At 75.7% G+C, this 53,900-nt stretch carries 54 protein-coding genes (1 of these 54 running past the window's edge); 20 read left to right on the forward strand and 34 right to left on the reverse strand.

All coding sequences use genetic code 11. The annotated features are described in order from the left end of the window. Both ACFY00_RS20295 and ACFY00_RS20300 read right to left on the reverse strand, forming a co-directional pair. Positions 1–1,412, reverse strand: partial view of an MFS transporter gene (locus ACFY00_RS20295; RefSeq protein WP_388032885.1) — the 5' portion only. The gene continues 904 nt to the left of window position 1, outside the view; 1,412 of the gene's 2,316 nt are visible here — the first part of the coding sequence; it begins with the start codon at positions 1,410–1,412; its stop codon lies beyond the left edge, outside the window. 152 nt (positions 1,413–1,564) lie between these two features. Then, positions 1,565–3,019 (reverse strand): FAD-dependent monooxygenase, encoded by a 1,455-nt coding sequence (locus ACFY00_RS20300; protein WP_388032886.1) that lies wholly within the window; start codon positions 3,017–3,019, stop codon positions 1,565–1,567. A gap of 163 nt (positions 3,020–3,182) precedes the next feature. Between ACFY00_RS20300 and ACFY00_RS20305 the strand changes: the two genes are divergently transcribed. Further along, positions 3,183–3,839, forward strand: a complete 657-nt coding sequence (locus tag ACFY00_RS20305; protein ID WP_388032887.1) for a hypothetical protein — start codon at positions 3,183–3,185, stop codon at positions 3,837–3,839. Between the two features lie 61 nt (positions 3,840–3,900). On the opposite strand, the gene ACFY00_RS20310 is transcribed toward ACFY00_RS20305, so the two are convergent. From ACFY00_RS20310 to ACFY00_RS20350, 9 genes are all read right to left on the reverse strand, one after another. Then, on the reverse strand, positions 3,901–4,473 hold the full coding sequence (locus ACFY00_RS20310; protein ID WP_388032888.1) for a dihydrofolate reductase family protein: 573 nt from the start codon (positions 4,471–4,473) through the stop codon (positions 3,901–3,903). A 45-nt stretch (positions 4,474–4,518) separates the two neighbouring features. Next, entirely contained in the window at positions 4,519–5,268 is a 750-nt protein-coding gene (locus tag ACFY00_RS20315; protein WP_388032889.1) for an SRPBCC domain-containing protein, read from the reverse strand. Between the two features lie 4 nt (positions 5,269–5,272). Beyond that, a complete protein-coding gene (locus ACFY00_RS20320) occupies positions 5,273–5,947 on the reverse strand; it encodes a helix-turn-helix domain-containing protein (protein WP_388032890.1) in 675 nt (224 codons plus the stop codon). A gap of 137 nt (positions 5,948–6,084) precedes the next feature. Beyond that, a complete protein-coding gene (locus ACFY00_RS20325; RefSeq protein WP_388032891.1) occupies positions 6,085–7,107 on the reverse strand; it encodes a hypothetical protein in 1,023 nt (340 codons plus the stop codon). Then, on the reverse strand, positions 7,104–8,075 hold the full coding sequence (locus ACFY00_RS20330) for an ATP-binding cassette domain-containing protein (RefSeq protein WP_388032892.1): 972 nt from the start codon (positions 8,073–8,075) through the stop codon (positions 7,104–7,106). Before ACFY00_RS20330 ends, ACFY00_RS20325 begins: the two co-directional genes overlap by 4 nt. A 30-nt stretch (positions 8,076–8,105) precedes the next feature. Next, complete coding sequence (locus tag ACFY00_RS20335; protein ID WP_388032893.1) at positions 8,106–8,525, reverse strand: GntR family transcriptional regulator; 420 nt, start codon at positions 8,523–8,525, stop codon at positions 8,106–8,108. A gap of 309 nt (positions 8,526–8,834) precedes the next feature. Further along, positions 8,835–10,043: an LLM class flavin-dependent oxidoreductase gene (locus tag ACFY00_RS20340; RefSeq protein ID WP_388032894.1), complete on the reverse strand. Its 1,209-nt coding sequence runs from the start codon at positions 10,041–10,043 to the stop codon at positions 8,835–8,837. After that, positions 10,040–11,401, reverse strand: coding sequence for an NtaA/DmoA family FMN-dependent monooxygenase (locus tag ACFY00_RS20345; RefSeq protein WP_388032895.1), 1,362 nt, complete (start codon positions 11,399–11,401; stop codon positions 10,040–10,042). The genes ACFY00_RS20340 and ACFY00_RS20345 overlap by 4 nt, the downstream gene beginning before the upstream one ends. Positions 11,402–11,431: 30 nt before the next feature. Continuing rightward, positions 11,432–12,649: an MFS transporter gene (locus ACFY00_RS20350; protein WP_388032896.1), complete on the reverse strand. Its 1,218-nt coding sequence runs from the start codon at positions 12,647–12,649 to the stop codon at positions 11,432–11,434. 75 nt (positions 12,650–12,724) lie between these two features. On the opposite strand from ACFY00_RS20350, the gene ACFY00_RS20355 reads away from it, so the two are divergent. Further along, complete coding sequence (locus ACFY00_RS20355; protein WP_388032935.1) at positions 12,725–13,102, forward strand: MerR family transcriptional regulator; 378 nt, start codon at positions 12,725–12,727, stop codon at positions 13,100–13,102. Between the two features lie 140 nt (positions 13,103–13,242). Continuing rightward, positions 13,243–14,544, forward strand: coding sequence for a DUF1254 domain-containing protein (locus ACFY00_RS20360; RefSeq protein ID WP_388032897.1), 1,302 nt, complete (start codon positions 13,243–13,245; stop codon positions 14,542–14,544). Between the two features lie 26 nt (positions 14,545–14,570). Here the strand turns inward: ACFY00_RS20360 and ACFY00_RS20365 are convergent, their stop codons facing one another. Next, complete coding sequence (locus ACFY00_RS20365; RefSeq protein ID WP_388032898.1) at positions 14,571–16,346, reverse strand: glycoside hydrolase family 15 protein; 1,776 nt, start codon at positions 16,344–16,346, stop codon at positions 14,571–14,573. A gap of 163 nt (positions 16,347–16,509) precedes the next feature. Between ACFY00_RS20365 and ACFY00_RS20370 the strand changes: the two genes are divergently transcribed. From ACFY00_RS20370 to ACFY00_RS20385, 4 genes are all read left to right on the forward strand, one after another. After that, positions 16,510–17,145 carry a hypothetical protein gene (locus tag ACFY00_RS20370; RefSeq protein WP_388032899.1) on the forward strand — a complete coding sequence of 212 codons (636 nt, stop codon included), beginning with the start codon at positions 16,510–16,512 and terminating at the stop codon, positions 17,143–17,145. Between the two features lie 188 nt (positions 17,146–17,333). Beyond that, a complete protein-coding gene (locus tag ACFY00_RS20375; protein WP_388032900.1) occupies positions 17,334–17,624 on the forward strand; it encodes a DUF427 domain-containing protein in 291 nt (96 codons plus the stop codon). 131 nt (positions 17,625–17,755) lie between these two features. After that, positions 17,756–18,439 (forward strand): D-glycero-alpha-D-manno-heptose-1,7-bisphosphate 7-phosphatase, encoded by a 684-nt coding sequence (locus tag ACFY00_RS20380; RefSeq protein ID WP_388032901.1) that lies wholly within the window; start codon positions 17,756–17,758, stop codon positions 18,437–18,439. A 117-nt stretch (positions 18,440–18,556) separates the two neighbouring features. Then, the gene (locus ACFY00_RS20385) at positions 18,557–18,793 is read left to right on the forward strand and encodes a DUF6296 family protein (RefSeq protein ID WP_388032902.1); all 237 of its coding nucleotides are present in this window, start codon (positions 18,557–18,559) and stop codon (positions 18,791–18,793) included. 48 nt (positions 18,794–18,841) lie between these two features. On the opposite strand, the gene ACFY00_RS20390 is transcribed toward ACFY00_RS20385, so the two are convergent. Continuing rightward, the gene (locus tag ACFY00_RS20390) at positions 18,842–19,459 is read right to left on the reverse strand and encodes a type 1 glutamine amidotransferase domain-containing protein (protein WP_388032903.1); all 618 of its coding nucleotides are present in this window, start codon (positions 19,457–19,459) and stop codon (positions 18,842–18,844) included. 136 nt (positions 19,460–19,595) lie between these two features. Between ACFY00_RS20390 and ACFY00_RS20395 the strand changes: the two genes are divergently transcribed. Beyond that, positions 19,596–22,085: a SpoIIE family protein phosphatase gene (locus ACFY00_RS20395; protein ID WP_388032904.1), complete on the forward strand. Its 2,490-nt coding sequence runs from the start codon at positions 19,596–19,598 to the stop codon at positions 22,083–22,085. 36 nt (positions 22,086–22,121) lie between these two features. On the opposite strand, the gene ACFY00_RS20400 is transcribed toward ACFY00_RS20395, so the two are convergent. The 8 genes from ACFY00_RS20400 to ddaH form a co-directional block, all read right to left on the reverse strand. Continuing rightward, positions 22,122–22,703, reverse strand: coding sequence for a hemerythrin domain-containing protein (locus ACFY00_RS20400; protein ID WP_388032905.1), 582 nt, complete (start codon positions 22,701–22,703; stop codon positions 22,122–22,124). 103 nt (positions 22,704–22,806) lie between these two features. After that, complete coding sequence (locus ACFY00_RS20405) at positions 22,807–23,037, reverse strand: DUF6213 family protein (protein WP_388032906.1); 231 nt, start codon at positions 23,035–23,037, stop codon at positions 22,807–22,809. Positions 23,038–23,083: 46 nt separating this feature from the next. Then, complete coding sequence (locus tag ACFY00_RS20410) at positions 23,084–23,389, reverse strand: CDGSH iron-sulfur domain-containing protein (RefSeq protein ID WP_388032907.1); 306 nt, start codon at positions 23,387–23,389, stop codon at positions 23,084–23,086. Further along, on the reverse strand, positions 23,376–24,080 hold the full coding sequence (locus ACFY00_RS20415) for a methyltransferase (protein WP_388032908.1): 705 nt from the start codon (positions 24,078–24,080) through the stop codon (positions 23,376–23,378). Before ACFY00_RS20415 ends, ACFY00_RS20410 begins: the two co-directional genes overlap by 14 nt. 78 nt (positions 24,081–24,158) lie before the next feature. Beyond that, on the reverse strand, positions 24,159–25,304 hold the full coding sequence (locus tag ACFY00_RS20420; protein ID WP_388032909.1) for a YbdK family carboxylate-amine ligase: 1,146 nt from the start codon (positions 25,302–25,304) through the stop codon (positions 24,159–24,161). Continuing rightward, positions 25,301–25,915, reverse strand: a complete 615-nt coding sequence (locus ACFY00_RS20425; RefSeq protein ID WP_388032910.1) for a flavin reductase family protein — start codon at positions 25,913–25,915, stop codon at positions 25,301–25,303. The genes ACFY00_RS20420 and ACFY00_RS20425 overlap by 4 nt, the downstream gene beginning before the upstream one ends. After that, positions 25,912–26,964 (reverse strand): iron-containing redox enzyme family protein, encoded by a 1,053-nt coding sequence (locus tag ACFY00_RS20430; RefSeq protein ID WP_388032936.1) that lies wholly within the window; start codon positions 26,962–26,964, stop codon positions 25,912–25,914. Before ACFY00_RS20430 ends, ACFY00_RS20425 begins: the two co-directional genes overlap by 4 nt. Positions 26,965–26,969: 5 nt before the next feature. Then, a complete protein-coding gene (ddaH, locus tag ACFY00_RS20435; RefSeq protein ID WP_388032911.1) occupies positions 26,970–27,869 on the reverse strand; it encodes a dimethylargininase in 900 nt (299 codons plus the stop codon). Positions 27,870–28,090: 221 nt separating this feature from the next. Here ddaH and ACFY00_RS20440 point away from each other — a divergent pair, with 221 nt between their 5' ends. Further along, on the forward strand, positions 28,091–29,200 hold the full coding sequence (locus ACFY00_RS20440) for an AI-2E family transporter (RefSeq protein ID WP_388032912.1): 1,110 nt from the start codon (positions 28,091–28,093) through the stop codon (positions 29,198–29,200). On the opposite strand, the gene ACFY00_RS20445 is transcribed toward ACFY00_RS20440, so the two are convergent. From ACFY00_RS20445 to ACFY00_RS20455, 3 genes are all read right to left on the reverse strand, one after another. Next, positions 29,192–29,422 (reverse strand): hypothetical protein, encoded by a 231-nt coding sequence (locus tag ACFY00_RS20445; protein WP_388032913.1) that lies wholly within the window; start codon positions 29,420–29,422, stop codon positions 29,192–29,194. The genes ACFY00_RS20440 and ACFY00_RS20445 overlap by 9 nt on opposite strands. A 99-nt stretch (positions 29,423–29,521) precedes the next feature. Beyond that, positions 29,522–29,659: a hypothetical protein gene (locus ACFY00_RS20450; protein WP_388032914.1), complete on the reverse strand. Its 138-nt coding sequence runs from the start codon at positions 29,657–29,659 to the stop codon at positions 29,522–29,524. Further along, positions 29,656–30,342, reverse strand: coding sequence for an HAD family hydrolase (locus ACFY00_RS20455; protein WP_388032915.1), 687 nt, complete (start codon positions 30,340–30,342; stop codon positions 29,656–29,658). The genes ACFY00_RS20450 and ACFY00_RS20455 overlap by 4 nt, the downstream gene beginning before the upstream one ends. 144 nt (positions 30,343–30,486) lie before the next feature. On the opposite strand from ACFY00_RS20455, the gene ACFY00_RS20460 reads away from it, so the two are divergent. Then, on the forward strand, positions 30,487–30,993 hold the full coding sequence (locus ACFY00_RS20460; protein WP_388032916.1) for a DUF6328 family protein: 507 nt from the start codon (positions 30,487–30,489) through the stop codon (positions 30,991–30,993). A gap of 58 nt (positions 30,994–31,051) precedes the next feature. Here ACFY00_RS20460 and ACFY00_RS20465 read toward each other — a convergent pair whose 3' ends face one another. The 9 genes from ACFY00_RS20465 to ACFY00_RS20505 form a co-directional block, all read right to left on the reverse strand. After that, entirely contained in the window at positions 31,052–31,417 is a 366-nt protein-coding gene (locus ACFY00_RS20465) for a hypothetical protein (RefSeq protein ID WP_388032917.1), read from the reverse strand. An 80-nt stretch (positions 31,418–31,497) separates the two neighbouring features. Beyond that, positions 31,498–32,607, reverse strand: a complete 1,110-nt coding sequence (locus ACFY00_RS20470; RefSeq protein ID WP_388032937.1) for an enolase C-terminal domain-like protein — start codon at positions 32,605–32,607, stop codon at positions 31,498–31,500. A 10-nt stretch (positions 32,608–32,617) separates the two neighbouring features. Continuing rightward, positions 32,618–34,981: a GMC family oxidoreductase gene (locus ACFY00_RS20475; protein ID WP_388032918.1), complete on the reverse strand. Its 2,364-nt coding sequence runs from the start codon at positions 34,979–34,981 to the stop codon at positions 32,618–32,620. Continuing rightward, positions 34,978–35,424 carry a hypothetical protein gene (locus tag ACFY00_RS20480; RefSeq protein WP_388032919.1) on the reverse strand — a complete coding sequence of 149 codons (447 nt, stop codon included), beginning with the start codon at positions 35,422–35,424 and terminating at the stop codon, positions 34,978–34,980. The genes ACFY00_RS20475 and ACFY00_RS20480 overlap by 4 nt, the downstream gene beginning before the upstream one ends. Continuing rightward, complete coding sequence (locus ACFY00_RS20485) at positions 35,421–37,214, reverse strand: thiamine pyrophosphate-requiring protein (RefSeq protein WP_388032920.1); 1,794 nt, start codon at positions 37,212–37,214, stop codon at positions 35,421–35,423. Before ACFY00_RS20485 ends, ACFY00_RS20480 begins: the two co-directional genes overlap by 4 nt. A 134-nt stretch (positions 37,215–37,348) precedes the next feature. After that, positions 37,349–37,759, reverse strand: a complete 411-nt coding sequence (locus ACFY00_RS20490; protein ID WP_388032921.1) for an SgcJ/EcaC family oxidoreductase — start codon at positions 37,757–37,759, stop codon at positions 37,349–37,351. 141 nt (positions 37,760–37,900) lie between these two features. Beyond that, positions 37,901–38,281: a VOC family protein gene (locus ACFY00_RS20495; protein ID WP_388032922.1), complete on the reverse strand. Its 381-nt coding sequence runs from the start codon at positions 38,279–38,281 to the stop codon at positions 37,901–37,903. A gap of 235 nt (positions 38,282–38,516) precedes the next feature. Further along, positions 38,517–38,813 carry a hypothetical protein gene (locus tag ACFY00_RS20500; RefSeq protein WP_388032923.1) on the reverse strand — a complete coding sequence of 99 codons (297 nt, stop codon included), beginning with the start codon at positions 38,811–38,813 and terminating at the stop codon, positions 38,517–38,519. A gap of 5 nt (positions 38,814–38,818) precedes the next feature. Next, a complete protein-coding gene (locus ACFY00_RS20505; RefSeq protein ID WP_388032924.1) occupies positions 38,819–39,142 on the reverse strand; it encodes a plasmid stabilization protein in 324 nt (107 codons plus the stop codon). A 637-nt stretch (positions 39,143–39,779) separates the two neighbouring features. Between ACFY00_RS20505 and ACFY00_RS20510 the strand changes: the two genes are divergently transcribed. From ACFY00_RS20510 to ACFY00_RS20555, 10 genes are all read left to right on the forward strand, one after another. Beyond that, a complete protein-coding gene (locus tag ACFY00_RS20510; RefSeq protein ID WP_388032938.1) occupies positions 39,780–40,577 on the forward strand; it encodes a SigB/SigF/SigG family RNA polymerase sigma factor in 798 nt (265 codons plus the stop codon). Positions 40,578–40,675: 98 nt separating this feature from the next. Continuing rightward, a complete protein-coding gene (locus ACFY00_RS20515; protein ID WP_388032925.1) occupies positions 40,676–41,131 on the forward strand; it encodes an STAS domain-containing protein in 456 nt (151 codons plus the stop codon). Beyond that, complete coding sequence (locus tag ACFY00_RS20520; RefSeq protein WP_388032926.1) at positions 41,131–41,598, forward strand: ATP-binding protein; 468 nt, start codon at positions 41,131–41,133, stop codon at positions 41,596–41,598. The genes ACFY00_RS20515 and ACFY00_RS20520 overlap by 1 nt, the downstream gene beginning before the upstream one ends. Before the next feature lie 197 nt (positions 41,599–41,795). Next, positions 41,796–45,674: a HAMP domain-containing protein gene (locus ACFY00_RS20525; RefSeq protein WP_388032939.1), complete on the forward strand. Its 3,879-nt coding sequence runs from the start codon at positions 41,796–41,798 to the stop codon at positions 45,672–45,674. A 4-nt stretch (positions 45,675–45,678) separates the two neighbouring features. Continuing rightward, entirely contained in the window at positions 45,679–48,006 is a 2,328-nt protein-coding gene (locus tag ACFY00_RS20530; RefSeq protein WP_388032927.1) for a SpoIIE family protein phosphatase, read from the forward strand. 103 nt (positions 48,007–48,109) lie between these two features. Continuing rightward, on the forward strand, positions 48,110–48,280 hold the full coding sequence (locus tag ACFY00_RS20535; RefSeq protein ID WP_285739140.1) for a hydrophobic protein: 171 nt from the start codon (positions 48,110–48,112) through the stop codon (positions 48,278–48,280). Positions 48,281–48,334: 54 nt separating this feature from the next. Then, entirely contained in the window at positions 48,335–48,793 is a 459-nt protein-coding gene (locus ACFY00_RS20540; RefSeq protein ID WP_388032928.1) for an SRPBCC family protein, read from the forward strand. Between the two features lie 126 nt (positions 48,794–48,919). Next, a complete protein-coding gene (locus ACFY00_RS20545) occupies positions 48,920–49,783 on the forward strand; it encodes a Rieske 2Fe-2S domain-containing protein (protein ID WP_388032929.1) in 864 nt (287 codons plus the stop codon). 106 nt (positions 49,784–49,889) lie between these two features. Continuing rightward, complete coding sequence (locus tag ACFY00_RS20550; RefSeq protein WP_388032930.1) at positions 49,890–51,386, forward strand: MFS transporter; 1,497 nt, start codon at positions 49,890–49,892, stop codon at positions 51,384–51,386. 130 nt (positions 51,387–51,516) lie between these two features. Further along, positions 51,517–52,011: an aegerolysin family protein gene (locus ACFY00_RS20555; RefSeq protein WP_388032931.1), complete on the forward strand. Its 495-nt coding sequence runs from the start codon at positions 51,517–51,519 to the stop codon at positions 52,009–52,011. Positions 52,012–52,055: 44 nt separating this feature from the next. On the opposite strand, the gene ACFY00_RS20560 is transcribed toward ACFY00_RS20555, so the two are convergent. Beyond that, positions 52,056–53,732 (reverse strand): beta-1,3-glucanase family protein, encoded by a 1,677-nt coding sequence (locus ACFY00_RS20560; RefSeq protein WP_388032932.1) that lies wholly within the window; start codon positions 53,730–53,732, stop codon positions 52,056–52,058. Between the last annotated feature and the right edge of the window lie 168 nt (positions 53,733–53,900).

Consider the following 53,900-nt stretch of genomic DNA (forward strand, 5'->3'; position numbering starts at 1 on the left):
CACTCGCCCGCCGCCGCCCCCACCACGCCCAGCACCACCACCGGAAGCCCCGCGATCAGCGCGCCCACCGCCACCACCGCGGCCGCCACCCACAGCACGTTCTCCGCCTGCCGCCCGCTCGCCCCCAGGCTCACCGCCGACGTGGCCGGCAGCGCCTGCGCCGCCGCCGTCCCCAGCAGCACCGACACCGGGTGGAACGCCGCCGCCGTCCCCAGCCGGCCGCGCGGCAGCGCCGACAGGAACCACGCCATCTGCGGCACCTGCGCCATCATCACGCCCAGCCCCGTCAGCACCGCCGCCACCGTGCCCAGCAGCATCCCGGTCGCCGTGCCCGTCGGCAGCACGTGGCACAGCGCCAGCCCGATCACCGCCAGCGGCAGGCCCAGCGAGCAGCCCGTCACCGGCGAGATCCGCCGCTCCCGCACCAGCAGGCAGCCCGCCACCCCGCCCACCCCGTACGCCGAGACCATCAGCGCCGTCGCCGCCACCCCGATCCCGGACGCCGCGGTCAGCACCGGCAGCGCCAGCAGCAGCGCGATCTGGGTGAACCCCACCGCCACGCCCGTCGCCAGCGCCATCGAGGCGATCCGCCGCGGCATCGTGATCCGGTGCCGCCGCCAGCGCCGACCCGCCACCGCGGCCGCCACCGGCAGCAGTGCCAGCAGCGCCACCGTCCGCGGATCCGCCCAGCCCCACACCGAGCCGACCTGCAGCGCCGCCACCGCCGCGGCCAGTGCCACCGCCAGCGCGCCCAGGAACAGCCGGTCCAGCGGCACCGGCGGATCGCCCGCCTCCGGCAGCCGCCGCACCGCCACCAGCAGCAGCCCCACCGCGACCACCGCCCCCAGGCCCGCGCTCACCCGCAGGCCCGGCATCGACGGGGCCCGCGGGATCAGGTTCGCCGCCGCGAAGAACGCCGCCGACATCACCGCCAGCCACCCGCCCAGCGCCTGCGGCATCCGGCCCGGAGGGTTCAGCGCCGCCACCGAGGCCAGGCAGCCCGCGAACACCGCCGACACCCCGACGATCACCACCGTCCGCCCCAGCAGGTACGACCAGCCCGAGAACGCCGCCGTCTCGACCACCAGACCCGCCGCCAGCACCCCCAGCGACCAGGCCAGCACCCGGCGCCGCCCCCACACGTCCCCCGCCCGGCCCGCGGCGAACAGCGACAGCACCATCAGCGCGCCGCCGCCCACCTTCATCGCCACCACCTGCTGCGGGCCCAGCCCGAACCGCACCCGCACCGCCGGGAGCGCCGCGCCCTGCAGCACCGGCGACACCACGTAGAACACCGCGGCCGCCGCCAGCAGCACCCCCACCGCGCGCCCGCCCCCCATCCGCCCCAGCGCGGACGGGGCGCTCACGGGCACGGGCGCGGGGGACGGGGAGGCCGTGGGGTTCGCGGCCATCGGGAACCTCGATCTGCTCGGCGGGCGGAAGGACCACCCCACTGTGCCAGGTCGGACCGGGCAAACCCGAACAAAAGGGGCGCAAGTCCCCGGTGCGGGGCGCCCGGGTGAACAGCGCCGACCGGTGCCCACCCCGCCGGACGTCCAGCCGCCTACCCCGCCGGACGCCCCGTCGGACCGAACCAGCGCGCCAGCGCCTCCGCCAGCCCCTTCCCGACCCCCGGCTCCTCGCCCACCCACGCCACGTGCCCGTCCGGACGCAGCAGCACCGCCGCGGCGTCCAGCTCCGGGCAGCCGTCCACCAGCACGTCCACCCGGCCCTCCCAGCCCGCCGCGGACAGCAGCCCCGAGCGGTCCAGCAGCAGGCCCCGCCCCGCGTGCGTCCGTCCGTACAGCCGCCCCGGCGCCGGGCCGTCGACCAGCTGCACGCTCCGCAGGCGGCGGCCCAGCAGGGCCGGGCCCGGGCCGAAGTCGTAGCGGACGTCCACCCCCGAGATCACGCCCGTGACGTACCGGTTGACGTCCGGGAAGTCCATCAGCCGGGTGAACACCCCGCGCAGCGCCACCGCGCCCGGCGAGGTGCCCAGCAGCGTCATCTGCGCCCGGGTGTGCGCGATCACCGCCGCACCCACCGGGTGCCGCTCCGCGTGGTACGTGTCCAGCAGGCCCGGCGGGGCCCAGCCCGCCACCTCGGCGGCCAGCTTCCAGCCCAGGTTGAACGCGTCCTGCACGCCCAGGTTCAGGCCCTGGCCGCCCGTCGGCGGATGGACGTGCGCCGCGTCGCCCGCCAGCAGCACCCGGCCCGTCCGGTACCGCTCCGCCTGGCGCGTCGCGTCCCCGAACCGGGACAGCCAGCGCGGCGAGTGCACCCCGAAGTCGGTGCCCGCCACCGCGCGCAGCCGGGACCGGAACTCCTCCAGCGTCGGCGCCGCGCGGTCCTCCGACACGCCCTCCGCCGGAACGATCACCCGGTACACCCCGCCGCCCTCGTGGTGCAGCCCGAACCGCAGCTCCGTGCGCCGGACCTCCGCCACCACCTCGGCGATCCGCACCGGATCCTCCGTCGCCTCCATCTGCCCCAGCAGCGTCTGCACCGTCGCCGGCTCGCCCGGGAACGCCACGCCCGCCAACCGGCGCACCGTGCTGCGCCCGCCGTCGCACCCCACCAGCCAGCGCGCCCGCAGCCGCGAACCGTCCGCCAGCTCCGCCACCACCTCCTGCTCGTCCTGGGCCAGGCCGACCACCTCGCAGCCGCGCCGCAGTTGCGCGCCCAACTCCTCGGCCCGCTCCCACAGCAACCGCTCCGTCACCGGCTGCGGCGTCGCCAACCCGTACGGATGCGCCGTGTCCATCCCCTCCGGCCACTCCCGCGCCTCGCCCGCGAACAGCCCGCCGACCCGGAACTCCTTGCTCACCGCCCGGAACCGCTCCAACAGCCCGCGCTGGTCCATCACCTCCACACTGCGCGCGTGCAACCCCTGCCCCCGGGACTCCCCGGTCGGCGCCGTCAACCGCTCGAGGACCACCACCTCCACCCCGTGCAGCCGCAGCTCGCACGCCAGCATCAACCCGGTCGGCCCGCCGCCGACCACCAGTACGTCGATCATCAACCCTCCGAAATCGCCCGACAAGTGATTTTCCGTCAGCTCACGGTCGAATCGCACACAATGCGCCCGTTCACGCCTCCGACCGGACATTCTGGGGCGCCGACCGGCCCTTGCGGCAAGGCCCCCGGGGCGCGATACCTTGGGAGTGGCGGGAGGAGCGGGAGTGGCGGGAGCGGTGGAGGGGGACGCGGTGGCGGCGTACGAGGCGGACGAGTACCTGCAGTGGCACCGGTCGCCCGTCCCGGAGGAGGACCGCCTCCAGTGGGACGCCGCACCGATGGAACGGGTCGGCCCGCTGCGCTTCGGCGCCGACCGGGCCGCGGCGGTGGCGGCGATGGCCGAGCAGGGCTACGAGGCCCGGGACGGCGGCGCGAGGTACGCCGAACCCGTCGAGACCAGGGTCGACTTCCGGCGCCCCGGCGTCCGCCCCGCGTCCCTGACCGGCGCCGCGGCCGACGTCCCGGTCGACGTCCCGGTCGAGGTGACGGCCTGGTTCGTCGAGGGCCTCGGCCTGACCTGCGTCGCCGTGGACGCCCTGGCCGGACCGCAGGTGACCCTGGAGGGCATCCGGCTGATCGGCCGACCGCCCTCGGAACTCGCCCTGGAGACCGCCGCCCACCTGCTCGCCCGGGACGGCCTCGTCCAGTACACCCCCGAGGGCGAGGTCAGCGACCGGGACTGGGGCATGCTGCCCCACCCCCAGCGGGCCGGCGACCGGCTGCTCACCGGCGCCGTGTTCGGCCGCCCGCACGCCCGGGCGGGGACCATGTACGACTGCGTCCCGTTCCACGCGCTGAGGCGCGGCTTCGGCTTCTGGTAGCGGTGCGGCGCCGGGGCGCCGCCGACGGGGTGGGACGCCCCCGGCGGCGGCGGTCCCGGTCTCAGCGGACCACGTCGAAGACGTTCTTCTGCACGCCGTTGGAGTACGCCTCGAACTCGACCAGTTCGAGCTTCTGCGCGTCCTTGTCGGTGTCGCTGAACAGGCGCTTGCCCGCGCCCAGCAGCAGCGGGAAGACCAGCAGGTGGTAACGGTCGACCAGGCCCGCGTCCGACAGCGCGTGGTTCAGCCGCGCGCTGCCGTGCACGATGATCGGACCGCCCTCGGTCTCCTTCAGCGCGGCCACCTCGTCCACCGAGCGCAGGATCGTGGTCGGCCCCCAGTCGGAGACCAGGTCGTCCTCGCCGAAGGTGGTCGACACCACGTACTTCGGCAGGTCCTTGTACCGGGCGAACTCCACCATCCCCGGCCACACCGGGCTGAACGCCTGGTAGCTGACCCGGCCCAGCAGCATCGCGGCGGCCTCCTCCTGCTCGCGGCCCTTGATCTCGAACGCCTCCGGGACGAACGCGACGTCCTTGAACGTCCAGCCGGAGTTGCGGTAGCCCGGCTCGCCGCCGGGGGCCTCCATCACGCCGTCCAGGGAGACGAAGGCGGAGCTGATCAACGTGCGCATTGTTCGTACCTCGTTCTGGGAGAAGGGGGTGGATGACGGCCCGGGTCAGGAGACGGAAGCGACCAGCGTGGACAGCCAGTGCTGCCAGGCGGGTTCGGGCGCGGCGGGGGGCTGTTCGGTGAACAGGTGGTGGAACAGGAGCACCACGCCCGCCGGGTGCAGGAAGGAGTACAGGCCGTCGGCGGTGCGGACGGCGAAACGATCTTCGTCCGACCATACCAACTCACCGTCCAGCGGGGGAAGTCCGGCCAGGTCGGCGCGCACCCGGGTGCCGACCGGCGGGTCGGACGGGAGGGCGAGGGCGGCGGTCAGCGCGGCCCGGACCCGGTCGGCGGGGAGGCCGGCGGTCGGCTGCACGGCGAACACCGGGACGCCGGTGCGGCCCGCGAAGTGCGTCAGGTACTCGCGCAGCGTGTGCAGGTGGAACGGCCAGCCGCGGCGCAGCGCGTCGTACTCGTCCGCCCAGTCGTCGCCCAGCATGCCGCTGTGCACCACCCGCAGCACGGTGCTGCCGCCGTCGCGGCCCTCGATCAGGTACTCGAAGGCCATGAACCGGCCGTCCCCGCCCGGCTCGGTGCGGGTCGCGAAGCGCTTGCCCGGCTCGTAGGCGGTGACGGTGGAGGTATCCCGGTGGCCGCCGGTCTCCATCGAGGCCGCCCCGCCGACCTGCGGGTCGACCTCGTTGCGGCCCATGAACCAGGAGTCGATGCCCGGGCCGGTGGCGATCGCCTCCCAGACCTGCTCCGGATCGGCCGGCAGGGCCAGCTCGAATTCCAGCTCGAAGGGGTGCGGCATGGCGTCAGTTCTCCTGTGCGGCGGGGGAGTCGGGGGAGTCGGGGGAGTCGGGGGAGTCGGTGGATTCGGTGGATTCGGTGGATTCGGTGGAGGGGGGCGGGGCGGTGGGGATCTGGTGCAGGCCGACGACCAGCCGGTGCTCGCGGCCCTGCGGGGCGGACTCGTCGTGGTAGCGGCTGACCAGGGCGGCGACCGACTGCGAGAGCTCCTCGGCGAACGCCGCCCGGTCGGCCGCCGAGGCGAAGCGCACCCGGGCGTCGATCCCGAACGAGGCCACCCGCTGCCGGGCCCGGGCCGCGCCGGTGAGCAGCGACCCGACCTCCTGCACCAGCCGGGCGCCGAGCGCCAGCAGCCAGCGCGCCGAGAGCTGGTCCGGCGAACGGGACGGGTCCGGGCTGACCGCGGCGAGCGCGGCGGGCGAGATCACGTACGAGGCCGCCGTCGCCCGGTACACCCGCTCCGTCATGTTCCCCTTCCGGCGCTCCTCGGCCAGCTCGACCAGGCCGTGCCGCTCCAGCTCCTTCAGGTGGTAGTTGACCTTCTGGCGGGGCAACCCCAGTCGGGCGGCCAGCGCGGCGGCCGAGCCGGGCTCGGCGAGGGCGGCGAGGAGGCGGGCCCGCATGGGGTCCAACGAGGCCTCGGCGGCGGCGGGTTCTTCGATCACGGCAACGTCCAGCACCCCTCCAGGATGGCGCCGACAAGTTTTCCTGTCAAGGAGGAAAGATTTGTCGGCGCGGCACCGGAGGGGCGCTGGACGGCGAGGCGGGGCGGTCGGGCTGCGGGACGGTCGGACGGCGGGGCGGTCGGGCGGCGGGGTCAGAGCGCCGTACGGGCCACCCGGCGGAAGGTGAGGTAGAGCGCGGCCCCGGCGACGGCGGCCAGCAGCGCGGTCTCCACCAACTGCATCGGGAACAGGTGCGACACGGGGTGCACCCGGGCCCAGGCGGGATAGGAGGAGGTGTAGCCGTTGCAGTCCATCCCGGCCAGGCAGACGGTGTTGGCCACCCGGCTGCCGTCGGGGAGGACGTAGCCGCCCTCCACCACCCAGGAACCGGCGGGCTGCACGAACTGCATGCTCCAGGAGGTCCTCCAGGGGGCCGCGTCGACGAGCGGGAGGAAGTGCACCCGCACCGCGTGCACCAGCAACTGGCTCAGGCCCACCGCGACGCCGGTGGCCAGCGCCGACGGCACGGTGCGGCGCAGGAACTGGCCGATCGCCGCGCCGACGGCCAGGGCGTACAGCGACCAGGCGACCGGGGCCAGGCCGAGCGCCGGGTAGGTCAGCCCCTGGAAGGCCGGGTCGAGCGGGGGGCTGAGCCGGTAGACGTCCCAGTACCAGAGCGAGGTGGAGACGGCCGCGAGCACGCCGACCGACACCAGCACCAGCAGCGCGGGCACGGCCAGCCGGGTCGCCAGCCAGCGGGTCGGGGACACTGACTGGACGCGGACCAGCCGGATCGTGCCCTGCTCGTGCTCCTGGGACAGCAGCGGCGCACCGACGAACATGCCGATCAGGACCGGCAGGACGAAGATCGCCGGTTCCACCCGGTCCGTGAAGTGGGACAGCAGGCTGACCTGCAGCAGCGCGCTGTCGGGGTCGATCGCACCCAGCGTGCTCCGGAACGCGAAGTGCCCGACCAGCAGGACGAGGACGGCGAGCAGCACCGTTCCGCCGAGCGTCCGGGCGGCGGTGCGGCTCTGCCGCCAGGCCAGCCAGGTCAGGCCGCTCGGGCGGAACGGGCGGAGCGGGGAGCGGCGTCCGGGGGAGTCCGCCCCGGTGCCGACGGTGGTGGCGGGAGCGGGAGCGGGGGCCGGGCCGGGCAGTCGGGCGGTGCTCATGAGGCGGCCTCGCTGGTGACGGGGGACGGGGAGTCGGTGATCGCGCCGGTGTCGGCGTGTTCGGCGGTGCTGCCGCGCAGGTGGGCGAGCAGCAGTTCGTCCAGGCGCGGGCGCTCCTGCGTCCAGGGCGCGGGGGTCGGGGCCGGATCGGGGTGGTGCAGCAGCCCCGTGGCCCGGCGGCCGGTGACGCGCCACTCGACGGCCTCGCCCGGCGGGCGTTCCAGGTCGGCGGGGCCGGAGACCAGGCGGTGGGCGTCCAGCAGTTCGTCCACCCCGCCCGCCAGCCGCACCCGGCCGGAGCGGAGCAGCAGGACGTGGTCCACGACCTCCTCCAGCTCCGTCAGGGTGTGCGAGGAGATCAGTACGGTGGTGCCGCGGTCGGCGGCGTCCGACAGCAGGATGCCCATCAGGTCGTGCCGGACCAGTGGGTCGAGGTCGGCCAACGGCTCGTCCAGCAGCAGCAGTTCGGGCTGCTTGCCGATGGCGAGCGCCAGGGCCAGCCGACTGCGCTGGCCGCCGGAGAGCGACCCGATCTTCGCGCTCTGCTTCAACTCGGCCAGCCGGACCACCCGTTCGGCGAGGGCCTGGTTCCAGGACGGATTGAGCTCGCGGCCCATCCGCAGGGTGTCGGCCACCGTGAAGGACCGGTACAGCGGCTTGTCCTGCGCCGCGAAGCCGATCCGGGCCCGCAGCCGGTTCCCGTCCCCGTCCCCGTCCCCGTCCCCGTTTCCGCGTCGGTTCGGGGACGACGGGCTGCCGAACAGCCGCAGTTCGCCCTCCGACGGTGCGCAGAGCATGGCCGCCAGGGCCAACAGGGTGCTCTTGCCCGCCCCGTTCGGCCCCACCACGCCGCAGATCCGCCCGGTCGGCACCGCGAAGTCGCAGTGGCGCAGCGCCCACGGCCCGGCCGCGCCGCCGAACCTCTTCCCCAACCCCACTGCCTCCAGCACGAACTGACGGTCAGTCACTTGCTCCACCGCTCCCCCTCATCTGTCGGTTCACCTTGTCGCGTCCTGCTCCGGGCCGGGGCGGGGACCGGTCGCGAAGCGCTGGTCCAGGACGGAGGCCACCAGTGCGGCGACGTCCTCCCGGTCGAGTCCGGCGTTCCGGGCCCGGTCCACCCAGGCGGTCAACTCGGCGCGCAGCGGGCCGTCCTCGGCGGCCTCCGGCCGGGCCAGCGAGCGGAGGACGAACGTCCCCAGCCCCGGCCGAGGCGCCACCAGGCCCGCGCGCTCCAGCTCCCGGTACGCCTTCAGCACGGTGTTCGGATTGACCGCCGTGAGCTCCACCACTTCGCGGGCCGTGGGGAGCTTGTCCCCGGGCTGCAGCACGCCGAGCCGCAGGGCCTGTTCGGTCTGCTGCACGATCTGCTGGTAGGTCGGGACGCCGCTGCGCCGGTCGAGGCGGTACTCGATCACATCATCATCCCCCTTCCACTAGTTGATTAGTGGAATAGTGGAGGAGGGCTGACGGAAGGTCAAGTGCTGCTGGTGGTGGGCGATCGGCGCACGTCGACGGCCGGGCCGGTGGCGGGGGAGCACGGGGCGCGGCCAGTCGGCTGTCTGCCATCTGCTTCGACGCGCACCGGCACCGGCGTCAGTGCAGGCGCCAGCGCAGGCGCCGGGGGTGCTGATGCTCGACCCCGACGGCAACGAGTTCTCGGTGGGGGCGCCCCGGTAGGGGACCGCTGCCGGTCAACCCCGTCGGGGCGCCTCGCCGGACGGCTCCTACCGGGCGCCGGTGGCGTAGCGGTTGGCCGGGCGGGGGAGGTGGAGCAGGCCGCGGAGGGTGTCGGCCTCGTAGGCGGTGCGGAAGGCGTCGCGGCGGCGGAGTTCGGGGACGAGGCCGGTGGTGATCGCGGTGAGGTCGTGGGGGAGGGCCCCCGGGCGCAGGCGGAAGCCGTCCAGGCCCGCGTCGCGCCAGTCGAGCAGCAGGTCGGCGAGCTCGCCGGGGGTGCCGGTGAAGACCTCGGCGTCGGAGGCGTACGGGGCGCCGTCCAGGTCGTCGAGGCGGCGCTTGCGGGCGGCGGCCCGGCCGGGGCGTTCGTCCAGGAACACCACCAGGTCGGCGAAGACCTTCAGCGGCTGCGGGAGCGGCCGGGGGCGGCGGGCGGAGGCCGCGGCGAGGGCGTCGAGGCGGGCGGTGGTGTCGGCGCGGGAGTGCGGGGTCAGGTAGACCAGGTCGGCCGCGGCGGCGGCGAGTTCGTACGGGGTGCTCGCGTGGGCGAGGACGGTGACCAGGGGCTGGCCCTGCGGCGGGCGCGGGGTGATGGACGGGCCGCGGACGGAGAAGTGCGCGCCGGTGAAGTCGACGTGGTGCACCTTGGCGGCGTCGAGGTAGCGGCCGGTCGCGGTGTCGCGGATCACCGCGTCGTCCTCCCAGCTGTCCCAGAGCCGGCGGACGACCTCGGCCACCTCGTGGGCCTCGTCGAAGAGTTCGCGCAGCCGGGCGGCGATCAGTTCGGAGTCGCGGACGTCGGCGTCGGTGAGCTGCGGGGTGGTGCGGCGGCCGAAGTGGGCGGCGTCGGCGGCGCGGGAGGTGATCTGCGGGCGCCAGCCCGCGCGTCCCCGGCTGGCGTGGTCGAGCGAGGCGATGCCGGTGGCCAGGTGGAACGGTTCGGTGTGGGTGACGTTGGTGGTCGGGACCAGGCCGATGCGCGAGGTCAGCGGGGCCAGCGCGGCCGCCAGCAGGACGGCGTCCAGGCGGCCGCGGACCTGGTCGGTGCGGTCGTCGGGCCGGTGGGGGGCGGCGGACTGGAGGGCGAGCGCGTCCTCGAGGGTGACGAAGTCGAGCAGGCCGCGTTCGGCCTCGCGGACCAGGTCGGCCCAGTAGCGGGCGGTGAGGACCTCGGCGGGCCGGGCGTCCGGCTCCCGCCAGGCGGCGGGGTGCCAGCCGGTGCCGTCCAGGGCGACGGCCAGGTGCAGGCGGGGCGTCACGGGGTCTCCTCGATGGGGCGGCGGGCGGGCTTCAGCCCGAGGTGGTCGCGGAGCGTGGTGCCGGTGTAGTCGGTGCGGTGCACGCCCAGCTCCTGGAGCAGCGGCACCACCCGGTCGACGAACTCGTCCAGCCCGCCGGGCACCGTGTGCGGGGAGAGGACGAAGCCGTCGGCGGCGTCGCCCTGCACGAACGCGTTCATGGCGTCGGCCACTTGGCGCGGCGTGCCGACGAAGGTGGGCCGGGCGGTGAGCTCGGTGACCAGGCCCCGGGTGCTCAGCCCGCGCTCCTCGGCGACCTTCCGCCAGAGCCGGACGGTCTCCTCGCGGCCCCGGCTGCGGTACAGGGTGTGCCCCCGGGTGACGACGCCCTCCGGCACCGGGTCGACCTCCGGCAGCGGGCCGTCCGGGTCGTGGCCGGACAGGTCGCGGCCCCAGGCTGCCTCGACCAGCATCAGCGCGGTCTGCGGGCTCACCTGCGCGCGGGCCACCTGCTCCGCGCGCTCGGCGGCCTCCGCGGGGGTGTCGCCCAGGACGTAGCTCACCGACGGGACGATCTTCAGGTCGGCCGGGGAGCGCCCGTACTTCGCCAGCCGCCCCTTGACGTCCCGGTAGAAGGCCCGGCCGCCCGCCGGGTCGGCGTGCCGGCTGAAGATGACGTCGGCGTCGGCGGCCGCGAACTCGCGGCCCTCGGCGGAGTCGCCCGCCTGGATGATCACCGGGTGCCCCTGCGGGCCGGGCGGGGTGCTGAACCGGCCGGAGATGTCGAAGTGCCGCCCCCGGTGGGCGAACCGGCCCGCCCCGGCCCGGGCGAACTCGCCGGAGGCGGCGTCCGCCCGGAGGTCGCCAGGCCGCCAGCTGTCCCACAACTCCCGTGCGGTGTGCAGGAACTCGACGGCCCGGGAGTAGCGGTCGGCCTCGTCGAGGAACCCGCCGCGGCGGAAGTTCTCGCCGGTGAAGGCGTCGTGGCTGGTCACCACGTTCCAGGCGGCCCGGCCGCCGCTCAGGTGGTCCAGGGTGGCCAGCCGCCGGGCCACCTCGTAGGGCTCGTTGAAGGTGGAGTTGACCGTCGCGGCCAGCCCGAGGTGCGTGGTGACGGCGGACAGCGCGCTGAGCACGGTCAGCGACTCGGGCCGCCCCGCCACGTCCAGGTCGTGCACCCGGCCCTTGTGCTCGCGCAGCCGCAGGCCCTCGGAGAGGAAGAGGAAGTCGAACCGGCCGCGCTCGGCGGTCCGGGCGAGGTGGGCGAAGGAGTCGAAGTCGATCTGGCTCCCGGCGGCCGGGTCGGACCAGACGACGGTGTGCTGGACGCTCGGGAACTGGGCGGCCAGGTGGACCTGCTTGAGCGGACGGGGGGACACGGGACGACCTCCGGGGGAGTGGGGAAGGGGTCAGGCGCGCTTCGCCGGGAAGCCGTGCGCGCGGGCGCCGAGCACCACGGCCAGCACCGGGGCCAGCAGGGCCAGCACGCTCCAGGGCAGCGACGCGGCGCCCGCGGCGTCCAGCAGCACCCCGCCCAGGACGCCGCCGCCCGCCATCGCCACGTTCCAGAGCGTGACCAGCATCGCCTGCGCCGCGTCCGCCCGTTCGCCCCCCGCGTCGCCGACCGCGGTCTGCAGCAGCGTCGGCACGCCGCCCCAGCCCAGGCCCCACAGCGCCGCCGCCGCGTACACCAGCGCGGGCACGTCCGAGAGCAGGCCCAGCACGGCGGCCGCGACGGCCACCAGCACCGCGCCGGCGACGGTCAGCACCCGCAGCCGGCCGTGGATCAGCGCCCCGGTGACCCAGATGCCCGCCAGCGAGGCGACGCCGAAGACCAGCAGCACCAGGTCGGTCGAACCGCCCATGCCCAGGTGGTCCAGGTAGCTCGCCACGTACGCGTACAGCACGGTGTGCGCCAGCACGAACACCAGCGTCACGAACAGCACCGGCACCACCCCCGGGACGGCCAGCGCCCCCAGGATCCGCTCCCGCCGCTCCGGCGGCTGCCCCGGCAGGTCCGGCACCGCCGCCGCCGTCCAGCCGATCACCACCAGCGCGAGCGCCGTCATCGCCAGGAACGCCACCCGCCAGTCGGTGGCCCCGGCCAGGAACGTCCCCGCGGGCACGCCCAGCGAGAGCGCCACCGGGATGCCCGTCATCACGATCGCGATCGCCCGGCCCTGCAGGTGGACGGGCGTCAACCGGCGGGCGTACCCCGCCAGCAGCGCCCAGGCCAGGCCCGCCGCCACGCCCGCCAGGAAGCGCGCCGCGAGGGTCAGCGGGTAGGACGAGGAGAGCGCGGTGACGGTGTTGGCGACGGCGAAGGCGCCCGTGGCCGACAGCAGCAGCCGCTTGCGGCGCCAGGCCGCGGTGGCGGCGGTCAGCGGGATCGCGGTCAGCGCGGTGCCCACCGCGTACACCGTCACCGCCTGCCCCGCCGCCGACTCGCCGACCCCGAGGTCGGCGCCCAGCGCGGGCAGCACGCCCGCGGGCAGCGTCTCGGTGAGGCTGGTGACGAACACCGCCGTGGCCAGCGCCAGCAGCGCCGACAGCGGCAGGCCCGAGTGGCGAACCGGCTGGCGGGGAAGGGTTCCTGAGGGATCGTGGACTGGTGACCGGGTGCTCATGGCGGCTATGGTGAAACCCTCACACCAATGTGAAGGTCAACGCGGCTCGACGTGAGGTGGATCACAGTGGGAAGCCTGCGCATCGGTCAGCTGTCGGAGCGCACCAACACCTCCCGGCGGCTGCTGCGCTACTACGAGGAACAGCAGCTGATCGTCTCCACCCGGGCCGCCAACGGCTACCGCGAGTACGACGAGCGGCTGGCCGACCGGGTGCTGCAGATCCGCGGACTGCTCGACGCCGGGCTGCCCACCCGGATCATCAGGCAGATCCTGCCCTGCCTCGACAAGCCCCGCACCATCCACTTCTCCGACGCCACCCCCGAGATGATCGCCACCCTGACCGAGGAACGCGACCGGATCACCCAGCGGATCAACTGCCTGGTCCGCAACCGGGACGCGATGAACGAGTACCTGGAGGTGGTCACCGGCGGCGACCCGGCGGCCGCGGGCTGAGCCCCGCCCGGGCCGGAGCCTCACCCGGGCCGAGCCTCACCCGTTCGGCCGATCGGCCTTGCGGGCGGCGGCCGGGGCCGGAAACGTCCGTTCGGGGGCCCCTTCCGGCCCCCGGTCCGGACGCGAGGGAGCCCACCACCATGATGTCGGACGACCTGCAGACGCTCGCCCGCGAGGCGTACGTGTACCTCTACCCGCTGGTGACCATGGACGTCACCCGCCACCAGGCGGTGTCCGCACCCCCGGGGACCAAGCCGGTCTTCGGACCGCCCAACGAGTTCCACCACCTGCGGGAGTTCCCGTCGGCCGAGTTCCGCTCGGTGGTGCGGCCCAACTTCGACACCCTGTACTCCTCCGCCTGGCTGGACCTGCGGGAAGGCCCGGTGCAGCTGCACGTCTCCGACACCGGCGGCCGCTACTTCATGGTCCCGCTGCTGGACATGTGGACCGACGTGTTCGCCACCCTCGGCCCGCGCACCACCGGCTCCGGCGACCAGGACTACCTGGTGGTCGGCCCCGACCACCGGGGCGAACTCCCGGTCGGGGCCAAGGTGCTGCACTCGCCCACGCCGTACGCGTGGGTGATCGGGCGGATCCAGACCAACGGGCCCGCCGACTACGAGAAGGTCCGGCGGATCCAGGACGGCCTGGTGGCGAAGGCCCTCCACCCGGTCGAGCACCGGGTCGACCCGACGGTGGACGCCGTCAGCGACCCGCTGGCCACCGTCAACGGGTTCGGCGCCGTCGAGTTCTTCACCCGCGCCGCCCGGGCCCTGGCCGTCAACCCGCCGCACCCCACGGACTTCTCCGTACTGGCCCGCATCGCGGCCCTCGGCATCGTCCCCGGCCGGGAGTTCGACCCCGCCCGGTTCTCCGACGCCGAGACGGCGGCGCTGGAAGCGGGCGTCCGGTCCGCCCGGGAGGCGGTCAACGGACCCCTCGCCGCCATCGCGAAGTCCGTCAACGGCTGGCGGATCAGCACCGAGACCATGGGCGTCTACGGCAACGCCTACTTCAAACGGGCCGCCGTCGCCGCGATCGGGCTGGGCGCCAACCCGCCGGAGGACGCCATCTACCCCGTCCTGACCGTCGACGCGGACGGCCGACCCGTCACCGGTGAGCACGACTACCTGCTGCACTTCCCCGCGGACGGCCTGCCGCCCGTCCAGGCGTTCTGGTCGGTGACGATGTACGACGCCCAGGGCTTCCAGGTCGCCAACGAGATCGACCGCTTCGCCCTGGGCGACCGCGACCCGCTCACCTACCACGCCGACGGCTCGCTCGACCTGCTGATCTCCCACCGCGACCCCGGCCCCGAACGCCGGGCCAACTGGCTGCCCGCGCCGAACGGCCCGCTCGGCCTCACCCTGCGCCTGTACGCGCCCCGGCCGGAGGCCCTCGACGGGCGCTGGAGCCCGCCCGCCGTCCGCCGGATCGGCTGAGCCGCCCGCCCCGGCGCCTACAGCGCCTACAGCGTCTGCAGCGCCGGGGCCAGCCGGGTCGCGGTCTCCATCAGCAGGGCGTGGACGAAGGCCTGCGGGAGGTTGCCGCGCAGTTGGCGCTGGGCGACGTCGTACTCCTCGGCGTAGAGGCCGGACGGGCCGCAGGCGGCGCGGTTGCGCTCGTACCAGCGCAGCGCCTCCGGCAGGCGGCCCTGGGCCAGCAGCGACAGGGAGACCAGGAAGCCGCAGAGCAGGAACGCGCCCTCGGCCTCGGCCAGCGGGCCGGGGCCGTGGCGGAAGCGGTAGCAGTGGTGGTCCTCCGCCAGGTCGGCGAGGACCGCCTCCAGGGTGGCCCGGCTGGGGCGGGCCCCGGGCGGGACGGCGCCGCGCAGGGCGGGCAGCAGCAGGGCCGCGTCCACCGCCGGGTCGGTCGGGGAGCGCTGCCAACGCCCGCTCGGGTGCAGGGAGTCGGTGAGCGCGGTGGCGGTCAGGCGCTCGGCCAGCGGCAGCCAGTCGGGGCGGTGCAGGGCCTGCGCGGCGGCCCGCAGACCGGCCGCGCAGGTCAGGCGGCTGTGCGTCCAGTGGTCGGGGCCGAGTTCCCAGATGCCGCTGTCGGGGTCGCGGTGCCGGGCGGCGATCGCCTCGACCGCGACCTTGGCGGCCCGGCGCCCGTCCGCGTCCAACTGGTCGTGCCGGGCGGCGGCGGACAGCAGCAGCAGCGCCTCGCCGAACCCGTCGAGCTGGAACTGCCGCCGCACCCGGTTCCCCGCCACGTCGAACCCGCCCGGGTAGCCCGGGAGTTCGAGCCTGCGCAGGTCCGGCACCGGCCTGCCGTCGACGGTGTACGCGGGCGCCAGCCGCGGCCCGTCCGCGAGCAGCCGGGCCGCCACGAAGCGCGCCGAACCCGCCAGCAGCGGGTGCGGGCCGCGGGCCGCGACGGCCTGGCCGATGTACGCCTGGTCGCGGATCCACACGTACCGGTAGTCGTAGTTGCGGCCCTGCTCGGCCCGCTCGGGCAGGCTGGTGGTGGCCGCGGCCACGGTGCCGCCGTCCGGGCCGGTCAGGCCGGTCAGCACGGCGTGCGCGTGCCGGACGTCGCGCGCACCCGGCAGGCCCGCCAGCTCGGCCTGGGCCGGGACGTCCGCCGCCCAGGCCGCCTCGGTCTCCGCCCAGGCCCGGTCCGGGTTCGGCGGGGCGGCGTCGAACGGGCGGTCGGCCAGCTCCAGCACCAGGTCGTGCGCGGCCCCCGCGTCGGCGCGCAGCACCGCGTGCAGGCCGCCACAGCGCCCCGGACGGGCCTCGGGCAGACCGGTCAGCCGGACGTGCAGCGGGCCGGTACGCAGCGACCAGACGCCCGCCTCGTCCCGGACCGGCTCGGAGCTGCGGGCGGTGCCGAAACCGGCCGCCAGGTGCAGCGACACCTCCAGCTCGGCCGGACCGTCCACCGCCAGGACCCGGCGCAGCAGCACCGTGCGGTGCGCCTCCGCCGGACGGGCCAGCGCCTCCCGGCACTCCACCACCCCGTCCCTGGTCACCCAGCGACTGCGGTACACCAGCCCGCCGTCCTCGTACCGCCCGCCCGGCACGTACGCCCCGGTCGGCGTCAGGCCGTACCAGCCCGGGCCGCCGATCAGCGCCGACAGCACCGCGTCGCTGTCCCACCGCGGCGCGCACAGCCAGCTCACCACGCCGTCCGGGCCGAGCAGGGCGCCGCGCCGACCGTCCGCGAGCAGCGCGTACTCGCGCAGCACGTGCGGGGGCGGCGGGGCGCAGGGACGGGACGCGGCGGGCGGGGCGGGCACGGGCGGCCTCCGGGGGTCGGGGGGCTCTCGGGGCGCGGCTTTCCGGCCCGGTGGCGCGGAAACCTCCTCGCTCGGGCCCGTTTCCGTCGCAGGTGGGCGGGCACACGCCGGGGCGCACGCGCCGCCCCGGTGGGGCGGCGGAACCCGACCGGAGGAGACGGCGATGGGACGGCAGGGACGTCCGCTGCACGACATGGGCGGGGCGACCGGCCCCGCGGACACCGGGGGGCGACCGGACGCGACGCCCGACGCGACAGCCGAGCAGGACGGCACGCAGCGCCGCCCCGCCCCGATCGGCAAGGGCGGCACGGCCAACGTCGCGGGCAGCGACGAACAGCAGCCCGAGATCGCCGAGGGCCCGGTGCCGGGCGTCCAGCCCGGGGAGGAGCGGACGTCCGGCCGCGGAGTGACCCGCGAGTTGGACCCGCCCGGGCCGCCCCGTGCCCCCGACCGCCCGGTGCCGCCCGACGCGGTCGAGGACGCCCCCGCCGCCCTCGACCCCGAACGCGCCCGCCCCGCCGACCCGGCGGCCGCCCCCGAGGACGAGGGCCTCCCCGACCTGGCGGACGGCACCCCCACCGCCCAACACGCCGCCGACCCGCAGCGTCCGCCCGTCCCCGGTGACCGGCCGGTCGCGGCCGAGTCCTTCGGGGTGACGGGCGCGGAACAGGCCGAGGGCGAGTCGCTGGACGCCCGGCTGGCGGCGGAACGGCCGGAGGTCTGGGAGGGCGGGCGCGACGAGGAGGAGGAACGTCCCGGGCAGTCGGCGGAGGAGGCCGCGATGCGGGAGGAGGAGTAACGGGGAGAGCGGCGGGCCGCCGACCGGCTACCGGGTGATCGGACGGCGGCCGAGCGCCCCGTCGACGATCTGCTCGGCCGTGGCGTCCCGACGTGCGGCCGGGGGCCGGTGGGGGAACGCCTCGGCCGGGGCGGGAGTTGTCGGAGGAGCGAGGCAGGGTCGGTGGAGCGGGGAAGGCGGTAGGGCGGATGGTGCGTGCGGTGTGGAACGGCGCGGTGCTGGCCGAGTCCGAGGAGACGGTGCTGGTGGAGGGCAACCACTACTTTCCGGCGGAGGCGTTGAACCGGGAGTTCTTCGTTCCCAGCGACACCACGACGGTCTGCTCCTGGAAGGGCACCGCCCGCTACTGGACGGTCTCGGTGGGCGGCGCCGAGAACCCGGACGCCGCCTGGTACTACCCGGAGCCGAAGCCGGAGGCCGAGCACGTCCGCGGCCGGGTCGCCTTCTGGCGCGGGGTGGACGTCACCACGGCCGAGTAGCGGAGTTCCGGCGGACCCGGAGCCGTACGCCGCGGACTGAGGGCGGGGGCGGGCCCCGGCCGCCGGACGACGGCGGTCGGGGAGGGGCGGACAGGGGTTTGAGGTGGGCGGGCCCGGCCAGCCGCGTGGGTATGGAGTTCACGCCGGAGTGCCTGGAGCCGCTGCCCACCACGGAGGTCCGCTCGGACGGTGGGGCACGCCCGTCCGTGCCGTGGGTGGTGACGCCGGGTCTGCCGGGGCGGCGTACGGCGGGTGACGGTGCCGGAGCGGCGGTGCTGCTCGACCGGGACGGGGTGCTGGTGGCGGACATCGCGTACAACGGCGACCCCGGCCGGGTCTACCCCCACCCCGGCGCCCGGGCGGCGGTCGACGAACTGCGGTCGCTGGGCGTGCGGTTGGGGGTGCTCACCGACCAACCCGGGGTCGCCCGGGGGATCCTGACCAGGAGCCGGATCGAGACCGTCCACCACCGGATCGCGGAACTGTTCGGGCCGTTCGACGTGTGGGCCGTCTGCCCGCACGCCCCCGCCGACCGCTGCGGCTGCCGCAAGCCCGCCCCCGGCCTCGTCCTCGCCGCGACCCGGGCGCTGCGGGTGCCGCCGGAGCGCACCACGGTCATCGGCGGCACCGGAGCCGACCTGGTCGCCGCGGCCGAGGCCGGGGCGCACGGCCTCCTCGTCCCCACCGCCGCCATCCGCCCCGGCGAGGTCGCCGCCGCGGGCCGCCGCCACGCCGCGGACCTGTCGGGCGCCGTCCGGCTGCTGCGCGCGGGCGGGGCGGTGCCGGGCGGGGCGGTGCCGGTGGGCGGGGGCTGAGGGGCTCGGGGCGGCGGCCTCGTCGGGGCGGGGCGGGGCGGGGAGCGCGGGGGCGGGGGTTGGGGAAACACCCCCGGGGTATGCGCGGGGCGGGGCGAGACAGGGCGAGGTGGAGTGATGGACGCGCCGCACGGATACCGGATCGTCGTTCCCGGGCGACCGGGGGCGCACGCGCCGCAGATGATGGTGGTGGTGTACCGCTCGGCGGAGACCACTCCGGAGGGGCTGCCCGTGTACGAGGGGGCGGGCGGGCTGCGGGTGACCGTGCACGGAACGGTGGCCTGCTTCCTGGAGCCGTACCTGTCCGGCCTCGCCCACCCCTACGGGTACGCCTACCCGCTGGCCGCGGCCTGACGGCGGAGTCGTCGGCCGCGGCGTCGGGCTGTCGGCCCGTCAGCCCCGTCAGGCCGCGGCGAAGGCGGTGACCAGGGCGCGGTCGAAGGCCGGGAGGTCGTCCGGCTTGCGGCTGGAGACCAGGGTGTTGGGGCCGTTGGTGCAGACCACCACCTCGCGGTCGACCCAGTGCGCGCCCGCGTTGTCCAGGTCGGTGCGGAGGCTGGGCCAGGAGGTGATGGTGCGGTCGCGGACCACGTCGGCCTCGACCAGGGTCCACGGGCCGTGGCAGATCACCGCGACGGGCTTGCCGCGGGCGAAGAACCCGGCGACGAACTCCACCGCGCGCGAGTCGGTGCGCAGGAAGTCCGGGTTGGCGACGCCGCCGGGCAGCACCAGGGCGTCGAAGTCGGCTGCCGAGACGTCCGCGACGGCGGCGTCCACCATGAACGGGTCGGCCCGGTCGAGGTGGTGGAAGGCCCGGATCTCGCCGAGTTCGGTGGAGACCAGGCGCGGGGTGCCGCCGTGGTCCAGGACGGTCTGCCACGGCGAGGTCAGTTCGACCTGCTCGGTGCCCTCGGGGGCGACCAGGAAGGCCACGGTCCGGCCGTCCAGCTCGGCCCGCCCGTCCGGCTCGTACGGCTCGTTCGAGGTGGTCGGCTGGTGGGATTCGCTCGGTGCGCTCATGGCGGCTCTCCGTTCCTGGGGGAGGGGACGTGTCCGCGGGAGGTCCCCGCAGGGCGCGTCTCACCGGGAGCGAAGGGCGGCAAACCACCGCGAAAGCCGCACGGCGGCATAGGGTGGGGGCGGAACCGAGGAGGCGGTGGAGACGGTGGACGGGGAACGGGCCGAGCTGGAGGCCACGGTCGACCGGCTGCGCACCGAACTGGAGGGACTGCGCACCGCGATGCGCACCCGGGCCGTGATCGAGCAGGCCAAGGGCGTGCTGGTCGGCCGGTTGGGCTACGCGCCCGACCGGGCGTTCGAGGAGCTGGTGCGCCGTTCGCAGGACGGGAACCGCAAACTGGCGCAGATCGCCGCCGACCTGGTCGCCGCGGCCGCCCCGCCCCCCGCCGCCCGGGAGGTCCCGACCCCCGTGGACGTCCCGGACACCGTGGACGCCGCGGACGCCGTGGAGCCCGCGGATCCCGATGCGCCGGAGCCCGTGCGGTCCGGGCAGTCGCCGGACCGGGAGAGAGAGGAGGACGGGGCCGGGCTGGCGGCCCGGTTCCACCTGGCCGCCGCCGCGCTCGCCACCGCCGCCGACCCCGACGAGGTCGCCGAACGCCTGCACCGGACCGCCCTCGACCCGCTCGGCGCGCAGGCGCTGGTCCTCGCCGTGCGCGAACCGGACGGCGCGCTGCGCCTGGTCGGCGCCCACGGGGTGCCCGCCCGCCAGCTCAGCCAGTGGCAGCGCATCCCGCCGCCCACCCGGGTGCCGCTCACCGAGGCCGTCCGCACCGGCCGACCGGTGTGGGTGGCCGACCGGCGCGAGTTCGCCGCCCGCTACCCCGAACTGAGCGGCGACGACCTGGTGCCCGGCACCACCGTCTGCGCCCTCCCGCTGCACGCCGACGGGCGACTGCTCGGCGCGCTCAAGATCGGCTGGGCGGAGCGCCGGGACCCGGACCCGGCCGTCCGGGCGCACCTGGCCGCGCTCGCCGACCTGGCCGCCGACGCGCTGCTGCGCCTGCCCGGAGCCGCACCGTACGCCACGGCCACCACGTCCGGTGCGACCGGACCGGACGCTCCGACCGTCCCGTTCGACCCGGTGGGCGCCCCCTGGTTCCGCGCCGTGCTGGACGGGCTGCTGGACCCGGTGCTGCTGCTGCGCGCCGTCCGCGACGAGGACGGGAAGGTCACCGACCTGCGGGTCGAGCACGCCAACGCGCCCACCGTCGACCTCGCCGGGCGGGACGCCACCGAACTGCGCGGACGGCGGCTGACCGAGCTGTACCCCGGCATGGTCGCCTCCGGCACCTTCGACCGCCTGCGCACCGCCGCCGCCGACGGCATCCCCTACCTGGGCGAGACGGAACGGTACGTCGAGACCGTCGCCGGCAGCACCCGGGCCAGCGCCATGACCGTGCACGCCACCCCGTTCCAGGACGGCCTGCTGCTCACCTGGCGGGCCCACGACGAACGCGACCGGCGGGCCGCCCAACTCGCCCAGACCGCCCGGCTGACCCGGGCCGGCACCTGGGAGTGGCGCCCCGGCGAACGCCGGATCACCTGCTCCGACAACCTCCCGCCGCTCTTCGGCGCCGCCGCCGCCACCGGCGACCTCGACCCGCGCGCCGCCCTCGACGCGGTCGTCCCCGCCGACCGCGAGGCCGTCCGCGCCGCCGCCCGGGCCCTGCTGGACGGCCGTGCCTCCGTCACCGCCGAGTTCGCCGTCCGCGCCGCCGACGGACGGCGCAACCTGCGCGCCCTCGGCGAGGCCACCCGCGCCGACGACGGCCGCCTGCTCGCGCTCACCGGCGTCGTCCAGGACGTCACCCCCTGGCGGCGCGCCGAACGGGCCCTCAACGACACCCGCGACCGCCTCGCCGACCAGCGCCGCCGCACCGGCGACGAACAGCGCGCCGTCCGCGCCCTCCAGCAGGCCCTGATGCGCGCCCCCGCCGGACGCCCCGTCCCCGGACTCGACAGCGCCGCCCGCTACCTGCCCGCCGAACGCGAGCGCAAGATCGGCGGCGACTGGTACGAACTGCTCGACCTGCCCGACGGCACCGTCCTGCTCGCCGTCGGCGACGTCTCCGGACACGGCCTGCCCGCCGCCACCGTGATGTCCCAACTCCGCTACGCCCTACGGGGGTTCGCCTACGACGGCGCCCCACCCGGACAGCTCCTGGACCGCCTCGACCGGATGCTCTGCCACCAGCGCGCCGACCACATCGCCGCCGTCACCGTCGCCCGCCTCGACCCCCGCACCGGACACCTCGCCTGGGCCCGCGCCGGACACCTGCCCCCCGTCCTCCTGCACGAGGGCACCGCCCGCACCCTCGACCCGCCCCCCGGCCTGGTCCTCGGGGTCACCACCCGCGCCCGCCGCCCCACCGTGGAACTCCACCTCGCGCCCGGCGACACCCTGCTGCTCTACACCGACGGGCTGATCGAACGCCGCAGCACCGCGGCCGGTGCCGGTACGGGCACCGACCCCGGCGCGGGCGTCGACCGGCTGCTGCGCGCCTGCAGCGACTACCGGGCCGCCCCAGGCTCCGCCGGGCTCCTCGACCACCTGCTGCGCCGCTTCGGCGCGCCCAACCCGTCCGACGACATCTGCCTGCTCGCCGTCCGCCGCCACGACTGAACGCCGCCGCACCCGGACGGCGGGGCTCCGGAGGGGTCAGTCCTCGCTGGAGTCGCCGAAGCGGAAGCGCCGGTGCATCCGCTCGCGCCAGGGCAGCTCCGGGGCCACCAGTTCATCCGGCGGCGCCTGCGCCCCCGGGCCCGGCCGGGGCATCGCGGAGGCCGTCGCCTCGGTGGCCCGCAGCTGGGCGCCCATCGCCGTCAGCCGCACCGGGGCGGTGTGCTCGCGGACCGTCGGGAACAGCCGGGCCTCCTCCAGGCCGAAGTGGCCGGTGGCCGCCTCGACCAGCCGGGCCACCAGGCGGTCGAACTCCGCCGTGCCCGCCGGGTCCGCCGCCGTCTCCCGCAGCTCCCGCACCAGGGCCCGCAGGGCGGCGTGCGTCTGCAGGCCGTGGTCGACCGCGTCGTCGCCCGGCGGGCGGCCGTGCCGGGCGATCGGGTACAGGTGCTCCTCCTCGCCGGTCAGGTGCCGCACCAGGGCGTCGGCCGCGACCGCCGCCAACCGGCGGCGCCGCGGATCGCCCAGCGGCAGCCCCGCGAGTTCGCTGAAACGCACCCGCAGCACCTCGTGGTCGATCGTCAACTGCTCCAGCAGGTCCGGTTCGCGATCGGCGGCCATGCCCGTACGCCTCCTCCGGTGGTCCTTCGCCCCTGCCGGGCGCCTGCCCCACCGGTACGAGGAGAAACCCCAGGTGGGAGCGGTGGGAGCGGGCGCTGCGCGGTCACTCCTCGTCGCTGGCGATCTCGATGCAGGCCAGGTCGATCTGGTCGGCGAGCTGCCGGACCAGGTCGGCGAGCGTGGCGGTGGTCGAGGGGTCGAGCCCGTTGTCCTCGTGGGCGGCCCACTCCTCCCACTCCTCGGGCAGGGCCCGGAGCAGTTCGACCACCTGCAGGGCCGGAATGGCCAGGCCGCCGGACAGCCCGCAGATCACCGGGACGTTGAGTCGTTCCATGGCGTCCACCTCCTCCTGCGCGTGGGTACCGTTCGGGGTGCCGCGCTCATCCGGGCGTCTGCCCGGAGCCGTCCGGCGGAAACGACGGCGTGCCGGGGGTGGGGGCGGGCCCGGGCGCGGGGCGGCGGCGGGCGCGGTGGCTGGTGTCGCACAGCGGGTAGCGGCGGCTGCGGCGGCAGGTGCAGACCGCGACGACCGGGCGGTCGCAGTGCAGCACCGTGCCGTCCGGCAGCAGCAGGTCCACCGGGCCGTCGACCAGCAGCGGGCCGCGCTCGGTCAGCCGGATCCGGGGCGGAGGGGGCGGGGGCGGCCCGGGCGGGGCGGCCGCCGGGGCCGGGTCAGGCGCGGACACCGCGGATCACCACCAACTCCTCGGTGCGCACGCCGGGTTCGATCAGCCCGGTGCGTTCGAACCACGGGGCCCGGGCGGTCATCACCGGACCGAAACCCTGCAACCGCCGGGCCACGACGGACGTCCGCAGACCGGCGGCGCGCAACTGCCGCACCGTCGCCTCCGGCCGGGCCAGCGAGGACTGCACCAGCAGCAGCACCCCGCCCGGCGCGAGCAGCGGCGCCACCCGGCGGCACAGCCGGTCCAGCAGCAGCCGCCCGTCCGGCCCGGCGTCCCAGGCCCGGGCGGGCCCGCGCGGGGCCGGGCCGGGGTGCGGGGCGGGGACGTACGGGGGGTTGCTCAGCACCAGGTCGTACCGGCCGCCGTCCGGGACGGGCGGGGCGGAGGAGGTCTCGATGGGGGTGTCCGGGGCCTCGGCCGGGGCGTCGGGGGTGAGGTCGCCGTGCCGCACGCGCAGCGGGAGGCGGTGCAGGCGGGCGTTCAGCCAGGTGGTGGCGAGCGAGAGCCGGGACAGGTCGACGGCGGTCACCCGGCAGCCGCGCCGGGCGGCGGCCAGGGCCAGCGCGCCGGAGCCGGTGCCGACGTCCAGGCAGCGCGCGCCGGGCCGCAGCGGTTCGCGGCCCAGGACTTCCAGCAGCAGGTCGGTGTCCCCCTGGGCGGGGTACACGCCGGGCGGTCGTAGCAGCAGCATGGAGCCGCGTATGCCCGGCGGGCGGCGGACCACACGCCGGGGGCGGGGCGGCGGTCGGGGCGGGGCGGCGCCGGGGGTTCAGGGCGGCGGGGCGGTGGCGGCGGTGCGGTCGGCGAGGTCGTCGACGACGGCGGTGAGGCGGCCGTGGCGGGCGAGGACCGCCCGCTGCCGGTCGGCGCCGCAGCCGGTGGCCAGCAGGTGGGCGGCGAGGTGGCGGGCGAGCCCGAGTTCGTGGGTGCGCAGCAGGGCGGGGGCGGTGAACTCGACCAGGGCGGGCAGGAGTTGGCGGACCGGCTGGAGGCGGCCGGTGAGCGGGTCGGGCAGTCGGGCGTCGAGGGCGGCGGACGCGGCGCGGTGGTGGGCCAGCCGCAGCGGACCGTCGGGGACCGGCCGCGGGCGGGCCCGGGTGCGCGGGTCGAGCAGGGTGTGGGCGAGGGCGCGCAGCAGGACGGCCAGCAGCAGGACGGTGTCCAGGTCGGCGCAGCTGTCGGCGACCCGCACCTCCAGGGTGGGCAGGTGCTCGGACGGCCGGGCGAACCAGTACAGCATCCGGCGGTCGAGGATCACCCCGTCCGCGAGCAGCCGGTCCAGGGTGCTGCGGTAGCCGGTCTCGTCCAGCACCGGGGCCGGGCCGAAGGTCGGCCAACGGGCGTACCGGTCGGGGCGGTTGGACGCGGTGCCGTGGTCGGCGCCCTCGCAGAAGGGGGAGTTGGCGCAGAACGCCTGGAACAGCGGCAGCCAGCCGCGCATCCGGGCGATGAGCCACAGGGACTGGCGGGTCGTCAGGTCGCCCAGGTGGACGTGGCAGCCGCAGAATTCGGCGCCGATCTGGTCGGCGACGCCGTCGATCCGCTCGGCCAGCGTCAGGTAGCGGGGCTTCGGGGTGACGGTCAGCGGGTGGTGGCTGGGCAGGACGGGGGTGCCGGTGGCGACGAGCCGGCAGCGGGACCGGTCGGCGGCCGCCAGCAACGCGGCCCTGGTGTCGACGAGTTCGGCGCGCAGCTCGGCGGCGGTGCCGACCGGCCGGGTGCAGCCCTCCACCTGGGTGGCCAGGAACTCGTGCTGGGCGCGCGGCCCGAGCGTCCGGGCGGCGTCCGCGACCACCGCCTCGGCGACGGGCACGGTGGCCCGGCTGCGCGGGCCGGTCAGCAGGAACTCCTCCTCGACGCCGAAGCGCAGCAGCGGTGGCGGGTCCGGACCTCGGGGGTGCGGTGGGGTGTTCACGCCGGGTGTCCCGCGTCGAGTCCGAGGACGTCCCGCAGGGTGAGCACCGCGGGCGGCGGCGGGTCGGCCCCGTCGCCCGACAGCGGGTCGAGCAGGAAGGCGGTGTGGTCCCCGCCCTCGACCCGGCCGACCACCCGCCCGGCGAACCAGGCCGCGGCGGCCGTGAGCACCGGCACCCCGGCCGGTCCCGGACGCCAGCTCGCCCGGGCGAACTTGTCGATCTCGTCGCCGGTGTGCTCGCCGAACAGCCGGGCCAGGGCCCGCCCCGCGTCGTCCGGCGGCAGCAGGTGGACGGCCAGCGCCGTCGCGCGCGAGGCCACCCGGTGGGTGCGGTTGCCGTGCGACAGCCAGACGGCGAACCGTTCCGGACGGATCGAGCACTGCGAGCCGAAGCCGACCAGGCAGCCGGCCCGGTCGCCCCGGGCCTCGGCGGTGACCACGTACACGGGCGGGTCGAGCAGGGGCAGGAACGCCCCCGCGCCGTCCACCGCGCCGTCCACCGTCCCGCCGACCGGTTCGCCGACCGGTTCGCCCGACGGCCCGCTCGCCGCCCCGCCCGCGGGTCCGCCGGTCGGTCCGCCGGTCGGTCCGGTTCCGGTCGTCGGGTTCATGCTCCGGCTCCTTCCGGGGACCGCTCCGCGGGCAGCGGGACGCGCAGGGAGGGGGCGCCGGAGCGCCAGGCGGTCAGCAGGTGGTCGGCGAGCCGGTCCTCGGCCCGAGCGTAGGCCAGGACGCCGAAGGCGATCTCCGGGGCGGGGCAGTCCGACGGCCCGGAGAGCAGCGGTTCGATCACGGTGTGCCGCACCAACTGCTCGTGGACGGCGTCGGCGAGCACGTGCTCGCGGTAGAAGAACGTCCCGCGCGGCGAGGCGCCGAGCCGTTCGAACGCGGCGGCGAGCCGGGCCGAGCCGGGCGGGGAGGTGATCTCCACGGCCGCGAACTGCCCGACCAGGGCGGCCCGCAGGGAGCGGTGCAGACCGAACAGCGACATCGTGTTGACCACGGCCAGGGCGGGCGCGGGCACCGCGTCCAGGTACGCCCCGTACGCCGGGTCGAGCCCGAAGTCGGCCATCATCGCGGCGAACAGCTCGGCGTGCGCCCGTTCCGGCCGTCCCGCCCCGTACTCGTCGTACTGCACGGCGACCAGGGCCGCCTTCGCCGGGTTCGGCAGCCGGGGCACCGCCCACATCTGCGGGTCGGCCTCCTTCAGGTGGTACAGCGAGCGGTGCGCCAGGTACTCGCGGGCCTGCTGCCGGGTGCCCGCCGTCAGCAGGTGGTACGACGGGCCGTCGCCGTCCGGCGGTTCGACCAGCAGGTCGGCCAACACGTCCTCCAGCGGCGGCGGTTGGCCCACCTCCTGGCGCAGCGCGGCCAGGAACGCCCGCTCCAGCCGCCCGCGCAGCGCGAGCAGCGGGGGCGACCACTCCCAGGCGTCGTCGACGCCCGCGAAGCCGCGGTAGTGCAGCTCGTAGCAGACGTACAGGGCGAGTTGGAGGTCCTCGCCCCACGGGTCCGGCGGGTCGTCCGGCGGCGGGGACGGGAGCGGTGCGGTGGCGGGGTGGCGCAGCGCGGCGAGGACCGCGGCCGAGAACGGGCCGCGGGCCGTGGGCAGCGGAGGTGCGCCCGGGTCGGTGCGGTGGGCGGTCCGTACGGTGTCCACCTCGGTCAAGTCCCCTTCTGCTCGGGGTGGTTCGTTGCGGGAGCTGCGGGGCGTCCCGAACGGAGCTCCAGGACGCAGCACTTGGGGCCGCCACCGGCCTTCCGCAGCTCGGTGAGAGCGACCGGCACCGGGACGAAGCCCGCCGCCCGCAACTGCCCGGCCAGGCCCCGGGCGTCGGCGGGCAGCACCACGTGGCGGCCGTCGCTGATGGCGTTCAGGCCGAACGCGGCGGCGTCCGGCGCGGTGGCCAGGATCGCGTCCGGGTAGAGGCGGCGCAGCTCCCGGCGGGCGCTCGGGGCGAACGCGTCCGGGTAGTACATCACCCGGGTGTCGTCCAGCACGGCCAGCGCGGTGTCCAGGTGGTAGTAGCGCGGGTCGGTCAACTCCAGTGACACCACCGGCAGTCCGAGCACCCGCTGGGCCTCCCGGTGGGCGGCGGTGGTGGTGCGGAAGCCGCTGGCCGCGAGGATCCGCCGCCCGGCCACCAGCAGGTCGCCCTCGCCCTCGTTGACCTCGGCGGCGGTGCGGACCTGCCGGAACCGCGCGGCCGCGAACCAGCGCCGGTGCGCCGCCGACTCGCCCGCGCGCTGCCGGTGGCGGAAGTTCGCGACCAGCACCCGGCCGCCCACCACCGTCGCCCCGTTCGCGGTGAACACCATGTCGGGCAGGCCCGGCTCCGGCGCCAGCAGGTCGACCCGGTGGCCGAGGGAGCGCAGCACCGCCGCCAGCTCCCGCCACTGCCGCAGCGCCGCCGCCCGGTCCACCGGCCGGTCCGGGTCCATCCACGGGTTGATCGCGTACTCCACCGCGAAGTGCTCGGGCGGACAGAGCAGGTAGCGCCGCCGCCGCACCCCCGGTCCGGGGCGGGGACGGGCGGGGGCGGCAGGAGCGGTGACCGTGTCCATGCGCCGCGTCTGTCCGCCGCCGCCCGCGGCGAAACGGCCCGGGACGGGGTCGGGGCGGTGAGGGGTGGAACGGCCGCCACCGGGCAGACGGTACGGCCGGAGGTGGTGCCGCCGTGGAACCGGGAGCCCGACGCCGGACGGACGGTCGAGGCGGACGCGCGGGGAACGGCGTCCGCCGGGTGCGGGCGCCGCGCGCGCCCAGGACGCCGAGAGCGCGCCCGGTGCGGTCGAACGGGCGGCCGGGCGTCCGGCGGGGGAGCGCGCTGGAGCGGGCGGCGGGCCGGGCCTGGCGGCTGCTGGTGGTGGCGGCCGCCGGGTACGCGGGCTACCTGCTGGTGAGCAAGCTGATCCTGCCGGTGGTGGCGGTGTTCGTCGCGCTGGTGCTCACGGCCGTGCTGCGGCCCCCCGTCGACCTGCTGGCCCGCCGGATGCCGCGGGCCCTGGCCGTGCTGCTGACGCTGCTGGGCGGCCTGGTGCTGATCGCGGGGCTGGGACTGCTGGTCGCGATGGTGGTCCGGTCGCAGACCGGGCAGCTCGGCGGACAGGTGCGCAGCGGTGTCGACCGGCTGGAGCACTGGCTGGAGGGCCCGCCGCTGCACGCCAGGACCGGCACCCTGTCCGACCTGCGGCACCGGCTGGCCGACCTGGTCGGCAGCCACCGGCAGGCCGTGCTGTCCACCGCCCTCACCAGCGCCGGACGGCTGGTCGAGGCGGGGGCGGTACTCGCGCTCGCGGTCTTCTGCGCCGTGTTCCTGACCCACTCCGGGGAGCGGATGTGGAACTGGGCGACCGACCTGATGCCGCGCCGGACGGCCCCGGTCTGGCACCGGGCCGGGCACGCCGCCTGGCGCACCTTCGCCGGGTACACCCGGGGCCTGTTCCTGGTCGCGGGCACCAACGCCGTCCTGGTCGGCGTGGTGCTGGCGGTGCTGGGCGTGCCGCTGGCGCTGCCCCTCGCCGGGCTGGAGTTCCTGGCCGCGCTGATCCCCCTGGTCGGCTCGCCGATCGCGCTGGCCGTCGCCTCCCTGGTCGCCCTGGCCACCCGCGGCCCGGTCACCGCCCTGCTGGTGCTGGCCCTGATCGTGCTGATCGGCCAACTGGAGGGCCACGTCCTGCACCCCCTGGTGATGGGCTGGGCCGTCCGGCTGCACCCCGTCGCGGTCGCCCTGGCCGTGGCCGTCGGCGGCACCCTCGGCGGGATCGTGGGCGCGGCCGTCGCGGTGCCGGTGCTGTCGGTGGGCTGGGCGGTGTTCCGCGAGCTGCGGGACGGGGAGGCGCCGGGCGGGGACGGACCGGGCGGGGGAGGGAGGGAAGGGCCGCCCTCACGGTAGGGACGAGGCCCGGGGGCCGGGCCCGCCGCCGGTGGAGGAGCGGGCGGTGCGGGCGGCGCGGGCCGCCGTCGCCGCCAGCCGGGCCGCCCCCGCCACGACCGCCACCGCGACCGCCGCCAGCACCAGCAGCGCGGTCAGCAGACCCCGGCAGGGCGGGCCGAGCACCGCCCGGAACGGGTGGTGGCGCATGGTGCGCAGGCGCAGGTCGAGTTCGACGTCCACCCGCAGTTCGGCCTCCAGGGCCGCCAGCAGGTGGCGCTCCCGGGGGGGAGAGCGTCGCGCCGTCCACCGTCCTCACCGCCCGTCGTCAGTCGTCCGTCGTCAGTCGTCCGTGACCGTGGCCTGGCTCAGCAGCGTGCCCAGGGCGCACAGGGCCGTCCAGGACACCGCGCGGGTGCGGTAGCCGAGGCGTCGGGCCAGGTGGGCGAGGCGACCGCCCGCCGGGCGCGTCCCGTTCACCGTTCACCCGCCCGGGGGTGCGCCAGCGCGCTGCGGTCGAGGCCGTCCAGCAGCGCGCCGACCGAGGGGTGCACCTCGACGGCGCCGGTGCCGCGCAGTTCCGCGGCGGCGAACCCGCCGGTCTCCACCCCCACGCACGGCGTCCCGGCCCGGCCCGCCGCCTGGACGTCCCAGACGCTGTCGCCGACGAACACCGAGCGCTCGGCCGCCGCGGACGCCTGCTCCAGCGCCCGCCGCACCAGGTCCGGGGCGGGCTTCGAGGCGTCCACCCCGTCCGCGTCGGTCACCGCGTACACGGCGTCGTCGGCGTCCAGCACCCGTCGCAGCACATCCAGTTCGCGCCCCGAGGCGGAGGTCGACAGCACCACCCGCCAGCCCCGTCGGCCGCACTCCCGCAGCAGGTCGCCCGCTCCCGGGAAGGCCCGCAGTCCCGGCCAGTGCTGGGCGTACAGCGCGAGGTGCGCGGCGGAGAGGGCGTCGTCCTCCGAGCGGTCCCGGTCGTCGCCGAGCAGGTGGTCGAGCAGTTGGTCGCTGCCCATGCCGATGGCCCGGTGGATCCGGGCCGCGTCCACCTCGTGCCCGTACTGCGCCAGCGCCTGCCACCAGGCGAGCGTGTGCAGGTAGACGGTGTCCACCAGGGTGCCGTCCACGTCGAACAGTGCGGCCGCGACGTCCGTTGCCATCCCGTCGCCTCCTCCCGACCAGGGCCCGCCGGGCCCGTACCTCTTGCGGTGCGTGCCCCCGTCTACCCCGGCCGCCGCGCCCCACACCCCCGTTTTCCGCCGCGCCCGGCCGGACAGACGCCCGGGCAGGAAGGGGCCGCGACCATGTCCGAACTGCACCTGGGCCGGAACGAGACCCCGAACGAGCGCGCGGACCGGCGCTGGACCGAACTCCTCCAGGAGGTCCGGGTCGCCCAGACCGGCGCGCAGATCCTGTTCGGCTTCCTGCTGAGCGTGGTCTTCACGCCGCGCTTCACCACGCTCGACGCCTTCGAACACGGCCTGTACGTGGTCACCGTCGTCCTCGGCGCCCTCGCCACCGGCGCGCTGATCGCCCCCGTCGCCTACCACCGGCTGCTCGCCGGGCGCCGCCTCAAGCCCCAACTCGTCGACGCCACCGCCCGGGTGGTCACCCTCGGCGTCGTCCTGCTCGCCCTCACCGTCGGCTCCGCACTGCTGATGCTGCTGCACCTGGCCACCGGGGGCAGCCCGCTGGCCTGGCTGATCGTCGGCGCCGTGATGGGCTGGTTCGCGCTGTGGTGGCTGGTGCTGCCCTGGCTGCTGCTGCGCCGCAACGACAACGGCAGCGGCAAGGGGGACCACCAGGGGTGAACGGTGCGGTTCCGGCGTGGGCGGTCGGACGTCCCCGGCCGTCGGGCGGCGCCCGGCGTCAGTGCGTGAAGCGGTGGCGCGGGCGGCCGGTCGGGCGCGGGGTGGCGGTGGAGCCGCCGGTGGTGGTGCGGTCGGTCGGGTCGGTCGGGTCGGTGGTGCGGTCCAGGGGCACGGCGGTGTCCCGGGCGGCGGGGGTCCGGTGGCGGCGGTGCCAGCGCAGGCCGCCGACGGTCAGGGCGATCCCGGCGCAGAAGAGCAGCGCGAGGGCCAGGCCGGCCAGGAAGGCGCCGAGGGTGCTCATGGTGGCGATCTGGTGACCGAGCACGTCGACGCCGGTCTCGGGGCCGCCGCCGAGGTTGTCGGCGATCAGCAGGCCGGCGAACGCGCCGGACGCGGCGAACAGCAGGATTCCGAGCAGCAGCATGGTTCAGGTCCTTTCGCTTGCTCCGTTGCTCCCGGTCGGCGGGCGTCTGCCCAGGAGGGGCCGGGACGAATCAGCCCGGGTCAGGCGTCCACCAGGTAGGGCGCGGCGCGTCCCTCGGCGAGGGTCAGGCCGTGGCCGGGGGCGCCGTCCGCGCCGGGGGTGACGGTGCCGCCCGCCGGGTCGAGGGTGCCGTCGAAGAGCAGCGACTCGATCCGGACGTGGTCGTGGAACCACTCCAGGTGCCGGACGGTGGCGGCCCGGGCGGCCGCCGCGTGGGCGTGCGCGTGCGGGGAGCAGTGCCCGGAGAGCTGGACGCCGGAGGCCTCGGCGACGGTCGCGGCGCGCAGGAAGCCGGTCGGGCCGCCGCAGCGGGTGGCGTCCGCCTGCAGGCAGTCCACGGCGGGGGCGAGCCGGGCGAAGTAGCGGGCGTCGTCGCCGTACTCGCCGGCCGCGACGTCGGGGGTGACGGCGGCGCGGACCGCCGCCAGGGCGGCCGGGTCGTCGGAGGGGACGGGCTCCTCGAACCAGGTCACCCCGTCGTCGGCGAACGCCGCCGCCAGCCGGATCGCCCGCTTCGCGGTGAACGCGCCGTTCGCGTCCACGTACAGCGCCGCGTCCGGGCCGATCGCGGCGCGGGCGACGGCGATCCGCTCCAGGTCGCGCTCGGGGCGCCCGCCCCAGGACTCGCCTATCTTGATCTTGACGCGCGGGATGCCCTGCTCCTCGACCCAGCCGCGCAGTTGGCGCTCCAGCACCCGGTCCGGGTACGTGGTGAAACCGCCGCTGCCGTACACCGCCACCGGCCGGGGCCGTCCGCCCAGCAGGCCCACCAGCGGGACGTCCAGCAGCCGCGCCGCGAGGTCCCACAGCGCCAGGTCGACGGCCGACAGCGCGTACGTGCCCAGGCCCGGGCGGCCCGCGTTGCGCAGCGCCCGCCGCATCGCCTCGTGGGCGCCCGCGGTGTCGAGCGCGTCGCGGCCCAGCACCGCCGGGCCGAGCTGCTCGCGCACCAGCGGGGCGGCGGCGGCCGGGCCGTACGTCCAGCCCAGGCCGGTGACCGGGCCGCTGCCCGCCTCGACCAGGACCAGGGTGGTGGCGTCCCAGGCGAAGGTGCCGTCGGCCTCGGGGCGGTCGGTGGGCACGGTGTACACCCGCGCCGTCAGCCATTCGATCGGACGGTCGGTCCACATGTCGGTCACCTCACGCTTCTCGGGTCGGGACGCGCAGGCCCCGGCGGGCCCCGGCGGCGAGCACGCCCGCCGCCCGGTCGACCACGGCCATGATGGTCAGCGCCGGGTTGGCGGCGCCCTGGGTCGGCAGCACGCTGCCGTCGGTGATCAGCAGGTTCGGCACCGCGAAGGAGCGCAGGTCCCGGTCGACCACGCCGTCCTCGGGACGGGCCGCCATCCGGCAGCCGCCGACCAGGTGCGCGTACCGGTCGATGCTGATCACCTCGCTGGCCCCCGCCGCCGTCAGGACCGCCTCCATGGCGCCGCGGGCCGCCGCGATCAGCTGCCGGTCGTTGTCGCACTGCGAGTAGGCGAAGTGCGCGACCGGCAGCCCGTGCCGGTCCTTCTCCTCGGCCAGGGTGACCCGGTTGTCGGCCTGCGGCAGCAGCTCGGCCAGCCCGCCGAGGGTCGCCCAGTGCACGTAGTCGGACAGGTAGCGGCGCAGGTTCGCGCCCCAGTGGCCCTGGGCGACCACGTGCTCGGCCCAGGTGATCGGCATCGGCGAGACGGTCTGGATGCTGAAGCCCCGCCGGTACGGCTTGGCCGGGTCGGTCTCGTAGAACGCCTCCGTCGACACCTCCGGCGGCGGCGCCTTGTACGCCCGCACCTCCTGCTCGAAGCGGCCGGAGACCTGCGGCGCGCCCTGCACCATCACGTACCGGCCGACCAGGTCGTGGTCGTTGCACAGGCCGTCCGGGAAGCGCTTGTTCGCCGAGTTGAGCAGCAGCCGGGGCGTCTCGATCGCGTACCCGGCGACCGCCACCGTCCGGGCCCGCTGCAGGTGCTCGCGCCCGCCGCGCAGGTAGCGCACGCCGCGGGCCAGCCCGTCCGGGCCGAGCTCGACCGCGCAGGCCATCGCGTCGGCGCGGACCTCCACGCCGTGCGCCAGCGCGTCCGGCAGGTGGGTGATCAGCGGCGAGGCCTTCGCGTTGACCTTGCACCCCTGCAGGCAGAAGCCCCGGTAGACGCAGTGCGGGCGCCGCCCGAACCGGCCGTTGGAGATCGCCACCGGCCCGACCCGGGCCTCCAGCCCCAGCGCCGCCGCCCCGCGCAGGAACACCTCGCCGTTGCCGCCGACCGGGTGCGGCGCGTGCGGGTAGGCGTGCGGCTCGCCCCACGGCCAGTACTGGCCCGCCACCGGCAGCTCCGCCTCCAGCCGCTGGTACGAGGGGCGCAGGTCGTCGTAGGACAGCGGCCAGTCGGCGCCCACCCCGTCGCGGCTGCGGGTGGCGAAGTCGGACGGGTGGAAGCGCGGAGCGTAGCCGGCGAAGTGCACCATCGAACCGCCCACCCCGCGCCCGGAGTTGTTCGACCCCATCGGCACCGGGTCGGAGCCCGAGAGCACCCGCGGCTCGGTCCAGTACAGCTGGTGCGCGCCGTACTCGTCGCTCACCCAGTCCCGCAGCGGGTCCCAGAACGGGCCCGCCTCCAGCACCACCACCGACCAGCCCGCCCGGGCCATCCGCTGCGCCAGCACGGTGCCGCCCGCGCCGCAGCCGACGACCACCAGGTCGACCTCGTCCTCGTCCCGGTGGCGGCGCATCCGCTCGACCAGCCGCCGGTCGAAGCCCAGGCCGTCGGGCGGCAGCAGCCACGCGGAGGCGTTGCGCCGCCGTACCGACCGCTGGCGGCGGGTGGTCTGCCGCAGGGTGGCGAGCGCGGCCCTCGCCTCGCCGTGCCGCCCGGGGTCGGTGACGGCGGGCAGCGGCGGCGGCGCGGGCCGCTCGGCGTCCGGCTGCTGCTCGGGGCGCGCGTCGGCGACCTCCCAGCGCTCGCGCCGCCCCAGGCCGAGCCGGGCGTAGCCGGACGGGAACGCCGGTCCGCCGAAGCCGATCTCGTCCCAGGCCGCCGGGTGGGCGTAGTACGCGGTGCACGCGTAGCGCGTCCACAGGCTCCACACGTGCTTCGCGGGCCAGCCGTGCCAGCGCTCCGCCCGGCGCACCCTCTCGATCAGGCCGTCCTGCAGCCGCTCCGGCAGCTCGGCGAAGGCGGGGCGGCCCGGCAGCGCCCGGGCGTCCTCGTCCAGCGCCCGCATCGTCTCCGGCCAGGCCCGGTCGTCCGGCGGCAGGTCGGCGTAGTGCCAGCCGTCGGTCTCCCGCTCGGCCAGCCGGGCGTCGATCACCGGCAGCAGGTCGACCGGCGGGTGGTCCAGCAGCCGCTCCAGCAGGGCCCGGGCGACGGCCTCCTCGGCGGGCGTGAACAGCCGCAGCGGCGGGCGCGGGCCCGCCACCCGGGAGGTCACCAGGGCGGCGGTCACCTCGTCCCAGTGCGGGCGGCGGTCCAGCGAACGGTAGCCGGGGAACCGGTCGCGGTACTCCGGCCGCTCCGCGCTCACGAGCGGCCCTCGCGCCGCAGCACCGCCGCGACCAGGCCCATCCCGCCGACCATGCCCAGCAGCAGCGGCGCGAACACCGGCGGGCCGGTCTCCAGGTTGAACCGGGCCATCCGCCGGCCGCCCGGCTTCTGGGCCACCCCGCGCACATGCAGCCAGAACCCCTGCAGCCCGTTCGCGGCGATCGCCGCCGAGGCCAGCGGCAGCAGCGTCCGGGCCGCCCGCGCGTCCAGCGCGCCCGCCAGGCCCGCCGCCGCGCCGACCGGGCCCAGCACCACCGGCCACCACATCATCCGGTTGCCGAACCCGGCCCGGTCGTGCTCCAGGTAGATCTCGGCGGCCGCCACCAGCGCCCCCGCGCCGGTCGCCAGGGACAGCGAACGCTGGAAGCGGCCCTCGCGGACGGCTTCGAACGGCCCGGCCACGGCGGCCAGCGGCCAGGTCACGACCTGCTCCGGTGCGGCAGCAGCTCGGCCAGCTTGGCCCGCAGCCCGCGCTTGACCACCGCCGCCCGGTCGCTGTCGCCGCGCAGCACCGACTGGGCCGCGTCCTTGATCTGCGACCACTCGGCGTGCGGCGGGATCGGCGGCACCGCCGGGTCAGTACGCACGTCCAGCACGCACGGCCGGTCCGCGCCCAGCGCCCACTCCCAGGCCGCCCGCACCTTGCCGGGCTCCTCCACCCGCAGCCCGCGCAGGCCCACCGACTCGGCGAAGTCCGCGTACCGGACGTCCGGCAGCTGCTGCGAGGGCAGGAAGCTCGGCGCGCCCTGCATCGCCCGCATCTCCCAGGTCACCTGGTTCAGGTCGTGGTTGTTCAGCACGCACACCACCAGCCGCGGGTCGCTCCAGCGCTCCCGGTAGCGGGCGACGGTGACCAGCTCGGCCAGCCCGTTCATCTGCATCGCGCCGTCGCCGACCAGCGCCACCACCGGCCGGTCCGGGTGCGCGAACTTCGCGCCGATCGCGTACGGCACGCCCGGGCCCATGGTCGCCAACGTGCCCGACAGCGAACCGCGCATCGTGCCGCGCATCCGCAGGTGCCGGGCGTACCAGTTCGCGGCCGACCCGGAGTCCGCCGTCACGATCGCGTTCTCCGGCAGCAGCGCGTCCAGCGCGTGCACCAGGTACTCCGGGTTCACCGGGTCGGCGGGCACCTTCGCCCGCTCCTCCATCACGTCCCACCAGCGCGCGGTGTTCTTCTCCACCTGCTTGCGCCAGCTCCGGTCCTTCTTGCGGCGCAGCATCGGCAGCAGCCGGTCCAGCGTCGCCGCCGCGTCACCGACCAGGTTCACCTCGTACGGGTAGCGCAGCCCCACCATGAACGGGTCGGCGTCGATCTGCACCGCCCGCGCCTGGTCGAACTCCGGCAGGAACTGGGTGTAGGGGAAGCTGGAGCCCACCGTCAGCAGCGTGTCGCAGTCCCGCATCAGCTCGTACGAGGGCCGGGTGCCCAGCAGCCCGATCGACCCCGTCACGTACGGCAGGGTGTCCGGCAGCACGTCCTTGCCGAGCAGCGCCTTCGCCACCCCCGCGCCCAGCAGCTCGGCCACCTGCTCGACCTGCCGGCGCGCCCCGCGGGCGCCCTGGCCGACCAGCATCGCCACCTTGCCGCCCGCGTTCAGCACCTCGGCCGCCCGCGCCAGCTCGGCGTCGTCCGGCACCGGGTGCGACTTCGGCATCCCCAGGCTGGACGGCACCATCTTGAACGCGTGCTCCGGCGCCTGCTCGGGCAGCTCCTGCACGTCCGCCGGAATGATCACGGCGGTCACCGTGCGGTACGTCGCGGCCGTCCGGAACGCCCGGTCCAGCACGTTCGGCAACTGCTGCGGGACGGTCACCATCTGGCAGTACGCCGAGGCCACGTCCTTGTACAGGCTCAGCAGGTCCACCTCCTGCTGGTACGAGCCGCCCATCGCGCTGCGGTCGGTCTGCCCGACGATCGCCACCACCGGCACGTGGTCCAACTTGGCGTCGTACAGCCCGTTCAGCAGGTGGATCGCACCCGGTCCCGAGGTGGCCACGCACACGCCGACCTGCCCGGAGAACTTGGCGTAGCCCACCGCCTCGAACGCCGCCATCTCCTCGTGCCTGGCCTGCACGAAGGAGGGCTGGTCGTCGGCCCGCCCCCACGCGGCCAGCAGTCCGTTGATGCCGTCCCCCGGGTAACCGAACACCTGCTCCACGCCCCACTCGCGCAAGCGGGCCAGCACCTGATCCGCGACAGTCCTTGACACGGGACGTCCTCCTTCTCGCACGACGACACCACTCCCCGGCGTCTGACCGCCCCCGCCGGGGCGGAAACACCGGGGAGCGGTGCCGCTGTGCGCACCCGGCCCCCCACCGCCGCCGCGGTGGGGGGCCGGGCGGGTCAGTGCGCGGGCGCGTGCACCGGGCTGTTGTGGTACGCGGCGATCAGCCAGCGCTCCTCGCGCTTCTCCAGCACCCAGGTCGCGTGGACCTTCCGGTCCTCGGGGACCTCGCTCTCGCCGCCGAACAGGATGCCCGACTCGTTGACCACGATCGCGGCGTCCCGGCCCAGGAAGCGCACGCCCAGGGTGCGGTTCCAGGTCGAGGTGGACTTCAGCGGGCCGGCGAAGGACCGCGCCATGCCCGCCCGGACGGCCTCGCGGCCGTCGCGCAGCGAACCCGGCAGGATCGCGGTGGCGTCCGCCGTGTAGTCGGCGACCATCGCCCCGGCGTCACCGGCCTCCCAGGCTTCGTAGGACGCGGCCAGCACCGCATGGATCGCGGCGAGGTCCGCCGCACGGTCGTCCGTCATCGGACGTCTCCCTTGCACTCGTTCCGGTCCGCCCCACCGGGTCGGGGGGCTCACCGGTACGTACCGGCGGCGGGCCGGAAACTCATCGCGGCTCCGGGGAGGAATTCCTCCGGAGCCGCGACGGACGGGCGGGACGGCCGGTCAGAGCTGCTTGATCCGGGCCCTGAGCAGGCAGAAGACGTTGCCCTCCGGGTCGGCGAGGACGTGCCAGGACTCCGCGCCGGTCTGCCCGACGTCGGCCGGGCGCGCCCCGAGCGCGAGCAGGCGCGCCAACTCGGCGTCCTGGTCGCGGTCGGTGGCGCTGACGTCGATGTGCAGGCGCGGCAGGCCCGGGTGCGGCTCGGCCTCGGGGCTCAGGACCAGCGTCGGCTGCGCGCCGCCGAAGCCCTCCCTCGGGCCGATCTCGACGCTGCCGTCCTCCTCGCGGTCGAGCACCACGAAGTCCAGTACCTCGCACCAGAACCGCGCCAGCACCTCGGGCTCGTGGCAGCCCAGGACGAGTTCGCTGATCCGACACGCCATCGGCGGCACCTGCTTCCGTTGGGAGGGGGATGGGAGCGCGGGGCGGTGGGCCCCGGCGCTCGGCGCAGACCGTACCCGGCGCAGCGGGGCGGGGCGAAGGGTTTTGCCCACCGGGTGCCGCCCGCGTTCCCGGCAGCCGGGACGGGCACGCCTCGGCCCGCAGGACGCCGTCGGCGTCCTGCGGGCCGGGGGACCCGCCCGTCTGATGGGGCGCGCCTTCGTCACGCGGCTGCCGTCACGGGGCCGGGCTCGGCTGCGGCGTGGGTTCGGGGTGCGGTTCGGGCCGGAACGGCGGGCCGCGGCGGTCCGGCGGCTCCGGGGAGGGCGCCGGATCGGGCGGGGCCGGGTCCGGGCCCGGGTGCGGTGGCTGCGGGTCGTGCGGGACGGGCGGGGACAGCGGCGGGTCCGGGTCCGGCGGCAGCGGGCCGGGGCCGAGCGGTCCCGGCGGATCGGTCGGCCGGGGCGGCGAGTCCGGCGGCTCGGGCGGCCGGACGTCCGGGTCGACGGGCATCGGAACGGTCATCGCGGTCATCGGCGTCACCGCCCCAGCGCGTGCGCGAGCTGGTCCTTGTTCATCTTCGACCGGCCCTTGATGCCGCGCTGCCGCGCCTCGTTGTACAGCTGGTCGTACGTCGGGCCTCCGGCCCCCTGGTGCGAGCGCTTGCCGCCCCGGTGCCCGGAGGAGACGTCGTGCGTGGAACTGCGGCTCGCCGTCCGGCTCTCGCCGTGCCGGGCCCGTTCCTTGTTGACGGTGCGGGCGGCAATCTCCGCGGCGCGCTTCTCGCCCACGCCCCGCTTCAGCTCGCCCTCCTTGATGTGCTCGTACTGGCGCTCCCGCTTGGGGCTCGATCCGGCGGGCATGGTCGGACTCCTCTCGTCGCCGTACGGTCACGGCGCGCCTACCCGCCGCCGTGCGAACCAACCGGGCCGACCGGAAACCGGACGATCGGGACGAGGTGGACGAGGCGGAAGAATCCGGCAAATCGGGTTTACGGCCGACGAACGGGGTAGAAGTCAGGACGCCACGTCGAGCGCGCACCGCCCGACGCGGCTGACCCCCAGGGGGCGCAGTGTCACGCCACGTGACACGTCACGGTATGTGAGCCGAGATCGCGAGCAGAAGTCGCGAACCGCGCGCCGCGTGCCGGGAGCCGTCGCCTGAAGAAGCCGGGTTTCCACGGTTCTCCGCCCGCCCCGCCGCCGTCCCGACGCCGTGCGGCCCGCCGAGTCACGGACGGCCTCGGTCGTCAGGTGCCCCGGCGTGCCGCCATCGGATCGGACTGCCGGGGCAGGTCCCACCGTACCCGGGAGATGACTCCCCGTGACCAGAGCCTCCACGCTGCGCAGCACGCCCGCCACGGCGCCCGCTGCTCCCGACGTCACCCTCACCCCCGCCCCCGCCACCTCCCCTCCCGCCGCTCCCGAGACCGCGACGGCCGGGAGCGGGACGGCCGAGGCCGACCCGATGCACCGCCCCACCCGGCGCGAGATGCGCGCCATGGGCAAGTACGAGGCCCGCCGCCTCGGCGACGCGCTGTTCCGGCGGCTCGCCGAGCTGCCGCCCGAGGACCCGGCCCACAGCTACGTCCGGGGCACCCTGATCGAGCTGAACATGCCGCTGGTGCGGTTCGTCGCCGCCCGGTTCCGGCACCGCCCCGAGGACCTGGACGACATCATCCAGGTCGGCACCGTCGGACTGATCAAGGCCGTCGACGGCTTCGACCCGGACCGCGGCGTCGAGTTCGTCACGTACGCGATCCCCACCATCTCCGGCGAGATCAAGCGGTTCTTCCGCGACACCTCCTGGCCGCTGCGCGTCCCGCGCAGCGTGCAGGAGCGCTACCTGGCGGCCGTGCACGCCTCCGACCGGCTCGAGCAGACGCTCGGACGGCTGCCCGACACCGCCGAGATCGCCGAGGAGCTGCACGTCAGCGAGGAGCAGGCCGCGGAGGGCATGGAGGCCGGGCGGCTGTGCCGCTGCGACTCGCTCGACTCGCTGCGCGACGAGGACTCCGACGACGCGGGCAGCGCCCTGGTCAACCGGCTCGGAGCCTGCGACCCCGAGCTGGAGGTCGCCGAACTCCGGGTGATGGCCAAACCCTTCCTCAACCGGCTGCCCGAACGGGAGCGCACCGTCCTGCTCCTGCGGTTCTGGGGCGGGCTGACCCAGAGCGAGATCGCCACCGAGATCGGCGTCTCCCAGATGCACGTCTCCCGCATCCTGGCCGCCACCCTCGCCGGACTGCGCCGGCAGATCGAGGGCCGGGAGGACGAGGGGCCGTCGGCCGCTGATTGAGCCCCGACCGGTCGGGTAGTCGCGGGGGGCCGACCGCCCCAGGGTGGGAGGACCCGGGTGGAAGGACCCGACACCGTACGGTAGGAGGTGTTCGAGCCGTGGACGCACAGCCAGGTGCAGGTCCCGGCGCTCCACTCACCGTCGCGCTGCGGCACCCGCCCGACGCGCTGGTGGTGCGGCCCGAGGGAGAACTCGACCACGACAGCGTCGGCCCGCTGCGCGAAGCCCTGGAACGGGCCGTCGCCGAGCCGCCCGGGCGACTGGTGGTGGACTGCGGCGGCCTCGACTTCTGCGACTCCACCGGGCTCAACCTGCTGCTGCGCGCGCACGCCGCCGCCGTGCGGGCCGGCCTCCCGCTGCTGCTGGCCGCGCCCGGGGCGGTGGTCGCCCGGATGCTGGCGATCACCGGCGCGGACGAGGTGCTGGAGGTCCACCCCACCGTCGAGGAGGCGCTCGCGGCGCCGGGGGCGGGTGTCTCGGTGGACGGCTCGGTGAACGGTGCGGCGGGCGGTTCGGTGGTGGGCCCGCTGGACGACTCGATCGGGGCACCGTGATGGCCGCGCGCCCGGCCCGTCCCGCGCGCCCCGACCGCCCCCCGCCCAGCGGCACGGACCGGCGCAGCCTGCCGCTGACCGCCGCCCCCGGCACGGTCGCCCGCGGACGCGAGTTCACCCGTACGGCGCTGCGGGCCTGGGGCTGGTTGCCCGCCCCGGACGCCGAGGCCCGGGCCGCCGCCGAGGATGTGCTGCTGATGACCAGCGAACTGGTCACCAACGCCTGCCAGCACGCCAGCGGCCCCTACCTGCTCGAACTGACCCGGCGCGGGCCGCTGCTGCGGGTCGCCGTCAGCGACGCCGACGACCGGCTGCCGGTGCTCCGTCCGCTCCGGGTGCCCGCCCGCCCCGGCGGGTACGGGCTGCGGGTGGTCGACCGGCTGGCCACCGCCTGGGGCAGCGAACCGCTGCCGGGCGGCGGCAAGACGGTGTGGCTGGAGGTCGTCCGCTCTCCGGCGGAACCCTGACCGCGGAAGTGCCACAGTGGGAGCAGGAAGCGGTCCCGGCCACCGGGTCCGTGCCGTGATCCCGGAGCTGAGGTGATGGTCGCGTGGAGAGCACACCGGACCCCGGACGGCCGCCCCGGCACCAGCCGCCGCAGCCGCCGCCGTCGGACAGCAGCGGGAGCCGGGAGCACGCGCGGGCGGACGACCTCGACGGGGCCCTGCCCGCCGGAACTGCCGGAACTGCCGCGCCGGTGGCCGCCGACGCCGACGGCGCCGCGCTGCGCCGCCTGCTGGCGGGGCTGACCGCCGTCCGGGACGGCGACCTCACGCTGCGGCTGCCGGACGCGCCGGGGGTGCTGGGCGAGATCTCGGGCGTGTACAACGACATGGCGGAGCGGCTGGCCCGGCTGAACGCCGAGGTGACGCGGGTGGCCCGGGAGGTCGGGACCGAGGGCATGCTCGGCGGCCAGGCGGAGGTGCCGCAGGCGCACGGGGCGTGGCGGGAGCTGGCCGACTCGGTGAACGCGATGGCGGGCAACCTGACCTCGCAGGTGCGCAACATCGCGCAGGTGACCACGGCGGTGGCCCGGGGCGACCTGACCCGCACCATCGACGTGGACGCCCGGGGCGAGATCCTGGAGCTGAAGAACACCGTCAACACGATGGTGGAGCAGCTGAGTTCGTTCGCCGCCGAGGTGACCCGGGTCGCCCGCGAGGTCGGCACCGAGGGCATCCTCGGCGGGCAGGCGGACGTCCGGGGCGTCTCGGGGACGTGGCGCGACCTGACCGACAGCGTCAACTTCATGGCGGGCAACCTGACCGCGCAGGTCCGCTCGATCGCGCAGGTCGCCACCGCGGTGGCCCGGGGCGACCTGAGCCGGAAGGCCGACGTGGTGGCGCGCGGCGAGATCCTGGAGCTGAAGAGCACCGTCAACACGATGGTGGAGCAGCTGGGTTCGTTCGCGGGCGAGGTGACCAGGGTGGCCCGCGAGGTCGGTACGGAAGGCATCCTCGGCGGGCAGGCGGACGTCCGGGGCGTCTCGGGGACGTGGCGCGACCTGACCGACAACGTCAACGTGATGGCGTCCAACCTGACCGGCCAGGTCCGCTCGATCGCGCAGGTCGCGACCGCGGTGGCCCGCGGTGACCTGTCGCAGCGGGTCACCGTCGAGGCGGAGGGCGAGGTCGCCGCGCTGGCCGGGGCGTTGAACACCATGGTGGACACCCTCTCGGCGTTCGCCGCCGAGGTGACCCGGGTCGCCCGGGAGGTCGGCACCGACGGCACGCTGGGCGGGCAGGCCCGGGTGCCGAACGTCGCGGGCACCTGGAAGGACCTCACCGACAGCGTCAACTTCATGGCGCACAACCTGACCTCGCAGGTGCGCAACATCGCGCAGGTGACCACGGCGGTGGCCCGGGGCGACCTGACCCGCAAGATCGACGTCGACGCCCGGGGCGAGATCCTGGAGTTGAAGAACACCATCAACACGATGGTGGAGCAGCTGAGTTCGTTCGCCGCCGAGGTCACCCGGGTCGCCCGCGAGGTGGGCACCGAGGGGCGGCTGGGCGGCCAGGCCGAGGTGGAGGGCGTCTCGGGCACCTGGAAGCGGCTGACCGAGAACGTCAACGAGCTGGCCGGGAACCTGACCCGGCAGGTCCGGGCGATCGCCGAGGTGACCAGCGCCGTCACCGCGGGCGACCTGACCCGCTCGATCACGGTGGACGCCTCCGGCGAGGTCGCCGACCTCAAGGACAACATCAACGTGATGGTGGAGTCGCTGCGCGAGACCACCCGCGCCAACCAGGAGCAGGACTGGCTGAAGACCCACCTGGCCCGGCTCACCGCCCTCATCCAGGGACGGCGCGAACCGGCCGCGGTGGCCGAACTGCTGATGGACGAGCTGTGCCCGCTGCTGGACGCCCAGTACGGCACCTGCTATCTCGCCGAGGACACCGAGGACGGCGTGGTGCTGGCCCGCGCCGCCGCCTACGGCCACCACCGCGCCGACACCCCGCGCCGCTTCGGCCTCGGCGAGTCGCTGGTCGGCCAGGCCGGACGCAGCCGCCGGGCCATCGCGATCAGCGAACTCCCGCCCGGCTACGCCGAGATCGCCTCCGGCCTCGGCTCGGCCGCGCCCCGCGAACTGCTGATCCAGCCGATCGCCATGGAGGACCGGCTGCTCGGCGTGGTCGAGGTCGCCACCCTGCACCACTTCACCGGCCTGCACCGGGACTTCCTGGAGCGCCTGGCCCAGGACATCGGCACCACCCTCGCCACCCTGCTGGCCAACGCCCGGACCGACGAACTGCTCCGCGAGTCCCGTCGGCTCACCGCCGAACTCCGGGCCCGCTCCGAGCAGTTGGTCGACGGCCAGGAGGAACTGCGGCGCTCCAACGCCGAACTCGGCGAGAAGGCCGAACTGCTCGCCGCCCAGAACCGCGACATCGAGGCGAAGAACCTGCAGATCGAGCAGGCCCGCCGCGAACTGGAGGAACGGGCCCGGCAGTTGACCAGGACGTCGATGTACAAGTCGGAGTTCCTGGCCAACATGAGCCACGAACTGCGCACCCCACTGAACAGCCTGCTGATCCTGGCCCAACTGCTCGCCCAGAACAGCGAGGGAAACCTGACCGGCAAACAGGTCGAGTACGCCGAGGTGATCCGCTCCGCCGGGTCCGACCTGCTGCAACTGATCAACGACATCCTCGACCTGTCGAAGGTCGAGGCGGGCAAGCTCGACGTCACCGTCGAACCGTTCGAACTGCGCGAACTCCTCGACTACGTGGACACCACCTTCCGCCCGCTCGCCGCCGAGAAGGGCCTCGACTTCCGGATCACCACCGCGCCCGGCGCCCCCGAACACCTGCACACCGACCAGGCCCGCCTGCGGCAGATCCTGCGCAACCTGCTCTCCAACGCGGTGAAGTTCACCGACCGGGGCTTCATCGAACTCGCCGTCGAACCCGCCCGTCCCGGCGAACTCCCCACCGAGCGCCGCGACCTGGCCGCCGTCGCGTTCCGCGTCCAGGACTCCGGCATCGGCATCGGCGCCGACCACCTGGAATCCATCTTCGGCGCCTTCCAGCAGGCCGACGGCACCACCAGCCGCAAGTACGGCGGCACCGGCCTCGGGCTCTCCATCAGCCGCGAACTCGCCCGCCTGCTCGGCGGCGTGGTCAGCGCCGAATCCGTACCGGGGGAGGGGAGCTGCTTCACCCTGCTGCTGCCCGCCGCGTACGCCGAACCGGAGGCCGAGGACGGGCCCCGGACGGCGGAGGGGGAGCCGCGACCGGCCGGGGAGCGCCGCATCCTGGTGGTCGAACCCGACCCGCCCGGGCTGCTCACCCTGCTCACCCGCAGCGGCGTCACCGGCCGCGACCCCGCCACCACCGTCGACAGCGCGGGCGACCCCGACAGCGCCCTCGCCGCCCTCGACCGCGCCCCCCACGACCTGCTCGTCCTCGACCTCGGACTGCCCGAGGACGGCGCCCGCACCCTGCTCGCCGCCCTCGAACGGCGCGCCGACCCGCTCCCCGTCCTCGGCCACACCGGCGGAGCCGAGCCGTCCGTCCCCGCCGCCGACCGGCTGGAGGTCGCCACCGGCCTGGACGAGCTGCGCGAACGCATCGCCAAGGCCGTCAGCGCCCCGGACCCCGCCCCGGACCCCGCCCCGGCCGCCGACCCGCCCGACCGGCCCGCACCCCCGGCCGGGCCGGGGCGGCTCGCCGGACGCACCGTGCTGGTCATCGACGACGACCCGCGCAACGTCTACGCCCTCAGCACCGCACTCGAACTCGAGGGCGCCACCGCCCTGCACGCCGCCAACGGCCGCACCGGCCTCGCCCTGCTGCGCGCCCACCCCGAGACCGACCTGGTGCTGATGGACCTGATGATGCCCGAGCTCGACGGGTACGCCGCCACCGCCGCCATCCGCCGGAGCACCGACCGGGCCACCGTCCCCATCGTCGCCGTCACCGCCAAGGCCATGCCGGACGACCGCGCCCGCAGCCTCGCCGCCGGGGCCGACGACCACCTCACCAAACCCGTCGACGCCGCCGAGCTGATCGCCACCGTGCAGAGGTGGGTGGAGAGTTGACGCCATGAACGAGCCGACGCCGAGCCCCGGACCGACGCCGCCCCCGGACGTCCGCCACCTGCTCGCGCTGCGGCTGCGCGACGCCCAGCAGGAGGTCGCGGAGCTGCGCGCCGCGCTCGCCACCCGCCCGCTCACCGCCCTGGCCACCGGCGTCCTCGCCGAACGGCTGGGCTGCGGACCGGCCGAGGCCGGGGCCCAACTGCTCGCGCTCGCCGAACGCGCCCGCCTCGGCCCGCAGGAACTCGCCGCCGACATCCTCACCACCCTGCCCGCCACCACCAGCGGCACCACCACCGGGCCCGGCCCCGCCCCGCCCGCACCCCCGGCACCCCCGCCCGGACGGCCGCCGCCCGTCGTCGAGGCCGCCCTCGGCCAGGCCGCCGACCTGCTCGGGGCCCCCGCCGCCGTGCTCTGGACCGTCCAGCCCGGCGGCGCCCTGCACCCCGTCGTCGCGCCCGGCTTCACCGAGGCCGAACGGACCGCCTGGCGGCACGTCCCGCCCGGCCTGCCCACCCCCGCCCAGCAGGCCCTGGCGGGCGGCTCCGCGCTCGGCCCCACCGGCCCGGTCGCCGCCACCCTCGGCGCCGACCGCGCCCCCTACCGCCTCGCCGTGCCGCTGCACCGCGCCGACGCCCCCGCCGCCGTGCTCGAACTCGCCTGGGAGAACCACCCGCCCGACCCCACCCCCGCCGAACGGCGCCGCCTGCGCGCCGTCGCCGAGGTCTGCGCCCTCGCGCTGACCGACCGCCCCGACCCCGTCGTCGCGGACACCGCCCCCGACACCGCCGCCCTCGACGCCGCCCTCGCCCCCGCCCTGCTGCTGGCCCCCGAACCCGCCACCGGCCAGCCCGCCGACTTCCGCGTCCTGCGCGTCAACACCGCCTTCACCGACCCGGCCGGCCGCCCCCCGCACCGCGTCGAGGGCCGCACCCTCACCACCGCCTACCCGCAGGCCTGCGCCGACGGCCTGCTCGACCTGCTGCTGCGGGTGCACGCCACCGGCCGCCCGCACCACGCCGACACCCTCGCCCTGAACTTCCTCAGCGGCCAGACCCCCGTCCCCGTCCTGCTGGAGTTCGCCGCCGCCCGCCTCGCCCACCCGCCCGGCCACCTGCTGGTCAGCTGGCGGCCCACCGGCGCCGACGACCGCACCGACCGGCTGCTGCGCACCGCCCAGCGCCTCAGCCACCTCACCGGGTTCGAGGAGGACCTGCGCAGCGGCGAGGTCCACTGGACGCCGGGCACCGCCGACCTGCTCGGCCTCCCCGCCGGCACCGCGCCCGTCCCGCTCGCCGCCCTGCCCGCACACGTCCACCCCGACGACGAGCAGGCCGTCCGCAGGGTCGTCAACTCGGCCGTCGACAACGGGCGTCCGGACTCCACGGTGTTCCGGATGCGGCACCTCAGCAGCTACACCCACTACGTCCGGATGGTCGCCGAACCCGTCCCCGACCCGACCGGACGCACCGCCGCCGTCCGCGGCGCCTTCCAGGACGTCACCGCCCAGCACTGGACCGAGACCGCGCTCGCCGCCACCACCGAGAGCCTCGCCTCCACCCGGCAGGAGGCCGCCGAACGCCACCTGCTCGCCCTGCGCCTGCAGCAGGCCATCCTGCCACCCGCCCCGCCCCCGCTGGAGAGCGCCGGACTGCGCGCCGCCGTCCGCTACCGGCCCTCCTCGCAGCGCGACCGGGTCGGCGGCGACTGGTACGACACCACCCTGCTGCCCGACCGCACCGCCCTGCTGGTCGTCGGCGACATGGCCGGCCACGGCGTCGAGGCCGCCACCGGCATGGTCGCCCTGCGCAACGCGCTGCGCGGCCTCGCCTACACCGGCGCCGGGCCCGGCCGCCTGCTCGGCTGGCTCAACCAGGCCACCGCCGACCTCACCGGCGCCGCCACCGCCACCGCGATCTGCGCCCGCTACCACCCCGACACCCGCACCCTGCACTGGGCCCGGGCCGGCCACCTCCCGCCCCTCCTGCTGCGCGACGGCACCGTCCGCCCGCTCCCGCTCCCGCACGGCATCCTGCTCGGCGCCGCCGAGAACCCCGACTACCAGGAGCAGCACCTCGCCATGCGCCCCGGCGACGTCCTGCTGCTCTACACCGACGGCCTGGTCGAACGCCGCGACCAGGCCGTCGAGGAACCGCTCGACCACCTCGCCCGCGCCCTCGCCGGACCGGCCACCGACCTCGACGCCCTGCTCGACCGGGCCCTGGCCGCCAGCACCGCCGACACCGACGACGACACCTGCCTGATCGCCGTCGAAGTCCTCCCGGGCGGCCCTCCCGGACGGCAGGAGCGTTCGGGACCGGGCGAAAGCGTTTGATCCGGGGCGAACCGGTCAGACGCCCGTCAGACCCCCAGCGGGTTCGCGGCCACCGACCGTCCCCCTTCGGCGGCCGCCCGTGGAACGAGGAGGTGCGACCGCCGTGCTCGCGATGCTGTTGGTGCTGCTACTGATCGTCATCCTGTTCGGAGCCGGTTTCGCCGCGCACGTGCTGTGGTGGATCGCGATCGCCGTGCTGGTCCTGTGGCTGATCGGCTTCGTCGCCCGGGGCGCCGGAACCGGTGGCGGCCGCTCCCGCTGGTACCGATGGTGACCCTGGTGACCCACCAGGTCCTCACCGGCCCGTGAACGAAACGGAGGAGAACGCATGAGCATGGTCCAGGAGACCATCGAGGTGAACGTCCCCCTGCACACCGCGTACGACCAGTGGACGCAGTTCGAGGACTTCCCCCGGTTCATGGACGGCGTCGAGGAGGTCGTCCAGATCGACGAGCGCCACAACCACTGGCGCACCAAGATCGCCGGAGTGACCCGGGAGTTCGACACCGAGATCGTCGACCAGCTGCCCGACCAGAAGATCGCCTGGCGGACGGTGGGCGGAGACGTCCAGCAGATGGGCGTGGTCAGCTTCGCCCGGCTCGACGACGCGCGCTGCGAGGTGCGCCTGGCCATGGACTACGACCCGAAGGGCATGGCCGAGCACGCCGCCGACGCCATGGGCATGATCGACCGCCGGGTCCGCGGTGACCTCGACCGCTTCAAGTCCTTCATCGAGGAACGCGGTGTGGAGAGCGGCGGTTGGCGCGGGCGGATCACCCCCGCCTGACCCGCGCCACCACCACCGACCCACCGCGGCACCGCGCCGCCCCGCACCGTCCAGCGGGGCGGCGCGGTGCCGCGCGCCCGCCCGCGGCCGGGGTTTGCCGTCCGCCGGGACGGACAGCCGCAGGGCATGGATGCCTACCACGCCCTCGCCGACCGGATGGACGCCCCCGCGGGCTGGACGTTCCTCGACCCGGTCGCGGAACGGATCGCCGCCCTCGTCCAGCGCCTCCCGCTCGGCCCCGCCCGGGACGCGCTGCACGGCGTCTGGCTCGGCCACCCGCTGCACCCCGCCCTGGCCCAACTCCCGGTCGGCTGCTGGACGGCCGCCACCCTGCTGGAGGCGACCGGCGGGGACGACCGGGCCGTGCGCCGACTCACCGCCACCGGACTGGCCGCCCTGCCCCCGGTGCTGCTGGCGGGCTGGGTCGACTGGTCCCGGCTGCCGCCCGCCCACCGCCGGATCGGACTGGTGCACGCCGCCGGAGCCGCCACCGCCGCCCTCCTGCACGCCGCCTCGCTGCGCGCCCGCCGCCACGGACGCCCCGCCCGGGGACGGCTGCTCGGCCTGGCCGGGACCGGCACCGTCGGCCTGGTCGCTGCGCTCGGCGGACACCTCGCCTACCACAAGGCCGCCGGCGCCGCCCACGCCGAGGCCGAACCCCGGCTGGCCCCGTCCGACTGGCACTCCCTCGGAGCGACCGCCGACATCCCCGAGAACACCCCCGTCCGCCGCCAGCTCGGGGACGTCCCCGTCGTGGTGGTGCGCACCGCCGAGGACGGGTGGACGGTGCTCGCCGACCGCTACACCCACATGGCGGCCTCCCTCGCCGGGGGCGAGGTCGTCGACGGCTGCCTGGAGTGCCCCCTGCACCACTCCCGCTTCCGGCTCTCCGACGGCCGCCCCGCGCGCGGACCGGCCACCGCCGCCCAACCGCGCTTCGAGACCCGCGTCCTGGCCTACCACCTGGAGGCCCGGCCCGTGAACCCGTGAGACCCGGCGCGGCCCGAACCGGGGGTGTGCCCGGGCCCCGGCGGGGCAGACGCGCCCCCGGTACGCCCGGAGGGGCCGGGCGTACGACCGGATGACGGAGGTCGTGATGTCCGCACCGCAACGCAGTACCGTCGGGGCCGGAGGCGATCCGGCAGTCATCGAGACCGACGTCCCCGCAAGACTCGACCGGCTGCCCTGGTCGCCCTGGCACTGGCGGATCCTGATCGGCCTGGGCACCGTCTGGATCCTGGACGGCCTGGAAGTCACCGTGGTCGGCAACCTCGCCGCCCGCCTCGCCGAACCCGGCAGCGGCATCGCGATCAGCACCGCCCAGGTCACCACCGTCGCCGCCGCCCTCTACGTGGCGGGCGCCTGCTGCGGCGCGCTGTTCTTCGGCTGGCTGACCGACCGGCTGGGCCGCAAGAAGCTGTTCATGCTGACCCTCGCCGTCTACCTCCTGGCGACCGGCGTCACCGCGCTGTCCTGGACGCCCTGGTTCTTCTTCCTCTGCCGGTTCTTCACCGGCTTCGGCATCGGCGGCGAGTACGCGGCCATCAACTCGGCGATCGACGAACTGATCCCGGCCCGGGTCCGCGGCCGGGTCGACCTGATCGTCAACGGCAGCTTCTGGATCGGCGCGGCGCTCGGCGCGTTCGCCTCCATCGCGCTGCTGAACACCTCGCTGTTCGCCACCGACGTCGGCTGGCGGCTGGCCTTCGGCATCGGCGTGGTGCTGGGCCTGGTCATCCTGCTGGTGCGGCGGCACGTCCCGGAGAGCCCGCGCTGGCTGTTCACCCACGGCAAGGGCGCCGAGGCGGAGGAGATCGTCCGCGAGGCGGAGGCGATCGTCGAGAAGGAGACCGGCAAGCCGCTGCCCCCGGTGGACGAACCGCCGATCGCGATCCGCGAGCGCGGCCCGATCGGCTTCGTCACCATCGCCCGCACCCTGGTCTCCACCTACCCGCGCCGCACCGTCCTCGGCCTGTCGCTGTTCATCGGGCAGTCCTTCCTCTACAACTCGATCACCTTCGGGTACGCGGCGATCCTCACCCAGTTCTTCGACGTCCCCGCGGGCGACACCGGCTACTACTTCGCGGTGATCGCGGTCGGCAACTTCCTCGGCCCGGTGCTGCTGGGCCCGCTCTTCGACTCGGTCGGCCGCAAGCCGATGATCGCGGGCAGCTACATCGGCTCCGGCGTCCTGCTGTTCGGCACCGCCTGGCTGTTCCAGCACGGCTCGCTGAGCGCCGTCGGGATGACGGCCTGCTGGACGGCCGTGCTGTTCTTCGCCTCCGCCGGGGCCAGCGCCGCGTACCTGACCGTCAGCGAGATCTTCCCGCTGGAGACCCGCGCCCTGTGCATTGCCTTCTTCTACGCGGTCGGCACGGCGGCGGGCGGCATCTCCGGCCCGCTGCTCTTCAACGGGCTGGTCAGCAGCGGCCAGGTCGGCGACGCCACCCTCGCGTTCTGCATCGGCGCGGCCCTGATGGCGGCCGCGGGCCTGGTCGAGGCCTTCCTCGGCGTCCGGGCCGAACGCCGCAGCCTGGAGTCGCTGGCCGCCCCGCTCAGCCAGGTCGAACGCACCGGGGCGGCGTCGTCCTGACGGGCCGCCCGGACGAACGGGCGGCAAGGGAACGGTCAGCGTCCGTCAATCGGAGGTTTATCGTGACGGCGCACAGTGGTGGCACGGCCGCAGGAAAGTCCGCGGCCGGTCAAGGGGGGAACCACCAGCAATGCGCACGCACCACAAGATCGCCGGGACGCTGACCGCGACCGCCGCCCTCACCCTCGCCCTCGCGGGCACGGCCACCGCCGCGCCCGCGGGGGCGAGCAACCCGACCGTGACCACCAGCGCCATCGCGGCCCGCAGCACCGTGGTCAAGCTGAACAACTGGACCGGCTGCACCCTCACCCGGGAGGGCTGGTCGCTGGCCCACGGCATCTGGAGCCTGGAGCCCCCGGTGCGGATCGACGACCAGCAGCAGGGCTTCTGGGCCTCGGAGTCCAACGGCTTCGCCACCGGCACCGAGGGCACCGTCCGGTTCTTCTCGGAGAACTGCGCGAACCCGGTGCTGAACGGCCGGATCGTCCAACTGCACTGGAACAACCCGTACGTGGGCTCCAACAGCTACCACTCCAACGGCACCGACCTGAAGTTCTACGTGCCGAAGCCGTCCGGCGGCAGCGGCAACAACGCGGTCGCCGAGTTCTCCGCCTGGGGCCGGTAGGCCGCGGGCGGGGCGGGGCGCCCCGCTCGCCACCTGACGTGCCGTCAGGAGAAGGTGAACCAGTTGAGGTTGACGAAGTCGGCGGGCTGGCCGCTGCTGAAGGTCAGGTAGACGTCCCGGACGCCGGTGATCCGGCTCAGGTCGGCCGGGACGGTCCGCCAGGACTGCCAGCCGCCGGTGTTGGCGACGGCGAAGCTGCCGACGGGCGTCGCGGTGGGGCTGCCCAGCCGGACCTGGACCAGGCCGCTGACCCCGGCGGCCGCGCCGGACGCCACGCGGGCGTCGATCCGGGTCGCGCCGGTGGTGCCGAAGTCCAGGGTGTAGCGCAGCCAGTCGCCGTTGGCCAGCCAGCCGACGTCCGTGCCGCCGCCGGTGTCGGAGCACGCCTCGGTCTGCGCACCCGACTGCGCGACGTACGACTCCGCCTGCACGGTGGCGAACGCGCTGCCGCCGCCGCTCGGCGGCGGTGTGGTGCTGCCGCCGCCACCGCCGCCGCCCGCCAGGCCGCCGACGGTGATCACCCAGCGGGTGGGCGCGCCGGACTGCACCTTGCCCTCGAAGTCGACGCCCGCCGGGTGGACGTCGTCGTACGGGAAGGCGTAGCCGAGGCCGTCGGGCGTGGTGGAGTGCAGGATCCGGGCGTAGTGGTTGGTGCGGGCCTGGGTGTAGAAGGCGGCCGGGTTCTCGTTGGTGGGCTGGACGGGGTTGCTCAGCAGCGTGGTGCGGTTGAACGCGGCGGCCAGCCGGGCGCTCAGGTTGCCCATCAGGTCGTTGCCGGTGGTGAACGGCGCGTCGCTGCAGGAGAAGATCGCCAGCGTGGACGGCTTGGCGAACGACCCGGCGCCGGGGAAGTTCAGCGTGCCGCCGCTGACCCGGCCGGTGAAGGTGCCCCAGGTGTACTGGGTGTCGATCCGCAGGTCGGTGCTGGCGTACTTGCTCCACACCTGGTCGACGTACGGCTCGAAGTAGCCGCTGAACAGGGCGCTGTTGCCGCGGATCGCCAGGTTGGGCGCCAGCACCCGCAGGTCGGCGCCGGAGCGGTTGACCACCAGCTTGCTCCAGTCCGAGCCGTCGACGCCCGACTGGGCGCGCAGCGCGGACGCGACCCGGGCCAGGCCGTCGGAGGGCAGGCCGCGCACCGTCTGGGTGGCGCCGCCGGAGACCTCCAGCTGGAAGGCGATCGGCAGGCAGACCATGTCGACGAAGGTGATGTTGCCGAACAACTGGTCGTTGTTGAAGGTGAATTCGCAGAAGTCGTGCCGGACGTCGATGTTCGGGTCGGACGGGTTGACCACCGAGGGCAGCGCCAGCCCGCCGCCGCGGTTCATCAGGAAGGTCAGCTTGGCGCCGACCGAGAAGTAGATCCGCCCGCTGTCCAGGTGCGGCAGCGTCACCCGGCGCGGCGCCGCCCCGGAGGCGTTCAGCGCGATCGCGCAGTCCACGCCCAGCGGCGTCTGGTCGTTGGCCGGGTTCGGCGGGTGGTACAGGCTGGAGCCGTCCGCCTGCAGGAACGCCCAACCGCCGCCGGCCGCCGGGTCGCGGCCGACCACGTACGCGTAGACGGTGTTGCTGCCGGTGGTGTTGGCCAGGTCGAGCGGCAGGGTCGCGGGCGTCTGCGCCTGGGCCTGCCCGCCGACGGCCAGGTAGCTCGCGGGCAGGGCGAGCGCGGCGGCGGTCAGCAGGGCGCGGCGGGAGAGCTTCGCCGGGGGACGGGGCGTCATGGCGTGGGGGAGTCCTCTCGGGTGGGGAGGCGGTGCGGGTGCGGGGGTGGGGGCGGGGGCGCGCCGGGGGGGGGGGGGGGGGGCGGGGGGGCGCGCCCGGGGGGGGGGCGGGGGGGGGGGCCCCCGGGCCGGGGCCGGGGGGGGGGCGGGGGCGCGGCCCCGCGGGGC

The sequence above is a fragment of the Kitasatospora sp. NPDC001540 genome (assembly GCF_042894345.1).
Taxonomy (GTDB): domain Bacteria; phylum Actinomycetota; class Actinomycetes; order Streptomycetales; family Streptomycetaceae; genus Kitasatospora; species Kitasatospora phosalacinea_C.

Coding starts and splice junctions, on each gene's coding strand:
- ACFY00_RS20300 (WP_388032886.1), bottom strand. CDS start 3,019: ATGATCGACGTACTGGTGGTCGGCGGCGGGCCGACCGGGTTGATGCTG.
- ACFY00_RS20310 (WP_388032888.1), bottom strand. CDS start 4,473: ATGCGCACGTTGATCAGCTCCGCCTTCGTCTCCCTGGACGGCGTGATG.
- ACFY00_RS20315 (WP_388032889.1), bottom strand. CDS start 5,268: ATGCCGCACCCCTTCGAGCTGGAATTCGAGCTGGCCCTGCCGGCCGAT.
- ACFY00_RS20325 (WP_388032891.1), bottom strand. CDS start 7,107: ATGAGCACCGCCCGACTGCCCGGCCCGGCCCCCGCTCCCGCTCCCGCC.
- ACFY00_RS20350 (WP_388032896.1), bottom strand. CDS start 12,649: ATGAGCACCCGGTCACCAGTCCACGATCCCTCAGGAACCCTTCCCCGC.
- ACFY00_RS20360 (WP_388032897.1), top strand. CDS start 13,243: ATGATGTCGGACGACCTGCAGACGCTCGCCCGCGAGGCGTACGTGTAC.
- ACFY00_RS20370 (WP_388032899.1), top strand. CDS start 16,510: ATGGGACGGCAGGGACGTCCGCTGCACGACATGGGCGGGGCGACCGGC.
- ACFY00_RS20375 (WP_388032900.1), top strand. CDS start 17,334: ATGGTGCGTGCGGTGTGGAACGGCGCGGTGCTGGCCGAGTCCGAGGAG.
- ACFY00_RS20380 (WP_388032901.1), top strand. CDS start 17,756: ATGGAGTTCACGCCGGAGTGCCTGGAGCCGCTGCCCACCACGGAGGTC.
- ACFY00_RS20385 (WP_388032902.1), top strand. CDS start 18,557: ATGGACGCGCCGCACGGATACCGGATCGTCGTTCCCGGGCGACCGGGG.
- ACFY00_RS20390 (WP_388032903.1), bottom strand. CDS start 19,459: ATGAGCGCACCGAGCGAATCCCACCAGCCGACCACCTCGAACGAGCCG.
- ACFY00_RS20400 (WP_388032905.1), bottom strand. CDS start 22,703: ATGGCCGCCGATCGCGAACCGGACCTGCTGGAGCAGTTGACGATCGAC.
- ACFY00_RS20405 (WP_388032906.1), bottom strand. CDS start 23,037: ATGGAACGACTCAACGTCCCGGTGATCTGCGGGCTGTCCGGCGGCCTG.
- ACFY00_RS20415 (WP_388032908.1), bottom strand. CDS start 24,080: ATGCTGCTGCTACGACCGCCCGGCGTGTACCCCGCCCAGGGGGACACC.
- ACFY00_RS20425 (WP_388032910.1), bottom strand. CDS start 25,915: ATGAACCCGACGACCGGAACCGGACCGACCGGCGGACCGACCGGCGGA.
- ddaH (WP_388032911.1), bottom strand. CDS start 27,869: ATGGACACGGTCACCGCTCCTGCCGCCCCCGCCCGTCCCCGCCCCGGA.
- ACFY00_RS20455 (WP_388032915.1), bottom strand. CDS start 30,342: ATGGCAACGGACGTCGCGGCCGCACTGTTCGACGTGGACGGCACCCTG.
- ACFY00_RS20460 (WP_388032916.1), top strand. CDS start 30,487: ATGTCCGAACTGCACCTGGGCCGGAACGAGACCCCGAACGAGCGCGCG.
- ACFY00_RS20465 (WP_388032917.1), bottom strand. CDS start 31,417: ATGCTGCTGCTCGGAATCCTGCTGTTCGCCGCGTCCGGCGCGTTCGCC.
- ACFY00_RS20470 (WP_388032937.1), bottom strand. CDS start 32,607: ATGTGGACCGACCGTCCGATCGAATGGCTGACGGCGCGGGTGTACACC.
- ACFY00_RS20490 (WP_388032921.1), bottom strand. CDS start 37,759: ATGACGGACGACCGTGCGGCGGACCTCGCCGCGATCCATGCGGTGCTG.
- ACFY00_RS20495 (WP_388032922.1), bottom strand. CDS start 38,281: ATGGCGTGTCGGATCAGCGAACTCGTCCTGGGCTGCCACGAGCCCGAG.
- ACFY00_RS20500 (WP_388032923.1), bottom strand. CDS start 38,813: ATGACCGCGATGACCGTTCCGATGCCCGTCGACCCGGACGTCCGGCCG.
- ACFY00_RS20505 (WP_388032924.1), bottom strand. CDS start 39,142: ATGCCCGCCGGATCGAGCCCCAAGCGGGAGCGCCAGTACGAGCACATC.
- ACFY00_RS20510 (WP_388032938.1), top strand. CDS start 39,780: ATGGGCAAGTACGAGGCCCGCCGCCTCGGCGACGCGCTGTTCCGGCGG.
- ACFY00_RS20520 (WP_388032926.1), top strand. CDS start 41,131: ATGGCCGCGCGCCCGGCCCGTCCCGCGCGCCCCGACCGCCCCCCGCCC.
- ACFY00_RS20530 (WP_388032927.1), top strand. CDS start 45,679: ATGAACGAGCCGACGCCGAGCCCCGGACCGACGCCGCCCCCGGACGTC.
- ACFY00_RS20540 (WP_388032928.1), top strand. CDS start 48,335: ATGAGCATGGTCCAGGAGACCATCGAGGTGAACGTCCCCCTGCACACC.
- ACFY00_RS20545 (WP_388032929.1), top strand. CDS start 48,920: ATGGATGCCTACCACGCCCTCGCCGACCGGATGGACGCCCCCGCGGGC.
- ACFY00_RS20550 (WP_388032930.1), top strand. CDS start 49,890: ATGTCCGCACCGCAACGCAGTACCGTCGGGGCCGGAGGCGATCCGGCA.
- ACFY00_RS20555 (WP_388032931.1), top strand. CDS start 51,517: ATGCGCACGCACCACAAGATCGCCGGGACGCTGACCGCGACCGCCGCC.
- ACFY00_RS20560 (WP_388032932.1), bottom strand. CDS start 53,732: ATGACGCCCCGTCCCCCGGCGAAGCTCTCCCGCCGCGCCCTGCTGACC.